Genomic DNA, 57671 nt, shown 5'->3' with positions numbered 1-57671 from the left:
AAGCACATCAAAAGCTTGCATATTTGCCACATCTACCTTTTGCGGTTTTATTGCAAACAAATAAGGATCTTGAGTACTTAAAATCACCATAACAAAGGCAAATAAACTCATTAATATAGCAAAAATTTTTATCGCCAAAGTTTATCCCATTGAGCTTGCATATTATTATGTTCAATTAAAATTTCTATCATCTCACTTACCGCCCCATTGCCACCTTTTCTATTTAAAACTTTATCAGTTTTTAAAGCCTTATGTGCATCTTTTGGTTTAAAACTATAAGCAACTGCTTCAAGTAAACTCATATCATTATAATAATCCCCAATAGCAGCACATTGAGAAAAGTCTAAATTTAATTTTTCTAAAATTTCTTTAGCGCAAGTTAATTTATCACTAATACCTTGATATACTAGATCAATTTTTAAATCTCTAGCTCTAAAATATACACATTCGCTAGTCCTGCCTGTAATAATAGCAACTTTTTTGCCAAGCTTTTGCCAAGCCTCAATTGCTGCACCATCTTTTACATTAAACTCTTTAATTTCACCATAATTTTGTGTGTAGATGATTTTACCATCTGTTAGACAACCATCTACATCTAAAAAAATAAGCTCTATCATAATTTTACTCTCTTACTATAAACGCACCAGGAAAAGAACCACCATCAACAAAATCCCTTGCTTCTTGCTCACTTCTAAAGCCTTTTAAAAATACTCTATGTAAACCATCTTTAGCACTTGTTTGTATTGTTGAAGTATAAGAATTATAATTTTTATATCTACTTGCTATTAACTCTGCGCCACTTTTATTTCTAAATGCCCCAATTTGCACCATAAAAGCTCCACCTTGGAAAATATGGCCACTATCAGCAATCTCCCCACTGCTACCTAAATTAGAATTAGTATGCACTGAACCTGAATTTGCACTTGTTCCAAAACCAATTACTTCAAGTCTTACAGGAGCTGTTCCTGCTTGAATCATATCAATATCTCTTGCGGCCATATTAGATAAATCTATAATCCTACCTGCTACAAAAGGTCCTCTATCATTTATTCTTACGGTAGTTTGACGATGATTTTTTAAATTAGTTACCTTTACTATAGTATTCATAGGTAAAGTTTTATGAGCTGCTGTATAAGCATGTTGATCATAAGTTTCACCATTGGAAGTTTTTTTACCATGAAAGCCCGGTCCATACCAACTAGCTATACCATCAGCAGTCTCACCTACTTCTACTACGGTTGGATAATATGTTTTACCATTAATAGTATAAGGTTTCATAGTGCCTTTTAAGCCTGTATTATTATGCTTTATACTTTTAAAATCTCTTTCTGGATAATACACAGTAGGTGTGCTAATAGGCACCATACTACAAGCACTAAATAAAACCCCTACACAACTAACGACTAACGACTTTTGTATGAGAGTTTTTTGGTAATTTTTGAGTAGTTTTGATTTTTGCATTGTTATTCTCCTTAATTTTTAACACAAGTTTTTGATTAATATTAATCAAGTTTCCTTTGATTTTATTATATTCTTTAATGCTTTCAACACTAATTTTATGTTTTTTTGCAATAGTATAAAGACTATCACCCTTTTTTACTATATAAATTTTTGTATGCAGAATAGTTGTATCCACTTTAGCTAGCTTTACATTCTCTAATGCATTTTCCACAGCCACACTTTTGCTTAAAGGAATATACATATAATAATCTTTTTTATCAGGCGGAGTAAAGTCATAATTAAAATGTGGATTATAACGCTTAAATTCATTATAAGACATCTTAGCTACTTTAGCAAGCTCTCTTAAAGAAACACTTGGTGGAACAGGTATTTTTTTAACTTCACTCGATAGAGCATAATTAAGCAAAGCACTATCTTGTGAAATCAAAAAATCATTATTATTAGCCAAAAATGCCATAGTAAGAATTTTTCTAATAAAAATTCTAGTTTCCAATGGTAAATATTTTTTATCAGGATCAAGCAAGATTCTTAAATCATCACTTTTTGCTTTTTTTATAGCTTGGCGTAATTTACCATCACCACAATTATAAGCTAAAATTGCTAAATACCATTTTCCAAACTGCTCTTTTAATTGCTTTAAATAAGCAATGGCTGCATAAGTTGATTTGACTAAATCTCTTCTTTCATCAACATAAGGATCTATTCTTAAACCTAAAGTTTGTGCTGTTGGCTTCATAAACTGCCAAACACCTACTGCTTTAGTTCTAGAAACACTATGAATTTTTAAACCAGATTCTACAATTGCCAAATATAAAAATTCTTGAGGAATATTTTCTTTTTCTAAAATTTTACGGATAATTGGAGTGATTTTATAAAATTCTCTCATGGTATCAACTAAAGTTTTAGAATGCATATTTAAAGAAGATTCTTTAAATTCTAAAAATAACATATCACTAAGATAGCTTGCTTCTATGTCTAAATTTCTTAGAATTTGAGCTTGCTGAGTATAATATTCAGGAGTTACCTGCAAGGCTTTAGCATGTAAACATAATAATACTAATATAAAAAATATAAAGTTTTTTTTCATTATAAACCTTGAAAAAACAAACGATTAGCATTTAAATTCGTAAGTTTTACTACTTCAACTTTAGATAATTTTAAAAGATCAGATATTTTTTGTGCTACAAAATGCGTTAAAATAGGATCATTTACTTTACCACGATGTGGTTCTGGAGTTAAATAAGGCCCATCTGTTTCCAAAACAAGTTTATCTTTTGGAATTTTAGGTAAAATTTCCACTAATTTTTTTGCATTTTTAAAAGTTAAAACCCCGCCTATACCAAAATAAAATCCTTCACCTGCTAGTTGAAGTAAAAGCTCGCTTGCATTAAAGCAATGCAAAACACCGCCTTGTAATTCTTTTGAGTATGTTTTTAGAATATTAAAGCTGTCTTCATTAGCTTCACGCACATGCACAATCAATGGCTTTTTATATTCAATAGCTAGTTGTATTTGAGCTATAAAAACTTCTTTTTGTCTTGTTTTGATAGTATCATCATTAGTATTTAAACGATAATAATCAAGCCCACACTCACCCACTGCGATACATTTTTTATCATCTATAAATTCTTTTAAAACTTCTAAATCAAAATCATCTATATCATAAGGATGCACCCCACAAGAAAAATACACATTATTATAAGTATGTGCTATCTCTCTTGCTCTTGGTAGATCTTTTATATCTGCACCTGGTATAATGATTTTATCTACACCATTTTCAAATGCATGCGTTAACATCTCATCTAAATATCCAAAATAAGCTTGACTATCTAGATGACAATGAGTATCTATGATTTTTTCGCTAAAATCACAATCTAAAAACATACCTCTACCCTATTTTTTCCATTAGCCTTAGCTAAATCTAATGCCTTTTGTGCGTTATTGAGCAAATCTTGCATTTGGCTTCCTTTGCTACCAAAAGCAACCCCCACAGAGATGCTATAATCAACCTCGTCTAAAGCTATCAAAACGCTTTCTTTGGAAATATTAACTCTTATATTTGAAAAAGCTTTTAAAGCCTCTTTATTGCTTATATTTTTTAAAGCAATGTAGAATTTACCATCTTCAATTCTAGTAGCTAAATCCATACCACGAATTTGATCTTTAATCTTTTCGGCTGTATATTTTATCACTCCATCACCGCAATCATAACTTAATTCATAATTAATTGTTGCAAGATTATCAATATCAATCAAAGCCAACGCCATTTCTTCATTTTCTTGTATATCTTCTAAATAATCTAAAAATCTTTTTTCAAAAGTAGCATAATCATCAAGTCCTGTTAATAAATCTTTACCTAAACTATACTCATCTAGCAAAACACATTTTTGCATATAATCTAAACAATTATTTACTCTACAATTAAGTGATTCTTTTTGGAAAGGTCTAATCACATAATCATTCACACCTTTTCTAAAAGCTCTTGCTTCTAATGCATCATCTTTATCCCCAACCATAATCACACCAAGTTCTATTTTAGAATATTTTGAGCGAATTTCTACAAGTAAATCTTCCCCATTAATTACCGGCATAGTAGCATCGCAAATTACTAATTTTGTATCAGGATGATCACTTAAATAACTTAGTGCCTCTTCTCCATGAGCTGCTGCTAAAACATTAAAAAGCTGATTGTTTAAGTTTTTCTTCATTTCTGCGCGTAAAGTTACATTTGCAATTGCTAAAATTATCTTAGTTTTATTATTTTTTTGAAGCATTCTAATAGAATTTAACATTTCATTAATACAATCTTCACTTTCTTTTTGAATATAATTAATAATATCTTTTTCCATAAATTTTTTACGAGTTTGTCCGTCATTACTTCCTGTAAGAACAATAGCGGGGATATTTTTTTCTAAAACTACATCAACCACTTCACCATTAGGAGCATCTGGTAAACAAAGATCTACAAAAGCCATAAAATAATCATTTTTCAATAAATCTTTTGCACTATTCATATCAAAAGCAACATCTACCTTTAATCCTAAAGTATTTTCTACTTTTTTTGCTAAAAGTTTAGTTAGCATTTTATTATCATCAATGATTAAAATTTTTTCTTCCATGGTAAAACACTCTCTTTAAATAATTTTAAAAAACTAATTATATCATATTGAAATTTACTTTTTGTTTTTAAAGCAAAGTTCTAGTAAATTCTAAAGCTTCTTGGGTAATATTTTCCCCGCTTACCATTCTAGCAAGTTCTTTTACTCTTTCTTCTTTTTCTATCTTTCTTACCTTACTTTCATTTCCTATTTTTTCTACTAGGAAGTGATTGCTTGCTTTTGATGAAAGCTGTGGTAAGTGTGAAATTGCAAAAATTTGATAAAACTTAGCAAGCTCTTTTAAAACTTCAGCTATACTCATTGCTTCTTTACCACTTAAATTTGCATCAATTTCATCTAAAAATATTATCCCACTAGCTTTATTAGTAACATTACATTCAGTTGCAATAAAAGAAAGTCTTAAACGATTTATCTCACCTGAGCTTAAATTTTTCAAACTAGCTTCATTTATATTTAAATTCACTTCATCTTTACCTAAAATACTCAAAGCACAATCTTTAAGCTCTAATTTAATCTCTTTCATATAAAGTTTTTCAAGATAAAAATTAAGTAATTTCTCAAGCTCTTTTAATCTTTTTTTGCGCAAAGTACTTAATTTTTGGCTTTTCTCATCTAAAAGTATTTTAGCATTTTGCACTTTCTCTTCTAATTCTTTTTTTTCAAAACTTAAATTTTCATAATGAGCTAATTCTGCTTTTTTCTTCTCTAAAGCTTCTAAAGCTTCTTCTATACTTCCATATTTTGAAATCAAAGAAGAAAGTTTTTCTATCCTATCAAGCACTTCTTCTATATCAAAATCAAAATCATCAAAACTTTGATTTTCCCACACCACCCTTAGTTCATTTAAACACTCTGAAAAAAATGAACTATCAACATCACTAATTTGCAAAGCTTCAATCACTGCTGATTCTAATTCAAAAATTTTGCTTGCCCTGTTCCAAGCTGCATCAATTTTGTCTTTTTTAGAAAGCCTTTTTTTTAAACTCATCAACTCATCAAATTCGCCTATTTTTGGGTTAATACTTTGGATTTTTTGTATTTCAAAGCTTGTAAATTCTTTTAATTCTTCTACCTTTTTTTCTTCTTCTTGAATTTTTTCTAATTTAATTTTATTTTCTATATATTCTTTATAAACATTTTTATATTCATTTAAAAAATCTTTAAATTTCTTATCTTCTTTTGATTGCATAAAATCAAGTAAGTTTAAAAATCTTTCATTTGAAAACTCATTATTTTCCTTAGCTGAAAGATATTTTACAAATTTCTTAGAAAGCAAGGCTAAATTCTTTTTTGAAATAAGTTGATTATTGACAAAATAACGCGAGCTTTTATCTTTTAAAAGTTTAAATACATTTAATTCTTCATTTTCAATACCAAACTCATCTAATTCAAGCTCATCATTTAATAAAACTTCCACCATTTTAGCTTCACTCTCACTTAGAGCAAATGCTGCCAAAATAGCCTTAAAAAGCACAGACTTTCCAGCACCACTTAAACCAGTAAAGACAGTAAGTCCCGCTTCTAAGTCTAATTTTGCTTGTTTAAAACCTAAATTTTCTTTGATTAAAATACTTTCTATCATCACTTACCCCAATTTAACTTTTCTTTTAAAACTTGGAAATAATCTCTATCTTTTTTATGTATAAAACTAAGTTCTTTCTTGCTAAGCCCTATAAGAATTCTATCATATTCTTTAGGATCAACCACTTCTTGCCCGTCTAAATACAACAAACAATGCTCAACTTTTAGCTCAAGCTCAAAACCATAAGGCAAAACTATAGGCCTTTGAGTTAGAGAATGAGAACAAACCGGAGTTAGAACAAAAATTTCACTCCAAGGATGTACTATAGGCCCACCTGCGCTAATATTATAAGCAGTTGAACCACTTGAACTAGCTATAATCAAACCATCTCCATAATAAGCATTAAAAAGTTTATTTTCAAAAAAAACTTCCACATTTGCCATTAAAGCATTATCGCGAGAAAAAACCGCGTCATTAAAAGCAAATTTTTTAATGATTTTATTCTTTTTACAAAGCGTTATTTGAAGCATTTTAGCTTTTTCTATTTTAAAATCATTTTTAAAAAACTCTTTAAAAAAACTTTCTACTTCATTAAAAGAAAAAGCAGTTAAAAAACCTAAATTTCCTGCATTTATCCCTAAAATAGGCTTTTTTGCTTGATAAGCTTGCCTACATAAAGACAAAAGCGTGCCGTCCCCACCTAGAGAAATTAAAAAATCTAATTTCTGTAAATCTTTAAGATTATTTTTTTTCTGATCTAATAGCACAAGCTCTATATTTTTTTGCAAAAAAATTGTTTTTAAAAAAGCAATTTGCTCATTTAAATTTGTATTTAACCTGCAAAATAAGCCTACTTTTTGAATTTTTTCTATATTTATACATTTTTTCATAAAAAAATTATAACAAAACTTAGCTAAGCAAAAGAATAAAATACTATAATAACAAAATTGAACAAAATTAAGCTAAGGAAAAATTTTGAGAACTCATTATAATACAGAGCTTAACATACAAAATGTTGGCGAGGAAGTAACATTATGTGGTTGGGTAAATTCTTACCGTGATCATGGAGGTGTAATTTTTATCGATCTTAGAGATCGTAGCGGACTTATACAATTAGTATGTGATCCAGCAGATAATCAAGAAGCACATAATATAGCTTCATCAGTAAGAAATGAATATGTTTTAATAGCACAAGGAAAAATTCGCCCACGCGGTGAAGGACTTGTAAATCCAAAATTAAAAACCGGAGAAATAGAAGTTGTTATAAATAAACTTACTATTGAAAATGAAAGTGCTGTAGTACCTTTTGCTATAGGCGATGAAAGTGTAAATGAAGAATTAAGATTGAAATATAGATTTTTAGATTTAAGAAGCAAAAAACTTTATGATAATTTTGCTCTAAGATCAACTGCTTGTATAGCAACAAGAAATTCTTTAGCAAAAATGGGATTTTTAGAGGTTGAAACCCCTATTTTAACCAAAGCTACCCCAGAAGGCGCAAGGGATTATTTAGTACCATCACGCGTACATCAAGGTGAATTTTATGCCCTACCTCAAAGCCCTCAACTTTTCAAACAACTTTTAATGTGTTCAGGATTTGATAGATATTTTCAAATTGCAAAATGTTTTAGAGATGAGGATTTAAGAGCAGATCGCCAACCTGAATTTACTCAAATAGACATAGAAATGAGTTTTTGTGAGCAAAAAGATATCATAGCCATGGCAGAAAATTTACTTAAAGATATTTTCAAAGCTTGCGGAAAAGAAATTAGCATACCTTTTAGACAAATGAGTTACAAGGAAGCTATGGAAAATTATGGCTCTGATAAGCCTGATTTAAGATTTGATATGAAATTTATTGATGTGATTGATATTTTTGCAAAATCAAATAATGAAATTTTTGCAAATATTGCAAAAGATACAAAGAAAAATCGTATTAAAGCTTTAAGAGTTCCAAAAGGCGATACGATTTTTTCTAAACGCCAAATGCAAAGATTTGAAGAATTTGTGCGTAAATTTGGAGCAGCAGGACTTGCATTTATACAAATGAAAGAAGATGGTCCTAAAGGCCCACTTTGTAAATTCTTTAGCGAAGAGGACTTAAATGCTTTAATCCAAAGATGTGAATTAGAAGTTGGTGATGTAGTATTTTTTGGCGCAGGGATTAAAAAAACTGTGCTTGATTATATGGGCAGATTTAGATTATTCCTTGCTGATGAAATGAAAATTATCGATGAGGATAAATTAGAATTCTTATGGGTTATTGATTTTCCTATGTTTGAGCAAAATGATGATGGAAGCTATTCTGCAATGCACCATCCATTTACTATGCCAAAAAATATTGATGAGCAAGACTTAGAAGAAATTAATTCTATTGCACATGATGTAGTGTTAAATGGTGTAGAATTAGGTGGCGGTAGTATAAGAATTCACAAAAGTCCTATCCAACAAAAAGTATTTAAGCTTTTAAATATTGATGAAGAAGAACAAAGAAAGAAATTTGGCTTCTTACTTGATGCATTAAGTTTTGGAGCACCACCACATGGTGGTATAGCAATAGGCCTTGATAGACTTATCATGCTTTTAACAAAATCTTCAAGTATTAGAGAAGTTATAGCATTTCCTAAAACACAAAGAGCGCAATGTCTTATGACTCAAGCTCCAAGCGAAGTAAGCAATGAACAAATGAGAGAACTAGGTATAAGATTAAGGGAGAATACTAAATGAAACAATTATTTTTAATCATAGGTGCACCAGGTAGTGGTAAAACAACCGATGCAAGCATCATAGCTACAGATGATGCGAGCATTACTCATTATTCTACAGGTGATTTGCTAAGAGCAGAAGTGGCTAGTGGAAGCGAACTTGGAAAGACTATTGATAGTTTTATTTCTAAAGGAAATTTGGTTCCTTTGGAAGTGGTAGTTAATACTATCATCACTGCTTTAAAAAATGCACCAACTAATACTATATTAATAGATGGTTATCCAAGAAGTGTTGAACAAATGCTTGAGTTTGATAAGGTATTAAAAAATCAAAGTGAAGTAATTTTAAAAGGTGTGATAGAAGTTAAAGTTAGCGAAGAAGTTGCTAGAGAAAGAGTTTTAGGGCGTGCTAGAGGTGCTGATGATAACGAAGAAGTTTTTAATAATAGAATGAAAGTTTATTTAGAACCTTTAGAAGAAATAACAAATTTTTATACTAAAGAAAATATCCACCATGTAATCAATGGTGAAAGAAGTATTGAAGCTATCGTAGCTGATATGAAAAATTTAATCAATGATTTATTAAAATAAAGGATAAAAAATGGATATTAGCAAAATCAAAGTTGGAGAAGTACCAAATAAACTTAATGCAGTTATTGAAATTCCTTATGGATCAAACATTAAATACGAACTTGACAAAGAAAGCGGAGCCATCATGGTTGATCGCGTGATGTATTCAGCTATGTTTTATCCAGCAAACTATGGTTTTATACCAAATACTCTTGCAGATGATGGCGATCCTATTGATGTTTTAGTATTAAATGAATACCCTATTCAAGCAGGAGCTGTGATTCCTTGTCGTTTAATAGGGGTATTATTAATGGAAGATGAAAGCGGTATGGATGAAAAATTACTTGCTGTTCCTGTAAGTAAAATAGATCCAAGATATGGTAATATTAAATGTTTAGATGATTTACCAAAAGCAAGCCTAGATAAAATCAAAAATTTCTTTGAAACATATAAAATGCTTGAGCCAAACAAATGGGTAAAAGTAAAAGAATTTGCAGGTATTGAAAAAGCAAGTGAAATTTTAGAAAATTCTATTAAAAATTATAAATAATCAAAGTCCTTTTGAGGACTTCACAAAGGATAAAAAATGAAAAGTATTATTGCTTTTAGTATAGCTTTTGTGGTGCTAATAGGCGCTAGTATTGGTTTTTATATGTGGTATTTTGAAGATGATTCAAATACTTATGTATATGATTATAAAAAAAGTAGTTCTTATCAAAGCTACACTCCGCCAAGTACTCAATACAATCAAGAAAGAAATAATATAAGTGATAATACTTATTATCCATCACAACAAATAAATCCGGAGTCTTTAAAAGAAGAAACTCCGGTACAAAATAATCCCATCATAGATGAAAATATAAGCGCTCAAGAAGTCGCGCCAACAACCCAAACAAATATAGCTGAAGTTTCTAAAAATGAAACTATTACTCCTAAAGTAGCCCAAGAAGAACAAAAAGTTCTCGTTGAAAACAACAAACAAATAAGTGTAAAAAAAGAAAAAACAACAAAATATAAAAATACTATGCAAGAATACATTGCAAAAGGCAAAACTAGCAGATATGAACCAAGATTAAGTAATGATTTTGTTAAAGTTTATGTATTGGATGGAAAAAGTTTAAGCGATTATAGGGTTGATATGTTAAAAGAAATGATTAATCCTGTTAAAATTAATTCTCAAGATTACAATTTAACTATTTTTATCGATATGCTTTCAAATGACAATATGAAACTAAGCATATATAATAAAGATATTGTTTTTGCTAAAAATAAGAAAAAATACAATTATGTAGATGTTAAAATTTCTGATTTAAAATTTTTATTTGAAAGAAATGGATATAGTGAATACAGCAATGAAAATCTACTTGAAAAAATCAATCAAAATCTAGCAAGAGAAGATATACTCAAAAGAGTTAAAATTCAAGGTTATGCAGACGATAGAGGTAGTACTTTTGCAAACTATATGATAGGATTAAATAGAGCAATGAATGTGGCTAAACATTTCTTTAGTTTTACTGAGGTTATAGAAATAGAATCTTTGGGAAAAGACACCTATCCTACTAAAGATAAGTCTGATTCTCAAAGACAAAATAATCGTAAAGTAGAAATTAGTTTTTATAACTAATTTCTAAATTTCAAAACTTCTTTAACAATTTTAAGCTAACATAACAATTTATTTTCATTCTCAAGGTAGCAATTATGTATGATAAATCACTAGAAAAAGAATATTATAAAATTTGCGAAGAACGCGGATATTTTGAAATCAATGGTAATGAAAAAATTCAAGAAAAAGGTAAAAACTTTTGTATTATGATGCCACCACCTAATGTAACAGGTGTTTTGCATATAGGTCATGCTCTAACTTGTACTCTACAAGATATCACAACGCGTTATAAAAGAATGGATGGTTACAAAACTCTTTATCAGCCAGGACTTGATCATGCAGGGATTGCAACACAAAATGTTGTAGAAAAACAACTTTTAGCTCAAGGCATTAAAAAAGAAGAACTCGGTAGAGAAGAATTTATAAAAAAGGTATGGGAATGGAAAGAGCAAAGCGGTGGTACCATAGTTAAGCAAATGCGAATTTTGGGTATCACTCCCGCTTGGAGTCGTTTGCGTTTTACTATGGATGAGGGTTTGGTAAATGCAGTAAAAAAAGCTTTTGTAGATCTTTATGATAAAAAGCTTATTGTGCGTGGAAATTACATGGTAAATTGGTGCACTCATGATGGAGCATTAAGCGATATAGAAGTAGAACACAAAGAAAATAAAGGAAAATTATATTATTTAAAATATTTCTTAGAAAATTCTCAAGAATATATCGTAGTAGCCACCACAAGACCAGAAACTTATTTTGGTGATAGTGCTGTGATGGTTAATCCAAACGATGAAAGATTTAAGCATTTAATAGGCAAAAATGTCATTTTACCTTTAATAGATAGAAAAATTCCTATTATTGCTGATGAGCATGTGGATATGGAATTTGGTACAGGCTTTGTGAAAGTAACCCCAGCACATGATCATAATGACTATGAAGTAGGCTTAAGACATAAACTTGAATTTATTACCATCTTTGATGAAAAAGGTATCTTAAATGAACATTGCTTGCATTTTAAAGGCTTAGAAAGATTAGAAGCAAGAAATATTATTATAAAAGAATTACAAGAAAAAGGTTTTGTTGAAAAAATAGAAGATTATACTAATCAAGTAGGATATTGCTATCGTTGTAAAAATGTGGTTGAGCCATATATTTCTAAACAATGGTTTGTAAAAAATGAAATCGCAAAAGAAAGTATAGAAAAAGTTAATCTTGGTGGAAGTAAATTCTACCCTGCACATTGGATTAATAGTTTTAATGCTTGGATGAGGGATTTAAAAGATTGGTGTATTTCAAGACAACTTTGGTGGGGTCATCAAATTCCTGTGTATTACTGTAAATGCTCTCATGAATGGGCAAGCGAAGAAACTCCAAGTCAATGCCCAAAATGCCAAAGCACTAATTTCAAACAAGATCCTGATGTTTTAGACACTTGGTTTTCTTCAGGTCTTTGGGCTATGAGTACTTTAGGTTGGGGTAATAAAGACTGGGGTAAAAATACACTTTGGCATGAAGATGATTTAAAAGACTTTTATCCAAATTCTTTATTAATCACTGGTTTTGATATTTTATTTTTCTGGGTTGCTAGAATGATGTTTCAAAGCACTAATGCCTTAGGTGAACTTCCTTTTAAAGATATATATTTGCATGCTTTGGTTAAAGATGAGCAAGGTAGAAAAATGAGTAAGTCTTTAGGTAATGTCATTGATCCTGTGCAAAGTGTGGATGAATATAGTGCTGATATCTTGCGTTTTACTCTTGCTCTTTTAGCTATCCAAGGTAGAGATATAAAGTTAAGCAATGACAAACTCATACAAGTTAGAAATTTTACCAACAAGCTTTATAATGCAAGCAAATTTTTACTTTTAAATGAAGAAAAATTTGAAGATTTAGATAAAAGCAAAATTCAAACTAACTTAGCAAAATACATGCTATCTCGTTTTGAAGTATGCGTAAAAGAAACAAGAGAAAATTTAGACAACTACCGTTTTAATGATGCGGCAAATACTTTGTATAGATTTTTCTGGGATGAATTTTGTGATTGGGGGATTGAGCTTAGTAAGGCTGAAAAATCAAGCATAAAAGAGCTTGGAAGTATTTTTAAAGAAGCATTAAAGCTTTTAAATCCTTTTATGCCATTTATTAGTGAGCATTTATACCATGAGTTAAGTAAAACTTCTATCCAAACTCATGAATCTATAATGATTTCAAAATATCCTAAATTTAATTCTAGAAATGAAAAAATAGAAAAATTATTCAATATCATTATAGAAAGTATAGTGAGTTTACGCCGTGCAAAAACCTTAGTAGAACTTGCAAATGCAAAAATTCAAAAAGCTTGTATAAAATTAAACGATGAGAGTTTAATGGCTGAGTTAAAAAATTACACTAATTTCATCTCAACACTTGCAAAATGTGAAAACATCGAGTTTATCAATACAAATTTGGAAAAATCCATTAGAGATGTAAGCGAGAATTTAGAAGTATTTATACCAACTCAAGATCTTGATTTAAGCGGTGTTTTAAATAGACTTAATAGTCAAAAAACAAAACTTGAAAAAGAATTTAACAAGCTAGATGCTATGATGAAAAATGAAAAATTTATCTCTAATGCACCTACTGCAGTCGTTGAGCAAAATAAAACTCAACTTGAAAATATTAAAGCTCAACTTGAAAAAATCAATGATGAAATTTCTAATTTAGAAGGCTAATAAGTGATAAAAATACAAAATCTTAAAAAATATTATGGCAAAGAATTAGTTATAAATGATGTTTCTTTAGAAGTTAAAGAAGGAGAAATTTATGCTCTTGTTGGACACAGCGGGGCAGGAAAATCAACTTTACTAAGATGTATTAATGGTTTAGAAAATTATCAAAGCGGTAGTGTGGAAGTTTTTGGTAAAGAAATAGCTACTTTAAAAGAAAAAGAGTTAAGAGTATTTAGAAAAGATATAGGGATGATTTTTCAGCATTTTGCACTTATGAGTAGAAAAAATGTATTTGAAAATGTAGCTATGCCTTTAGAAATTCATAATTTTGACAAAAGCACAATTCAAAAAAGAGTTAATGAACTTTTAGATCTTGTGGGACTTTTAGCTAAAAGCAAAGCTTATCCAAATGAGCTAAGTGGTGGGCAAAAACAAAGAGTAGCCATAGCTAGAGCCCTTGCTTTAAATCCTAAAATTTTACTAAGTGATGAAGCTACTTCTGCGCTTGATCCAAATACTACAAATAATATTTTAGAACTTATTGCCAAAATCAATCAAGAATTTAACATCAGTGTAGTATTAGTAACTCATGAAATGGAGGCAGTAAAACAAATAGCACAAAAGGCTGTATTGCTAGAGCATGGACAAATCATAGGTCAAGGGAAAATCGAAGATTTATTCTTAAAACCAAGTGAAAAAATGCGTGAATTTCTAGGGGAAAGTGATTTTTTACCACTAAATGGAGTTAATGTGCGCTTATACTTTTGCAAAGAAAAAGCAAACCAAAGCATTATTACTCATATGGCTAGAAGTTTAAATATTGATTTTAATATAGTTTGGGGTAAGATAGAAAAATTAAACAACAATGCTTTAGGAAATTTGGTAATCAATATAGAAGCTAAAGATCAAGAAAGAGTTTTAAATTATTTACAAGAAAATGGCGTTATTTGGGAGCTTGTGTAATGAACTTAGAAACAATTTTAAGAAATTTTGAAAATATACTTTATCCGGCATTACTAGAAACTCTTTATATGAGTTTTACAGCCACTTTTTTAGCCTTTTTAATCGCGCTTATCCCTGCAATTGTGCTTACTGTTACTGATAAAGGTGGCTTATGGGAAAATAAAAGCATTTACAGTGTGCTTGATTTTATTATCAATATTTTAAGATCTTTTCCATTTTTAGTACTTATTGTAGTTTTAAGTCCTTTTACAAAATATCTCATTGGTATTAGCATAGGAACAACTGCTACCATAGTACCACTTACCATAGGAATTGCGCCTTATTTGGCCAAAATGATTGAAAGTGCTTTTAAAGAAATTGATCCTGCTATCATTGAAGCAGCAAGATCTTATGGAGCTAGTAAAGCACAAATTATCTTTAAAGTTATGTTTAGCGAGGCTTTACCAAGTATTATTAATGGTATTACTTTAATTTTGATTATTGTTATTGGTTTTTCTGCTATGGCAGGAACTGTTGGTGGTGGTGGTTTAGGTGATGTGGCTATTCGCTATGGTTATGAGCGTTTTAGAACTGATATTATGATTCAAACTGTTGTGGTTTTAATTGTTTTAGTTCAAATCATACAATTTATAGGAAATATTCTTTATAAAATCACCAAAAGATAAACAATGAAACATAAACTTGGTATCTTACTAGCAGCGACTAAAAATTCAAGCTTTACCATAGGAACCTTGCTCATTAATATCATGGATGTTATGGGTGAAAAGGTAGATGTGTTTTACATTTTACATGATGGTTTTAGCTTGAATGATCAAAATATCATGCAAAAAATTGTTAAAAACAAAACAATTAAATTTATTCTTTTTACCCAAGAAGATTTTTTAACCACTCTTGATAAAAATCAAAACGATATTAATAATTTATTTTTCTTAAAAAGATGGACGCATATGGCTTTTGCAAGATTTGAAGCTTTTAAGTTTTTAGATGAATGCGAAAGTATTATCTATCTTGATTTTGATGTTTTACTTTTAAAAAGTATAGATGAACTTAGTAAATTAAGAGCTAGAAAATATCATTTTGGTGCAAGATTAGGTAAAACATTAATTCACACAGCACTGCCTTTAGAAAAAAAATATCTTAATAAGCGTGTATATCAAACAGGAATTTTAGTCTTTAACGATCTTATACCAAATCCTTTACAGTGTTATCAATTCATTTATAATTATCTTTCACAAAATACTAAAAATTGGCAAGATCAAGGAATTTTTTCCTTAATGGTTTATGAAAATCACTTTAAAGTCAAAGATTTAAAAGACAAATACACGGGAAGTACTCATTACCTTACAAATCTTACACAAAATGCTTCTATAGTTCATGCTTGTGGCACCAACAGTCGTTTTTGGAATAGTAAATTTTGCAATCAAACATGGCCTAAATGGCAAGAATATTATGAAAAATGGTTAAAACTTGGAGGAAGTAAATATATAGGCTCTTTTCACAAAGACAACAAGCAATCCATCCAACGCACAAGATATCATTTATCATACAAACTAGGTTATGCCTTTATAGAGTGTGCTAAGAATAAGAAAAAAATTCCTTTTTTACCTTTTACTCTACTAAAGATTTATTACAAACACACAAAACTAGCTAAACAATACCAAAAAGATTTGAAAACAAAACCTTACCTTAAACTTCCACCTTTATCAAGCTATGATGATTACAAAAGCGAAGGTATTAAAAATCAAAATACTTATTCTTATAAAATTGGAAAAGCCCTTATTAATGCTCAAAAAAGTTGGTATAAAGGTGGTTATATAAAATTTATAAAAGAACTTAAATGCTTTTCTAAAGAATATAAAAACAAACAAAAATAAAACTTTTCTCATCTTATTAATATTTTTACAATATAATCAAACATTTTAAAAAACTATAAAAAGGAGTTAATATGAAATTGTTAAAATTGCTCGCTGTAAGCACAATTTTAGGTGCAAGTTTATTTGCTAATGAAGTTATCACTGTAGGTGCAACACCTGTGCCTCATGCTGAAATTTTAGAACAAACTAAAGATTTATTAAAAAAAGAAGGTTACACATTAGAAATTAAAGAATTTAATGACTATGTTTTACCAAATCTTAGTACAGATAGTAAAGAACTTGATGCGAATTTCTTCCAACACCAACCTTATTTGGATGAGTTTAATGCCAATAAAGGCACAAAATTAATTAGCGTTGCAAAAGTTCACATCGAACCAATGGCTGTTTATTCTAAAAAATATAAAAATATCCAAGATCTTCCACAAAATGCTACTATAGCTGTACCAAATGATCCGACAAATGAAAGCAGAGCTTTAGATATTATCGCTAGTACTAAACTAGTTAGTTTTAAAAATATCGCATTAAAAACTCCACTTGATATTAAAGATAATCCAAAAAATATCAAATTTAAAGAGTTAAAAGCAGCACAACTTCCAAGAGCTTTAGATGATGTTGATTTTGCAGTGATTAATTCAAACTATGCTTTATCGGCAAATTTAAATCCTGTAAAAGATTCTATTTTAATAGAAAGCAAAGAAAGTCCTTATGCAAATATCTTAGTAACTACCCAAGATAATAAAGATAATCCTAAAATCAAAGCTTTAATAAAGGCTTTGCAAAGTCAAAAAGTAAAAGATTTTATCAATGAAAAATACCAAGGTGCCGTAGTTCCTGCATTTTAAAACAAACCTTGAGTTTAAAACTCAAGGTTATTTATTTTTTAATAAGTTCTGTGGTAATTTTAGCTATTTCTAATTCTTCTTCTGTTGGAACAATTAAAATTTTAATTTTAGAGTCTTTTTTACTAATCTCACCATTTCTAAGTTGTGTATTTTTATCTAAATCTATATCAAATCCCAAATGCGCTAGTCTTTGACAAACTTTTGCTCTAACAATATTATCATTTTCTCCAATACCAGCTGTAAAAATCAACGCATCGACTCTAGGTAAAATCGCAAAATATGAGCCAATATATTTACTCAAACGATAACAAAACATATCAAGAGCAAGTCTTGCTTTTTCGTTATTTTCTTCAATTTGTGCTTCAATATCTCTAAAATCATTAAACCCACAAATTCCATAAACACCACTTTTTTTATTCATTATAGTATCTAAATCAGATGGATTTAAATTTAATTCTTTTGCTAAAAATGGCAATACAGCAGGATCAATATCACCACATCTAGTTCCCATAATCAAACCTTCTAGTGGAGTAAAACCCATAGAAGTATCTACGCATTTTCCATTTTCTATAGCACAAACACTCGCACCATTTCCAAGGTGAGCGCTAATTGCATTAAATTCATTAATATTTTTACCAAGTATATGTGCAGCTTGTTTACTTACATAAGAATGTGAAGTACCGTGAAAGCCGTATTTTCTAACTTGGTGTTTTTCATAAAACTCATAAGGCAAAGCATACATATAAGCATAATCAGGTATGCTTTGATGAAAAGCTGTGTCAAAAACTGTCACATTGGGAACTTTTGGAGCTGCTTTTATCATAGTTTTAATACCTATTAAATGTGCAGGATTATGTAAAGGTGCTATATGAGAAACCCTATCAATTTCTTTTAAAATTTCATCATCTACTAAACAATGTTTAGTTAAATTTGGACCTCCATGAACTATCCTATGTCCACACCCATCAAGCTCATTTAAATCATGTAAAATTCCACTTTGAGCAAATAATTCATTTACTAATTCAATACCTTGCTCATGATCTTTAATTGCTAATTCTTTTTGGTATTTTTGACCACTTTTTAGATCTTTTAGTTCTATTTTAGAGCTTTGCTCGCCTATTTTTTCCACTAAACCAGATGCTAGGGCTTCATCTTTTTCAAAAAGCTTAAATTTAATTGAAGATGAACCTGAATTTAAAACTAATATTTTCATTTTTCTCCTTATTCTTGTGCTTGAATAGCACTTAAAATCACAGTATTAACAATATCTTCCACCAAGCAACCTCTACTTAAATCATTAATTGGCTTTTTAAGACCTTGTAAAATCGGGCCAATAGCTAAAGAATTTGCTGTTCTTTGCACTGCTTTATAGCAAATATTTGCCGCATTTAAATCAGGAAACACATATACATTTGCCTTTCCTGCTACTTTAGAATTTGGCATTTTACTTTTTGCTGTTAGCATATCATATGCTGCATCAAATTGTATAGGACCTTCTAGCTCAAGTTGAGGATATTTTTCTTTAGCTATTTTAGTAGCTTCTTTAATTGCATCCACGCTAACCCCGCTCCCACTATCTCCACTAGAATATGAAAGTAAAGCCACTTTAGATTCAAGTCCAAAAGCCTTAGCACTATTTGCACTCACATAAGCAATTTCAGCAAGTTGTTCAGGGGTTGGATTTGGCATAACAGCGCAATCAGCAAAAACCAAAACCTTATCTTCTAAAGACATAAAAAACATACCAGAAACCAAACTCACATCAGGTTTTGTTTTGATAATTTGCAAAGCAGGACGAATAGTTTCAGCAGTAGTTGTACTTGCACCACTTACCATAGCATGGGCTTTTTGAGTATGTACAAGTAAAGTCGCAAAATAAGTTTTATCTTGCACGAGTTTTTTAGCTTCTTCTTTACTCATACCTTTACTTTTTCTAGCTTCATATAAAAGTTCTTCAAATTCTTCATTATATTGAGAATTTTTAGGATTTATAATACGCACACCATCGATATTGATATTTAAACTATTAGCTTTCGCACAAATTTCATTGCTATCACCTAGCAAAATCAAATCAACAATTTCATTTTGTATTAAAAATTCACTAGCTTTTAATACTCTTTCATCAAAACTTTCAGGTAAAACTACTATTTTTTTATCTGCTTTTGCTTTTTCAAAGAGCTCATAAGAAAATCTTGCCTGAGTTTTATAAGTATATTCTTGTAATAAATCTTGAGTAAAATCTTCATTTTCTTTTAACAAAACAAAGTCGCTAAGCTTTTGGCTTAGTAAAAAATTTAACATAGTATAATTTTCATCTTGACTTTTTGCATACAATGGAGCGTTTAGCTCTTTAGCTAAGGCTATATTTAAACTTAAATCCCCCATCAAGCCAAAATCATCTACTCCAACTACTATAGTAAAATCATTTTCTTTTTTTGTTTTCTCAAAATCTTCAATAATCTTTTTAAAAAAATCATTTAAATTTTGAGTGAATTTACCTTGATACTCATTTTTTTCAAAACTACTAAAAAAATCTATTTTAAGATTTCTTTTTGTGCAAAATGAAGTAATTTTTTCTTTATTTTTTTCACAAAAAACAGGAAAGTAAAAAGCTATTTTACCTCGTACCTTTTCTAAACACTGCTGCAAAAATTTTTCATCAATGCAGTTTAACAAAAACATAGATTTCATTTTTTCCTCTTTATTTAACAAAATAATTGTTTTTTATAATATAATTATTTTAAAATTCATCATAATAATATAAGGTTATAAAGCTATGAAATTTAAAAATGTTAATTTTTACTTGTTACCTTTTGTAATGTTTGGCTGTAGTGCCACAGTTGATCCACATATTAATATGAAACCACCTACTTATGTAGAAGAACTAGCTCCTAAGCAAAATCATAATACTCAAAGCAATCCTGGATCGCTGTTTGGTAAAGGAGATAACCCTTTATTTTCTGATAAAAAAGCAATGAATGTAAATGACTTGGTAACCGTAGTCATTAGAGAAAATGCTACACAAAATTCACAAGGCTCTAAATCTACAAGCAAAAACAACAATGTAAATTTAGGCGGTGGACAAATAACTACAGGTGCTGGACTTAGCAAAGTTAGAGATTTTGTTAATGACTATACAAATATAGGCTATACCACAGCAAGTACTTCACAATATCAAGGCACAGGAAGCCAAACTAGAAGTGAAAATTTCCAAACTACAATTTCTGCTAGAGTAATTAAGGTTTTATCTAATGGAAATTATTTTATAGAAGGAAGTCGTGAGCTTTTAATCAATGGAGAAAAACAAATCATTCAACTAAGTGGGGTTATAAGACCTTATGATATTTCTCAAGATAATATGATAGATAGTAAATATATAGCTGATGCAAAGATTCTTTATAAAACCGAAGGCGATATAGACAAATCTACACGCAAGCCTTGGGGGACAAAATTTATGGAGACCATTTGGCCTTTTTAAGCTAAATGGTTTTACATAAAACTTGGCGCATCATTGGAAAATAAAATCAAATCCCCATTTTGAGTTAATCTTGATAAAGTTTGCACAAGTTGAGATTTTTCTTTTAATACATAAAAATCTAATGTGATATGTTTTTGTAAAATCGCGCTATTAGCCTCTGAAGTAATAATCACAAAATCAAAACATTCATTAATAATTTTACATAATTTTATATTTTCTTCTTCATTAACTTCAACTATACCAGGAGTTACTAAAACTCTTCTTCCTTGATAGCTTTTACAAAGCTCATAGCTTTGACTCATACCCTTAAAATTTCCATTAAAGCCATCATCTATGATAAATTTAGGCTCTTTAGAAATCACTTGCAAGCGATGTTCTACTGCCTTTAAATTCGATACGCTTTTTGTAATATTTTCTATTTTAATTCCTAAATAATGTGCAAGCAAAATACACACACTAATATTATAAGCATTAAAAGCACCTAGTAAATTTGCATGAAAGTCATAAATACTATCATCTAATCTTATTTTAAAATCCAATCCTTCCAAACTTGCCCTAACATCACTTAAATACTCATCATAAAATTCATTTTCATATAAGGTGCTTGAGTGTAAAAAGTATTTTTCTAAACGCTCGGATTTTAAAGCTTGCAACTTAGCTTTGCGGATATTATCTTGAGTTTTAAAATATTCCAAATGCGCCAAACCAATCTCACCTACTATGCAAATTTGAGGATTTAAAAACTCTGTAATTTCTAAAATATCATTTTGCTCTCTTGCACCAGCTTCTACGATATAAATTTCAGTATTATTTTCCAAATTTTCATTGATATCTTTTACTATACCCATAAAAGTATTAACACTTCTTGGAGTCTTATAGCACTTAAACTCATCTTTTAAAAGTTCGTATAAAAAATTTTTTATACTTGTTTTTCCAAAACTTGCAGTTATTAGAATAATTTTTAAATTTGGATTATCACAAATCTTTTTACTTGCTTTTTTTATAAAACTTTTCTGATTAATTTTTTCCACAAAAAAGCTTAATAAAAATGTAACTACTAAAGCTTCTAAACCTATCCAAAAAAATGGCATAAATATCAAGCTAAAAAGTAACAAAAATAAAAAATAACGCTTAATCCTAGCAGTAAAAACTAGCTTTTTATCTAAATTTTTATATAAATATCCACCATATAGTAAAGATAGAGCAAAAACTATAAAATATAAATAAAAATTTCCACTATACAAAAAAAATACAAAAGCAAAATAAGGAATTATTAAAAAATACAAATGCCATAAGGGTTTGGGAAAGTGTAAAATTATGCGTGAAAATTTGTAAGAGTACCATTGTAAGGCTAAAATCAGATAAAATCCAAGTAAAAAATTCAAACTTAAAAAAGCTATCATACTAATCATTTTTTAAAAATTCCTCATGTATTTTTTCATTTATAAAATCAGCATGTTTTAAAAAGAAAAAATGATCCCCATCTAATGCAAAAAATTTCCCTTTTTGTGCTAAAGAATGGATAATTGCTCCGCTTTTTAAAGGTGTAGCCTTATCTTCATTACCCCAAAAAATCAAAATAGGATTTTTAAGCTTTTGAAATTCATTTTCTAAATTTTCATTAACAACCTTTTTAAAGGTCTCATACATCACTTCATTCATGCCTTGAGCGTCTTTACTAATAAAAAATTTCCTCCAAAAATCCCCATAAGGGAGATTTTTCAAAATTTTAAACAAGGCTATTTTAAACTTCACTTTAAAACTTTTTGGTAAAACTACGCCTGCACTAGAAAGCAAAATCAAACCTTGAAAATTAGCATTTTGGCACATAATAGTCGCAACTTTTCCGCCAAAAGAATGCCCCATTAAATAATCTGTTTTTTGCTCAATTGTAGTTAAAAAGTCTTCTACAACCTTTGCATAAGCATAAGAATCCATAGGTGCATCTATACTTGAATTTCCAAAACCAGGTAAATCTAAATAAATTTGCTTAAAATTGCTCAAAGGCTTTTCAAAAGCTTGCTTCATAAGCTCTTTATTAGCACCCCAACCATGTAAAATAAGAATTGTTTTTTCACATTTTGGATTGATGATTTCATAACTTAAATTATAAAAATACCCATTAGAATATACTCTAGTTTTTGCCATTTCTAGCCTTTTTTATCTTTGTAAATCTTTTCTAAAAGCATCACAGCTTCATTTAAACGCTCATATTCTTCAAAGTTCAAAAGTACAGCTTCAAATTTATTGTTTTTCACAATCACCACTCTACCATTTTCACTTTTTTTTGTTTTTTCAAGCATAGTGCTGAAATTTCTTACCACTTCAGTTGCAGTATAAATTTCATCTTTGCTAAAAGTAGCCATGATTATAGCTTACCTTTTTGTCCATTAATACTATGAATAAAAGCATAATCAATCTTAATTTGCTTTTCAAATTCTATATTTTTAGCTAGACTATTAATTACATTAGTAAAATCTTCAAATAAATAATTTGCTAAAGATCCTGGATTTGGATTGATCTCATTTAAATAAACCTCATCATCTATCACAAAAAAATCACAGCGAATCAAAGCTCCTTTAAATAAAGGATTATAAATTCTAGTAAAATTATCCCTTAATTTTTGTTTTAATTCTTCACTAATATTTGCTTCACTTACTTTAGAACTTTCTGAAAAACCTAAATATTTTTGTTCAAAATCTAAAATTTCATTTTTTCTAGGCTCTTCAATAATAGAAAATTCCATTTTTTCATCTATCATACAACCTGCTAAGTTATATTCTTTAATATTACTTACAAATTGTTCTATCACAATATCCTCATCAAATTCAAAAGCAACATCTTTGGCATACTTAAGCTCGCTTTCATCTTTAACTATGCTTATACCTATACTACTACCTAATCTTGCAGGCTTTAAAATACAAGGAAAGTCCAAAGATACATTTTGCTCTTTATGCAAATTTAAAACCTTATAATCAAGTGTTTTCACCCCTACGCTTTGTGCATAAAGTTTAGTTAAAACCTTATTAAAAGATAAAACACTAGCTTCTATGCGTGGGCCTATGTATTTTATACCATAAAAATCAAGCAGAGCAGCTATTTTGCCATCTTCACCATCTTTTCCATGTATGATATTTATCGCTATATCAATGTCAAGTTTTTTCTCACCTAACATAGTTTTTATAAAAAACCCACCCTGCTTTAACACCAAGGCTTTTTCTTTTTTATAAGCACCGCTGCTAAAAGTTTTTGCATTCATTTTTTCTTCATCTATAAGAAAAAATTCCTTATTTTTATCACAAAATATAAATTTTTTTTGTGCTTTGAGTACTTTTTTTAATACCACAGCACTTACAATGCTAATTTCATGCTCATAAGAATTTGCACCAAAAATTACACCATATATCATTATATTTTTCCTTTTATTATGCTAATTTTTTCAAAGCCTCTTTAATAAGCTCACTAGTATTTTTACTCTCACAAGTTCTTAAAACCTTTAAAATATTTTCTTGTTTAAAACCAAGTGAAAGTAAAGCTGCCAAAGCTTGTGCTTGGTCTTGATTAGAATTTTCTATATTGATTTTTGCATCACTTAACTCAGCTATAATTCTTTTTGCACTCTTTGGACCAATACCAGGAACCTTTTTAAATACACTCTCATCACCACTTTGCAAAGCTGCATAAAAAGTATTAGTATCTAAACTTGAGCAAAGTGCCATAGCAGTAGTTGCTCCTATACCACTAATTTTAATCAACAACTCAAACATTTTTTGCTCATTTATATCTAAAAATCCATATAATTTATGAGAGTCTTCTTTGATAATTTGTGTGATTAAAAACTCAACCTTTTGATCTTTTTCAAAATTACTTGAGCAAAAAAGCGAAACAAAAACACCATAACTTACCCCACTTGAAGTTTTCAAAACTACAAAAGTAGGTTCTTTTTTACTCACTATTCCTTCAATTGCCACTATCATTTAGTTTCTTCCTTGTAATTGCTAATAGCACGAATTTCAAAAAGTTCCATCTCATTTTCTGTATCAATTTTTTGAAGCTCAAAACATTGAATTTTTTCTTCATCATGAGGATAATAGCTTAATTCTTTTCTAGGATTTAATAAAATGAATTTAATTTCATTTAAATCCATCCATTTTCCAGTTTTATTAACAATCTTAGATTTTAAAAGTTTTTCTTGAATTTTCTTAAGCTTTTCTATATTTGCTTTTTCTTCTTCTTTTAAAGATTCTATTTTATTGGCAAAAATACTTAGATTTTCAATCTTTTGATTAAAATCTTTAATAGTAGCTTTATAAGCTTGCGGTATAGCTCTTTTTGCACTCATTAATTCTTTTACTTTTTGCTGTAAAATTCGTATGGAGTCTTTACTTATATTGATTGTGTGTTTAGTCTCTTCTATTTCTTTAGCTAAATTTTCTTGTTCTTTTTTCAATCCATCAACATGTATTAGTATCTCTTCTCCGCTTTTTTCTTCTCCAAAAGCTTTAAGATCTTGAATTATAAATTTATTTCCACTGCCTTGAATTTTTTCAACATGGATTAAACTTTTAGCACTACATAAACAATTTCCGCCGAGTTCTTGTATGTAAATTTCATCAGCAATAATCTCTCCACCCATAGCCTTTTTAATATTTACTTTTTTAGCCTTGATAGAGCCATTTTCCAAAGTTTCAGCAAAAACCTCCTCAGCCTCACAATATCCTCTTAAGATATTAACCTCAACCTTTTGTCCTATGATAGTGCTTTTATGATGCATATTGCCTTTAAGAATTATTTTTTTACCTCTTAAAACAGAATCTTGAGCCATATTACCAGTAACTTCTAATTCCTGAGCCTCAACAGTAATTCTAGGACCTATTGCATCTTCTAGAGTGTTTGTATTTTTAATCACAATAATAACTTGCTTATCAAAACCCGCCCAAATAGAACCTGTACTTTTAAAATCAACTTTACTAAATTCTAAATAATTTTCTATCTCATAAATGGATTTTCTTTGTATAATAAAACCATCTTTTTTAGCAATATATTTTATACTCTCATCATCTTCTTTAACTTCAAATTTATCAGAACAAACAACTTTTTCTTTATTTATTTTTGGTGGAAGTGCTTTTAAAATTTTAAATCTTAAATCCTTGCCATCGCTACCCTCTTTTGGCTTGATTCTCTCAATAGCCACCTCATCTTTTCCTATAGGTGCTACATAGTTTCTATTCATCACATCGTTGTGTTTTTTTAGATTTTCTAGATAGTGATATTGAATTTCTTCATTTGTAGGCTCTTGTGGATTAACTCCCTTACATACTTCAAATTCAACTTCAAAATCAAATTTTTGCTTCTCTTTAACCTTAGCATTAAAATCAATAATTTGCTTTTTAAAATCAAAAATTCTAAGCCCAAGCAAATATTTTTCTTTTATCATCGCTTTATAAATAGCCTCTAAAAGCTCTAGAGCTAATTTGTCATGAAAAGCAATAGTTTCACTAGCTCTAACGCTGGCTTTTAATAAAGTACAAAGCTCATTAGTATATAAACTAACTTCAAAAGTTGAAATGCGTGCAAATTTTTTAAAATAAATTTCTATTTTATATTCTTGTTCTATATTTAATTCATGATTTAAAAATTTCTCATCTTCTTCAAAAATTTTCAACTCTTTTTCATTAACTTTTATCCATTCTTGATTATCATAAGTATAAGAAGTATTAAAACTTAACAACCTAAAATCAAGCTCATCAACTTCACATTTATTTTCAGAAGCAAATATTAAAAGCTCTCTATAAGGGTCTTTAGTGTATAAAATTTTCTTTTCTTCCATAGCTTAAGCTTCCTTATTATATATAAAATTTTGATTTTAGCAAAAATAAAATCAAAATTTAGTTAAAATTAGCTCTATTAAAAATTTTATAATACTCAAACTAATGTTTAAAGAATGAAAATTAATGAAAAAAAATATTGTTTTTAAAAATTTCATCATCAATGCCTTAGGAATTTTATTTTCTAGGATTATGGGCGTTTTAAGAGATATTGTTTTAGCTTTGTACTTAGGAGCTGGAATTTATAGCGATATTTTCTTTGTGGCTTTAAAAATGCCTGCTTTTTTTAGAAGAATTTTTGCAGAAGGGGCCTTTGGACAAGCTTTTTTACCAAGTTTTTTAAAAGCAAGTAAAAAAGGTGCTTTTTGTATAAATGTTTTATTGCAATTTAGTATTATAGTGTTTTTAACCTGTATTTTAGTGAGTTTTTTTGCTGAATTTTTTACAAAGATTTTTGCTTTTGGCTTTAATAAAGAAACAATTATCCTAGCTGCGCCTTTAGTTTCTATTAATTTTTGGTATTTGTTTTTTATTTTTTTAGTAACTTTTTTAGGCTCTTTATTAAATTATAAACAAAATTTTTTCATCACTTCTTTTTCTGCTTCATTTTTTAATCTTTTTGTTGTGATTGCAGGTTTTTTTGTCAATCAAGATGAGCCTTTAGAGGCCTTGTATTATTTTTCATATGCGACTGTCTTAAGTGGTTTAGCTCAACTTATATGGCATATTTTTGCTTTAAAAAATACTAGAATTTTAAAAAGCATGTATTTAAGCATAAAACTTAAAAAAACAAAGACCAATTTAGATAAATTTCATTCTACTTTTACCCATGGACTTTTAGGTTCTTCGGCAAATCAAATTAGTTCATTATTAGATACTACTATAGCTAGTTTTTTAATGTCTGGAAGTATTTCGTATTTGTATTATTCTAACAGAGTTTTTCAGCTTCCTTTAGCTCTTTTTGCAATCGCTCTAAGTCAAGTAAGCTTTCCAAAAATACTAAGACATTTAAAAGCAAATGAAGAACAAAAAGCCTTAGCTTTTATGCAAAAAGCTTTTGAATATTTAAGTGTGCTTTTGATTTTAGCTAGTATAGTAGGGATTATTTTAGCTAAAGAAATTGTGGAGTTTTTATTTCAAAGAGGAAATTTTAATCAAGAAGATACAAAAATCACTGCATTTTTATTACAAGCTTATCTTTTAGGACTTTTACCTTTTGGTTTGCAAAAACTTTTCTCTTTATGGCTTTATGCTAAATTTAAACAAAAAATAGCCGCTATAATAGCCTTTAAAACACTTTTTATTTCAGCATTTTTTAGCATAGTGATTATTTTACTTATCAAAGAAGAAGCTTATAAGAGCTTAGGCATTGCATTAGCTTCATCTATTAGTGCTTTTTATTTATTATATGCTAATATTAAAGAATTTGGCTTTAAAAATCTTTGGGGTATTTTTAGGGTTAAATTTTGGCTTATTAGCATAGTATTTTTAAGTTTATTTGCTTTAGGCTTATTTGAAATTAAAGATATTTTAATACAATTTTTAATTGGAATTTATCATTTTTTTAAAGGTTTGTTTTAATGGTTTTTTTTGATAGTGTTTTAAAGAAAAAATGCGAATTTATCCCAAATGAGGCAAAAAAAGCAAACATTTATCTATGCGGGCCTACTGTATATGATGATGCACATTTAGGACATGCAAGAAGTAGTGTTTGTTTTGATTTTTTAAGAAGAGTTTTACTAGCAAGTGATTATGAAGTGATTTTTGCTAGAAATTACACTGATATTGATGATAAAATTTTAAAAAAAATGCAAGAAAGTGGTAAAAGTTTAGAAGAAATTACAAATTTTTATATTAAAAGATATGAAGAAGATATGCAAGCGCTTAATATCTTAGAACCTGATTTTAAACCAAAGGCTACAGCTTATATTGAGCAAATGATTATATATATAGAAAAACTTTTAGAATTAAACCTAGCTTATAAACTTGAAGATGGAATTTATTTTGATACCAGCAAAGATGATAAATACTTTTATATCTCTAAAAGAAATTTAGAAGATAATCAATCACGCCTAGAAGAAAGCGTGGCTAAAAAAAATGATAGCGATTTTGTTTTATGGAAATTTGATGAAAAATTTTATCCTGCAAGTTTTGGTAAAGGAAGACCAGGTTGGCACACAGAATGCGTTGTGATGATAGAAAGTATTTTTAAAGATAAACTTGATATTCATACAGGAGGCATAGATTTACTTTTTCCTCATCATGAAAATGAAGCTTGTCAGTGTCGTTGTAAAAACAATCATGAGTTGGCTAATTTTTGGCTGCATAATGGCTTTGTGCAAATTAATGGTGAAAAAATGAGCAAAAGCCTGGGAAATAGCTTTTTTCTAAAAGATTCTTTAAAACTTTTTAGTGGAGAGGTTTTGAGATTTTATCTTTTAAGTGTGCATTATAGAGCGCATTTTAACTACGCTTTAGAAGACTTACAAGCTGCTAAAAAAAGACTTGATAAATTTTACCGTTTAAAAAAACGCTTAAATTTAAATGCTTTTATAGATGAAAAAACTACCATAGAAAGTGAAGTAGCTAAAAATATCTTAGAAGTTTTAAATGATGATTTAAATGCCTCTAAAGCCTTGGCTTTACTTGATGAGTTTATCAATGAAAGTAATATTTACTTAGATCAAAACCTAAAAGACAAAGCTTATAAAATACAATTAGAAAAAACCTTAAAAGAACTCGCTTTTATTTTTGGTATAGGTTTTATGGATACTATAAAATATTTTCAATTTGGCATTAGTGAAGAAAAATGTCAAGAAATAGAAGAAAAAATCGCTCTACGCAACAAGGCAAAGCAAGAAAAAAACTATGCCTTAGCAGATCAAATTCGTGATGATTTAGCTAAAGATAATATTCTTTTAATGGATACACCAAATGGTGTGGTATGGGAGAAAAATGGATAAAAATTACAAAGAAATGAAGCTTAAAGAGGTTTTTACTCGCTTTAAGCCTTATTATAAAGATTATTGGTTTTATTTTGTTTTAGCTATTATTGGCATGCTTTTAACTAGTGGTGGAACAGCAGCTAGTGCATATATCATAGAGCCTATTTTAAATAAAATTTTTATAGAAAAAAATGTTGATTTGCTTTATTATATGCCTTTGCTTGTTGTTTTAATTTATGCTTTAAAAAATCTTGGTGCTTATATGCAAGTTTATTATATATCTTATGTTGGGACAGATATTTTAAGAAGATTAAGAGAATTAGTTCTTGGCAATCTTTTGCGCTTAGATATGAGCTTTTTTCATAAATACAGAAGTGGAGAATTAATCAGTAGATGTACTTCTGATATTGGAGCTTTACAAAATATAGTTTCTACTATAATACCTGAAATTTTAAGAGAAAGTTTAACCGCGATTGGACTTTTAAGTGTGGTAATTTATCAAAGTCCAAAACTTGCTTTTTTTGCTTTAGTTATTTTACCTTTAGCAATTTACCCTCTTGCTATTTTTGCTAAAAAAATCAAAAAAATAGGACGCAATACTCAAGAAAAAAATTCTGATCTTACTTCAAGATTAAGTGAAATCTTTTCTAATATAGAACTTATTAAAGCTTCTAATGCAGGTAAAAATGAAATGCAAAAATTCAGCCAAACTAATAGCGAAGTTTGCAAACTTTCCTTAAAAGGCATTAGAATTGAAGCTTTAAGTAGCCCTTTAATGGAATCTATGGGTTCAATTGGCTTTGCAATAGTAATTATAATAGGTGGTAAAGAAGTAATTGATGGAAGTTTAAGCATAGGTTCTTTTTTTAGCTTTACTACAGCTTTATTTATGGCTTATACTCCTATTAAAAGACTTTCTTCACTTTATACAAGATTGCAAAATGCAATAGCAGCTAGTGAGAGAACTTTTTATCTAACTGATTTAGAACCGCAAATTAAAGGTGGCGATGAAAAACTTGCAGAAAACATCCAAAATATTCATTTTAAAAATGTCTCTTTAAGCTATCAAAAAGATAAAATAGTATTAAAAGATGTAAATTTTTCTTTTGATAAAGGAGAAATTCTAGCCTTAGTTGGATCAAGTGGTGGAGGAAAATCTTCTATTATCAATCTTTTGATGTATTTTTTTGAAAAAGATAGTGGTGAGATTTTAATCAATCAAAAAGACATTAGCTCTTTTGATATTATTAGTTTAAGAGAAAATATTTCTTTGGTAACTCAAAATATTTATATATTTAATGACACTATAGCTCAAAATATTGCTTATGCTAAAGAATATAACGAAACACGCGTGATAGAGGTTTTAAAACAAGCTAATGCTTATAATTTTGTCCAAGAACTTGGTGGTATACATACTGAATTAAAAGAACATGGAAAAAATCTCTCCGGCGGACAAAAACAACGCATTGCCATAGCAAGGGCTTTATATAAAAATCCTCAAATTTTAATTTTTGATGAAGCAACTTCAGCACTTGATAATGAAAGCGAAAAAGCCATAGTAAGAACTATAGAAAGCTTAAAAAAAGATCGCTTAATACTCATCATCGCTCATAGGCTTAGCACTATAGAAAATGCTGACAAAATTGCTGTGCTTGATAAAGGAAAAATAGCTTCTATAGGAAATGATGCTTATTTAATGCGACATTGTGAAATTTATCAAAAATTAAAACAAAAAGTACAAAAAACTGATAAAGTTAAAGAAAATGAAAACTAAGAATTATCATTTTTTTAGTAAAATATGCTATTTTGTAAAAAAAGGAAAAATATGACTTATGAAAGTTTAAAACCTTTAATATATAAATTAGATCCAGAAAATGCCCATGCTTTAGCTGAATTTAGTATGCGAACGCTAGATTGTATATTTCCTGGAGGGCTTAGTTTTTTTGCAAAAGATTGTATAATAAATGATGAAATTTTAAATCAAGAAATTTTTAATTTAAATTTTTACAATCCTGTGGGCTTAGCAGGTGGCTTTGATAAAAATGCAACTATGATAAGACCGCTAAGTGCTTTAGGTTTTGGCTTTTTAGAATATGGAACTTTCACCCCAAAACCTCAAAATGGCAACGAAAAACCTAGACTTTTTAGACTTGTTGAACAAGAAAGTATTCAAAATGCTATGGGTTTTAATAATAAAGGTAAAGATGCTATCGCAAAAGAAGTAAAAAAAGTCTATCCTTTTAGCATACCTTTAGTAGCAAATATAGGCAAAAATAAAATCACTCCAAATGAAGAAGCTATTAATGATTATATTATTTTATTAAAAGAATTTAAAGATTTGTGCGATTTGTTTGTGATTAATATATCCTCTCCAAATACCAAAAATTTAAGAGATTTACAAAGTGAGGAATTTGTAAACACCCTATTTAATCAAGCAAAAGAAATCACAAAAAAACCTGTGATTTTAAAAATTGCTCCAGATATGAGTATAGATAGTGCAATTTCACTTTGCAAAAGTGCTATTAGTGCAAAAGCTGATGGTATTATCATGGCAAATACTAGTATAGATTATTCTTTAATTGATAATACAAGAACCTTTGGTGGAATTAGTGGTAGATTAATCACTCAAAAAAGTGCGACATTTTTTAAAGAAGTAGCTAAAGAAATTTATCAAGATACTATTTTAATAGCAAGCGGTGGTATAGATAGTGCTGAACTTGCTTATGAACGCATTAAAAATGGGGCTAGTTTGGTTCAAATTTATACAGCTATGATTTTCAAAGGACCAAGCATTGTTAAAAATATCAATCAAGGATTAATTGAACTTTTAAAACAAGATGGTTTTAATCATATTAGTCAAGCTATAGGAGTTAATTTTAAATGATTAATTATAAAAAAATCACCCTTGAAAATGAACTTGAAATTTACACTTTACCTGTAAATAAAAAAAGCGGGGTTATAAGTGTAGATATTTTTTATAAAGTTGGCTCAAGAAATGAAAAAATGGGAAAAAGCGGCATAGCTCACATGCTTGAACATTTAAATTTTAAAAGTACAAAAAATTTAAAAGCAGGCGAATTTGATGAGATAGTCAAGGGTTTTGGTGGAGTGGATAATGCAAGTACTGGTTTTGACTATACGCATTATTTTATAAAATGCTCTAGTGAAAATTTAGACAAATCTTTGTGGCTTTTTGCTGAATTAATGCGTAATTTAAATTTAAAAGATGATGAGTTTCAGCCTGAAAGAAATGTAGTTTTAGAAGAAAGGCGTTGGAGAACTGATAATAATCCTTTAGGATATTTATATTTTAGATTATACAATCATGCCTTTTTACATCATCCATATCATTGGACTCCAATAGGCTTTTTTAAAGATATACAAAATTGGAAAATAGAAGATATACAAGATTTTCATCAAACTTTTTATCAACCCAAAAATGCTATTTTGCTTGTGAGTGGCGATATTAATGAAGATGAAGTTTTCAATCTTGCTAAAAAACATTTTCAAGATATAAAAAACACCAAAGAAATCCCTATAGTTCATGAAAAAGAACCTGAACAAGATGGTGCTAAACGCGTGATCTTGCACAAAGAAAGCGATACGCAACTACTAGCACTTGCATACAAAATTCCTGCATTTAATCATGAAGATATGCCAAAACTTTGCGCATTGAGTGAGCTTTTAGGAAATGGAAAAAGTTCTTTAATAAGTGAAATTTTAATTGATAAATTAGAACTAATCAATGAATTTTATGCCTATGCAAGTGAAAATATAGATGAGAATTTATTTATATTTATTTGTGTTTGCAATGAAGGTATAAAAGCAGAAGATGTTGAAAAAGAGCTTTTGAAAATTCTTGAAGATGTAAAAAATGCCAAATTTGATGATGCTATCATGGAAAAAATCAAAAATACCGTAAAAAGTGATTTTATTTTTTCACTAAGCAATGCAAGTAGCGTTGCAAATATTTATGGATCTTATCTTGCAAAGGGTGATTTAAAACCTTTGCTTGATTATGAAAAAAATATAGAAAATCTAAGCAAAGATGATTTAATTCATTGTGCTAGAAAATACTTCAATGAAGACAAATCTACAACAATAATCTTAAAAAGGGGCGAAAATGGACAATAACATCATCATAGGAGCAATGACAGCTTTAATAACTCCATTTAAAAATGGAAAATTAGATGAGCAAACTTACCATAAACTCATCAAAAGACAAATCGCAAATGGAATTGATGTAGTAGTGCCTGTTGGAACAACCGGAGAAAGTGCCACCTTAACCCATGAAGAACATAGAATTTGTATAGAAATAGCACTAGATGCATGCAAAGGAAGTTCTTGTAAGGTTTTAGCAGGAGCAGGAAGCAATGCCACACATGAAGCTGTAAGTTTGGCTAAGTTTGCACAAGAGCATGGAGCTGATGGAATTTTAAGCGTTACTCCATATTATAACAAACCCACACAAGAAGGTTTATATCTTCATTATAAAGAAATAGCAAAAAGTATAGATATACCTGTACTTTTATATAATGTCCCAGGAAGAACAGGGTGTGAGCTTCAAACAGAAACTATTATAAGATTATTTAGAGATTGTGAAAATATTTACGGAGTAAAAGAAGCTAGTGGAAGCATTGATAAGTGCGTTGATTTGCTAGCGCATGAACCTAGAATGATACTTTTAAGCGGGGAAGATGCGATTAATTATCCTATACTTTCAAATGGCGGTAAGGGTGTGATTTCAGTTACTTCAAATTTACTTCCTGATATGATTTCAAAATTAACTCATCTAGCTTTAAAAGAAAAATACATTGAAGCTAAAAAAATCAATGATGAGTTATATAATATTAATAAAATTTTATTTTGTGAAAGCAATCCTATACCTATTAAAGCGGCAATGTATATAGCAGGTTTAACCCCTACTTTAGAATATCGTTTGCCACTTTGCAAACCTAGTGATTGCAATTTAACAAAAATAGAAGCGATTATGAAAAACTATAATATAAAAGGATTTTAATGGATACTTTTTTTCAAAATAAAACTTTAGTAATTAGCGGTGGAACAAGAGGGATTGGTAAAGCTATTGTATATGAGTTTGCAAAAGCAGGAGCTAATGTAGCTTTTACTTATAATTCTAATGCAGATTTAGCTCAAGAAATTGTGAAAGATTTAGAAAATAATTATAAAATCAAAGCAAAAGCTTATGAATTTAACATACTTGAACCAGAAACATATAAAGAGTTGTTTGAAAAAATTGATCAAGATTTTGATAGAATAGATTTTTTCATCTCTAATGCTATCATTTCAGGTCGTGCTGTTGTAGGTGGATATACTAAATTTATGAAATTAAAGCCAAAAGGTATTAATAATATTTTCACAGCAACTGTAAATGCTTTTGTTGTTGGAGCGCAAGAAGCGGCAAAAAGAATGGAAAAAGTTGATGGGGGTAGTATATTATCTATTTCTTCAACAGGAAATTTAGTTCATATTGAAAATTATGCTGGTCATGGTACAGCTAAAGCAGCGGTTGAAGCTATGGCAAGATATGCTGCAACCGAGCTTGGTTCTAAAAATATCCGTGTAAATGTAGTTAGCGGTGGACCAATTGATACTGACGCGCTTAAAGCATTTACAAATTATGAAGAGGTAAAAAATGCAACTATCAATCTTAGTCCGCTAAACCGCATTGGACAGCCACAAGATCTAGCTGGCGCATGTTTATTTTTATGCTCTGATAAGGCAAATTGGATCACAGGCCATACTTTGATCGTAGATGGTGGTACCACCTTTAAGTAATATTACCTTAAGGGTGCTTTATAAAGGATTTTAAAAGTATGAATTTACCCAATATCTTAGCTTTTATAAGGATATTATTAGCTCCACTTTTGTTTTTTTTACTTATTAATGATTTTGAAAATATCCATCCTAGTTGGGTAAATTATTTTGCTTGTGTTATTTTTAGCATAGCTGCTTTAACTGATTTTTTCGATGGCTATATTGCAAGAACTTGGAATCAAACTACTAAACTTGGAGCTATTATAGATCCTTTAGCAGATAAAATGCTTATTCTAGCTGCATTTTTAGGGTTATTACTTACACAAAAAGCTGATCCATGGATGGTTTACATTATCTTAGTAAGAGAATTTTTCATCACCGGCTTTAGAGTGGTTATGGTAAGTGAAAAAATTGATGTAAGTGCTTCTTTTGCAGGTAAAATAAAAACAACTTTTCAAATGATAGCTATTATATTTTTAATCATGCAATGGCCTTTTGCCAATACATTGTTATTTATTGCTTTAGTGCTTACACTTTATTCAGCTTTTGAATACATACTAGCTTATGTAAAACATTTAAAAAAGGTATAAATTGAAATCATATTTATTTTTATTTATTATCTTAGCTATTGGCTTTAAATTTTATTCTTTTAGTTTTTTAATAACACTTTTAGTGATATCTTTTTTAATTTTTTTTCACGAATTAGGACATTTTTTAGCTGCAAAACATATGAGGGTTGATGTAGAAATTTTTAGCATAGGTTTTGGAAAAGCTATTTTTAAAAAAACTTACAAAAATACAGAATATCGCTTATCCGCCCTACCATTTGGCGGTTATGTTAAACTTAAAGGACAAGATGATTTAAATCCTAGTGAAAAAAATTATGAGCCAAATAGCTATAACACTTTAAGTCCTTTAGCTAGAATTTATATACTTTTTGCGGGACCATTTTTTAACTTTTTTCTAGCATTTTTACTTTATATAGCCATAGGTTTTTTAGGTGTGCAAAAACTTGCACCTGTTATTGGCAATATAGCACCAAATTCAGCTGCACAAAAAGCAAATTTACAAATTGGTGATAAAATCCTAGCTATAGATGGAGTTCAAATTCAAAGTTTTGAAGAAATTGGCAAACTTGTTCACGCAAAACCAACCCTGCTTGACATAGAACGCGATAATAAATTTATCAATATCACTTTAACACCGCAAATTGACCAAGGTTATAATGAGTTTTATCAAAAAGTTCAAAAACCTCTTATTGGTATAGCACCTAAGGGTGAGTTTGTTACTATTTATCACTCAGGAATTAGCAGTTTGAAATATGCTTATGAAGAAAGCATAAATGCTTCTTTGCTTATTTTCAAAGGTCTTGCTAAAATCATCAGTGGGGAATTAGATGCTAAAAATATGGGTGGAATCATCACTATGGTGGATATAACCTCCAAAGCAGCAAATACTAGTATAGTAGTTTTATTTTTAATCACAGCTTTAATTTCCATCAATCTTGGAGTACTAAATTTACTTCCGATACCAGCACTAGATGGAGGACATATACTTTTTAATCTTTATGAATTAATTTTTAAAAAAGAAGTACCAAAAGTATGTTTTGAATATCTTAGTTATTTTGGCATGGCTTTACTTTTAAGCTTAATGGTATTTGTAACTTACAACGACATTACTCGTTTTATGAGCAATTAATAAGTCCTAGTAGCAAAATCATAGCGATTAAACTCAGCTATACTATTTTTACGATAAAAGCTATTATAAAATTGCTTACTTAAACTTTGCTCATAATTTAGTCTAAACTTAACCCACATTGCTGTTTGATCTTTTGCGCTTGTTTTTTCATCTTGATAATTAAGCGATAAATCCAAAATAGAAATTGGAGAATAAGTAATGTTATACTGATTTTGTGTTTCTTTCATGTTAGAATTTACATTTAAAACATTTAAATAAGGTAAATCAAATATAACCCCAAACTCTGTACTATCATCACTATTATTTTCTTTTATATCATAATGATTAGCATATGCTTTAAAATATTGACTAAATTGCAATTCAGCGCCAAAACTATTTTTTGCATAAGCTTGTTTATATTGATCATTGAAATAATTAAAACCAAAATTGATTTCATCAAATTCATAACGATTAATAATTCCCAAAGAATAAGCTTGCTCTAACTGCCCTATTCTTGCTTGTTTTTCTAAAAGTAAAGTAGCATTATCATAATCTAAAATTGAGTTGATATTTTTAATATTTACATTTAAAGCGTTATAATCTAAACTAGCTTCTGTTTTGTCCTTTGAGCTTAAATTTAAAACCTGTGCTAAAGAATTACTAGCAAAAGTACCAAAATCGACATTTTGACCTTGATACTCCTGCGGTTTTTGAAAAAATACTTGTTTAGAAATTGCATTTGTTTTTTGTTCTTTAGTTATATTAACATCACCCTCACTTAAGCTTTCTTCTAAATTAGAAGCAAGCGCATTTAAACATATACAACTTAAAAAAATGTATTTTTTCATTTAACCTCTTATTAAATATGTTTTTTATGCTCTATTTCGCTTATCATTTTTTCATTTATATCTTGAATTTGCTTAATATGTGCATAAATTTTTCTTTCCTCTTTGACTATTTGATTGTTTCTTATACAATCAAATAATTTTTCTATATAAGAATTTAAATTTTGATTTAAAACATAAATATTACTTGTAGAATCAAATTTGGCTAAATTTTTATCTTCTATATCTTCTATTTTGGAATTAATCACACAAGAGCAAGCTAGATATGTTTTTAAACAACACTCTAAATAAAGCAATATTTTATTAGTATCAACACTTGTCTTAGAAATCTCATCTAATAAAATTTTAGCTTTCTCATCAACACCGGTAAACACCTCTTGGAATTCTTCTAAACTTGAGTTAGATTTTTTAGCAACTTTATAAGCTTCATTAGTTATGTTTTTAATATTACTCATTTGCTCTATTGATACTTTAATCATCACAGAAATTTCTTTGGCGGCCTCTTGAGTTTTTTCAGCTAAATGTCTTACCTCATCTGCAACTACCGCAAAACCTCTACCATGCTCTCCTGCACGAGCTGCCTCAATAGCTGCATTTAATGCTAAAAGATTGGTTTGCTCTGTAATATCTTCTATAATAGATATAAAAGAAGAAACATTATTAATTTGCTGTGAAAAAGTATCCATTAAAGTATGAATTTGAGTGATATTTTCACCTAAATTTTGCAAATCGACTGAAATTAATTCTGCATTTTTGGCACTTTTTGAAGAATGAGTAGAAATATCATTTGCTTGCTCATATATATCATGCATAGTGCTTGCATTATCATTTAATTTCACATTAATCAAAGCTAATTCTTTTTGCAAAGAATCTGACATATCCTTAGAAACATTTTCAACGACAATACTTCTTATGGATAAATTTTGAGTTTTTTCTATTTCTAAAGTAGCTTCATTAATAATTTTAGCATTATATGCGAAAGTACCCATTAAGCCTTCTAATCTTGCTTTTCTATAAAATCTTTGTTCTTTTACAGCTAAAATAGCATTAAGAATTTCTCTATTAAAAGCCTCCATTTGATCAGCTAAATCATTTACAACCCAACTTAATTTTCCTACTCCAGATTTTGGAACAGCTATATGAGTAATTCTTGCTTCCAAATTTCCTTTTGTAAGCTCATTTAAAACTTGAGTAATCCTTAAAACTTCTTTATTTCTATAATAAGCACTAGCAAGTCCAAATAACACCACTAAAGTTCCAATCACACAAAAAATAAAACCAAAAATATTATTTTCTACTATTTCCAAGATTGCCATCAAACAAAATAAAAATAAAGCAAAATAATTTACAGATTGATTGATATTATATTGATAAAACCAATTCTTCATAACTCATCCCTTTTGTATTTAAATAATCATCAAGTTTCTTCCTTGATGCACCTTTTCCACCTTTTTGCTCTTCAATCAAAAGCTCTTTGTATAATTTTTCTATTTTTTCAACTGCTTCTTTTTTGGGTTTTAAACGCATAGAATAATACCCAACAACTTCTCCTTTGGAATCAAACGAAGGACTGATAAAAGCCAAAACCCAATAAAATGATCCATCTTTTGATAGATTCTTAACATAAGCTATAATCTCTTTTTTACTCTTAAGTCTTTCCCAAAGTAATTCAAAAACAACTTTTGGCATATCCGGATGACGCACTATATTATGAGGTTTTCCCAATAATTCTTCCTCACTATAGCCCGAAAGAGAAATAAAGATTCTATTGCAATATATGATTTTTCCTGTAGTATCTGTTTTGGAAATAATCATTTGTCCGTCATTGAAAAATTTTTGATTATTATTTGGCAAAATTTTTCTTTTCATATACCCTCCTTAAAATATTAATTTTAATATACCAATATATAAAATTAATAAATCAAGGATTAAATAAGTCCTTTTTTAAGCTTTCTAATTAAGAATCTTGCAGGATGTAAGGCATATAAAAATTCTTTTTTTATTCTTGGCTCATCAAAAATCAATGAGCTCATCACTCTAGCACAAACAATAGCACTAGCAAAAGCTCTAGATCCATGAGCAATAGAAAAATACAAAGGAATAAAATCATTTGGTATGACTTGATTTTTATTTTTATGCCATAAAAGTGCTTTATAATTTTGCATATAAAAATTTTCATCATAGGCTTGACCTGCTATGGCAAATCTATCACTAGAATATGATCTAAATCCTACTTTACCGCCCATTATCTCTAAATTTTCATCGTGCAAAAACTCTTTTACATTTTCAATATTTTGCAAATCATCATTTTTTAAAAGCGTTGTATCTTGATTAAGCCTATCATAACTTGCGCCAATAAGTTGTAAATTAAGCTCCTCATTAATAGGACAAATATATCCTTTAGAAGATAAGGCATACGGGTTTTTTAAAAATGGTTTTAAATGAGTACATTGACCTCTTACACTACTTAATTTCATATATTTATACTCTAAAAAATTCTTAACATCAGCACCTTGAGCATAGATTAACACATCATAATCTTTTAAAATTTTTTGATTATTAAAATTTAAAAAAAACTTTTCATTTTTATAAGAATAATCTTTAAATTCATACTCAAAAAATACCCTAGCCTTGCTTTTTTGCAAAAGTGTCTTCACAAGCTCTTGAGGTTTTATACAAAATCCATCTTTTAAAAAGGCTTGATTATTAATAATTTCAAATAAAACATTATCTTTTTGACTATCAAAACGCTCTTGCATAAGCTCATTATGAGCAAATTCATAAACCCCTTGTGGAATTAAATTTAAAATTTGTCTATAAAATCTACTTGCTTCTAAAAAAGCATATTGTGAAAACTCGCCCAATAAAACATCGGGTTTTAAAATCAAAGAACTTAAAATTCCATTGATATTTCCAGAAGCGCCTTTTCCTAATGAATTTTCTTTTTCAAAAACATCTACTTGAACATTTCTTAAAGAAAGCTCATAAGCCATGCTTGCTCCGGCTATACCTGCTCCAATAATAGCTATTTTTTGAATCTCTTTTTTTAAAGATGGGGTATTAAAATATGCAAATTTATCTTCAAATTCTAAACCATTAAAAATGGCTTGTATCATTTCTCTTTTTCTAAAACCTTTTATCTTTTGCACTTGAAAATTGTTGTTAATTAAAGCCTTTTTTAAAACACTAGCAGAAGAAAAAGTTAAAATCTTAGCATTTATTTTTGAGTTTTTAGCAACATCGTTTATAATATTATCATCAAACATATCTTGATTTTTAGAAGGTGAAAAACCATCTAAATACCAAATATTTGCCTTAAAGTCTAAATTTTGTAGATTTTCTTTAGCATCACCAAACACCAAATCTAAAAAACAATCTTGAAAATAAAACCTATAAACTCCATCCTTACATGGAGGATAAAAATTTAAAAATTGCTCTAAAACTTCTTTAAATTCCTCATAAAAACCAAGTTTTTTATAAATTTCTCTTAATTTATCTTTTTCTATATAAAAATTTTCAAAGCTAAGATAAAAAAGTCTTTGATTATGTTTTTTTTCTTTTAAAAAACGCTTTAATGTAAGAAAGAAATTTAAGCCTATACCAAAACCAAGTTCTGCTACAATAGTCTGTTTGTTTTCAAAGTCAAAAGCATTTGTATATATAAATTTGCTTTCACTTAAACCATCACTAGAATTAAAATAATAATCATCAAAATCCAAAGAAAAAGGCGCATTATTTTTTATAATAATATTTGCTTTTTTCATTGATTCTTATAAAAATAACTTTCAATTCCATTGGCAATACCAATGGCTAATAATTCTTGGAAATTTTTATTTGTCAATCTATTTCTTTCACTAGGATGACTAATATAACCTGTTTCAATCAAAATCGCTGGCATTTGTGCTCCTACTAAAACCCAAAACGGAGCCTCTCTAACCCCGCCATCAACAACTTTATATTTTTTTCTTACATTGCTCAAAATTTTTTTCTGCACATCGATAGCTAATTTATTTGAAGCAACTATTTTTTCACGATTTAAAAAATTTAAAAATGTTTGCTTGGAAAAATAATTCATTTCTTCAAAATCTGATTGATTTTCTGCTTCAGCAGCTTTTTTACTTCTTTCGCTTCTTGCAGGAGATAAAAAGAAAGTTTCAATTCCTTGTAAAGTCTTAGCTCTTTGTTTATTTGGTGCTGCATTTGCATGGATAGAAATAAACAAATCTGCCATTTTCTCATTAGCCATGGAAGTTCTATCTCTAAGGTTTATAAATTTATCAGTACTTCTTGTGTAATAAATTTTATATCCTCTTTTTTTTAGCTCATTTCCAAGTTTTAAAGCCACACTTAAAACTACATCCTTTTCTCTAACACCCTTATCTCCTAAAGTTCCTGGATCCTTACCTCCATGACCTGGGTCAATTACTATAATTTTGCCTGATTTTTTGATAGTAGCTTTTGCTGCTTTTGAAGTATTTTTTACTGGCGTTTTTTTAATCTTTTTCTCAAATCCTACAAATAGCTCATCATCATCCAAATCAAGACTAGTCTTAAAATCACTAGTAGAATTTAAAACAATTCTTACTGTAGTTTTATTAAACTGCACTATTGTGATAGATTGATTTTTATTAATATCAATTTTTTTTCTATCGCCTTCTAGAATGGCTTCAAAACTCACAATAGAGCGATACATTTTACCATCTTTAAAAGAGTTGATTTTAATATCTTCAATATCAATATCATTGTTTAATTTTAAATTAACACCACTTTTATCTTTACTTGATTTTAAAATATATAAAGGTTCATTTCTAACAACTTCTTTTTTAACTTCTGTTTTTTTAATCTCGCTTTGTTTTTTAACTATAGGTTTAGGTTCTTCTTTTTTTTCTATTTTTTCAAGTCCCATAAAAAGACTTTGATCTTTAAACTCTATTTTTACTTTTAACTCTTTTTTAGAACTCAAAACTAAACGCATGCTAGTTGGATTAAATTGTGATACAATAATATCAAAATCTTTAAATTCAAAATTTCTTTTTGGCCCTTTTAAAATTCCATCAAAATCTGCAACATAACGAAAATTATCACCTTTTAAAGTAAAATTTTTTATATCTTTTTGGCTAATTTTTTCACTCAAATCAAGCAAAATACCATTATCTAATTTTTTAACATCAAGAATAAAAAGCTCTTTTTGTGCCGAAGTTTTTTTATCTTCTTTTTTATCTTCTTTTTTATCTTCTTTTTTATCTTCTTTTTTATCTTCTTTTTTATCTTCTTTTTTATCTTCTTTTTTATCTTCTTTTTTATTAGTAAAAGCCGTAGTATTAGTTTCGTTTTTTACTAGCTCTTTTTTTATTTTTTGATCTTGTATAACTTTTAAAGCATTTTTTAAACGCGAAATTTCTTCTTCACTTACTCCGCTTTCTTTAAGCTCTTGCACATAAGCCTTATCATCAAAACCTAAAAAATTTGAACTAATGATTAATCTTTTTAAAATCTCATTTTTTTCTTCATTATTATCATTAATTACGCTTTGTATATATAAAGATTTTAGTTGTTGATGTAATTGCAATTTTTCTTCTGCATTAGAGGCTAAAAAGTTTTGATCAAATTTTTTAACCTCTACATTAGCAAAAACACCAATATAAAATAATAAAAAAATAAAAAATATTCTAAGCATCTTCACCATAAACTAATTTTTTCATTAGTTCTTCTACGCTAATAAGTTTATCCAATCTATACCCATTAGCTCCTGTAAAAAATAAACCTGTTTCTTTTTTGCCACTCCAAGCATCGTATAATCTATCCGCTATACAATAACCTACTTTAGTAGCTTCCTTGCCTCTACCACATGGTGCAACGCAGTTGCTCACACAAGAAATTTTTGGCCCCATTCTTTTATCTACTAAATTTAAAAGATTAGTTCTTACTCCTCTTGCAGGATAACCAACCGGGGATTTTAAAAGCTCAATATCTTCTTTTTTACAATCAAGTAATACTTGTTTAAAATCATCACTCGCATCACACTCAAAAGTTCCTATAAAACGAGTTCCCATTTGAACGCCACTTGCTCCTAAAGACATCATCTTTTCTATATCTTGCTTATCCCAAATTCCACCTGCAGCAATCAGTGGTATGTCGCCCCAATTTTTAATTTCTTGCGCAACTTGTGGCACCACATTTTCTAATTGATATTCATCCATTAAACATTGCTCATAAGTAAAACCCTGATGTCCGCCGCTTTTTGGTCCTTCAACTATAACTGCATCAGGTAAGCGATTGTATCTACTTTGCCATCTTTTACAAATAATTTTTAAAGCCTTAGCTGATGATACAATAGGTACCAAAGCAACATCAGGATAATCTTGTGTAAATTCAGGTAAATTTGTAGGAAGTCCTGCTCCTGAAACTATCACATTAAAACCAACCTCACAAGCATTACGAGCAATTTGCGCATAATTATTACTTGCATATAAAATATTACAGCCCAAAGGTGCGTCTTTGCAAACCTTTCTAGCATTATCTATCAAAGCTTTTAAGCCTGCTTTTGAGTAAAAATTATCACTACCATAAGGTTTTGCATTAAGTTCTTTATCTATATGTGTTCTATTTTCATAATACCCAGTTCCCACTGAAGAAATAATCCCTAAACCACCATTTAAAGAAACTGCAGAAGCAAGCTTATCCCAACTTATACCAAGCCCCATTCCACCTTGAAAAATAGGATATTTTATCTCATGCTTTCCAATTTTTAAAGCTTTAAAACTCATTATATTACCTTTAATTTTGCAAATTTTCTTTTTCCAACTTGTATAATATATTCTCCACTTTCTAGTTGGTATTGTTCATTTTGAACTTTTTCTCCATTAATACTTACTGCATTAGAACTAATCAATCTTCTAGCAGCCGAAGTAGAGCTTTCCATTTTACATTCCACTATAGCTTTTGCAAGCCAAATACTACCTTCTAAAGTAAAACTTGGCATATCACTAGGAAGCTCTTTTGCACTATGAACTTTGTCAAATTCTTCCTTGGCTTTTAAAGCACATTCATTTGAGTGAAAACGAGCTGTTATTTCTAAAGCTAAATTTTCCTTAGCTTTTTTAGGATGTAATGAGCCATTTTTAATATCATCTTTTATTTGCGAAATTTCATTTAAGCTTTTTTCACTTAAAAGCTCATAATATCTAAACATCAACTCATCACTTATGCTCAAAACCTTAGCATACATATCTTTAGCATTTTCTGTTACACCGATATAATTTCCTAAGCTTTTACTCATTTTATTTACACCATCAAGACCTTCAAGCAATGGCATCATCATCACCGCTTGTTCTTTTTGACAATTATATACTCTTTGAAGCTGTCTACCCATTAAAAGATTAAATTTTTGATCCGTTCCACCCATTTCTATATCACTTTTTAATGCAACGCTATCATAACCTTGTAAAAGTGGATATAAAAACTCACAAATTGATATAGGACTTTGCTCTTTAAAACGCTTAGTAAAATCATCTCTTTCAAGCATTCTAGCAACACTAAAAGTCGAAGTAAGTTCTACTATACCAGCAGCACCAAGCTCATTTAGCCATTTAGAATTAAAATGAATTTGAGTTTTACTTGGATCTAAAATCTTAAAAACTTGCTCTTCATAAGTTTTAGCATTTTTAAGCACTTCTTCTTTATCAAGTTTTTTTCTTGTGACACTTTTTCCTGTTGGATCGCCTATTTGAGCAGTAAAATCACCTATTAAAAATTGCACTATAGCTCCATGCTTTTGAAGTAAAGCCATCTTGCTTAAAACTACAGTATGACCCAAATGCAAATCAGCGGCCGTAGGATCAAAACCAGCTTTTACAAAAAAGTTTTCGCCTTTTTCATAATAATTTTTTACCAAAGAAATCAATCTTTCCTCATCAATAATTTCTGCTATTCCTCTTTTAATTTCTTTAATAATTTCTTCAATATTCATTATAAAACCTTTTTTAGTGATTATTATATGCATCATTTAAAGATGTAAAATCTAAAATCTTATACCTAGCTTTTAATCTTTCTTTTGCATTTTCAACATCTATATTATTAGGTAATTCAACTTGCACTTCAAAATAATTTGCCACCACAGGCTCTGAATCGGCTGAATTAATACTTAAAACATTAATCTGCATTTTAGCCAAAGTAGTTAGAAAATCCGCTAAAGAGCCTTTTTTATTTTCTATAGAAACAATGATTTTGTAACTTTTTATCGAGCTATCATTCCAAGAAACAAAAACCATTTCTTTGTTATCTTCTATCATCTTCATTGCTTGTTCGCAAAGTTTATGGTGTATTGTAGCACTAGTTGAATGTCTAAAAGCGATGATTTCATCTCCTCTTTTAGGTCTACAACAATAATCAAAATTAATCGTAGTTATTTTATAATTAGAACCAATCACTATGCTTTCAAATTTTTGTTCATTTTGTTCAAATTTAGCTGCTTGATTTTGTCCTACATATTTTCTAAGAGCTATAATTACCTCTTTAAAATAATTAAAATCTAAAGCAATTTGTCTGAGCTTTTTATTAAATTTTTCTTTTTCAAGCCATTCTTCTATAAGTTTAGAATCTTTATTAAATGCCGTAGATAAAAGATTAATGGCAATTTTATTGTTTAATTCTTTTTTCTTTTGCTTACAAAAATCTCTTATACTAGCTCTAGCTTTTCCTGTTTTAACACTATCTATCCAAGAGCATCTAAAAAATTCTTCTTCTGAAGTTTCAATACTAACTATATCTCCATTTTTAAGCACAGTTAAAAGCGGGACTCTCATACGATTCACAAAGGCGGTTTTTGCATGAAGTCCTACTTTAGTATGAACCTCATATGCAAAATCCAAAGCCGTAGCTCCACGCGGTAAGGTAAAAATTTCACCTTTAGGAGAATATACTGCTATATCCTCAATATATAAACTATCCTTTGCATATTCATAAAGCTCAATAGCATCACAATCTTGTATATTATTTCCTTCTTCTTTACCATGCATAGAAATATCTTCAAGCCAATCTAAATTTGGTGTTGCAATATTTCCTTCTTTATATTTCCAATGTGCTGCAACGCCAAATTCAGCAGTTTTATGCATATCAAAGGTGCGAATTTGAGCCTCTATGATATTTTTTGCATCAAAAAGTGTTGTATGTAAGGTTTGATAACCATTTTGTTTTGGCAAGGCTATATAGTCTTTAAATCTTGAAATCAAAGGATTAAAATGCGTATGTAAAATTCCCAAAGCCAAATAACAATCATAAACTTTTTCAACCAAAATTCTTACACCTAAAAGGTCTAAAACTTCATCAAGCCCCACACCTTTTCTTTGCATCTTTAAATAAATAGAATAATTATGTTTAATTCTTTTATGTATAACAAAACTACCTTGTCTAAACCCATTTTCCAAAAATAACATTTCTATTTTTGAAATAAATTCATTAAATCCAAGTTGAATTTGTTGATCTTTTGCATTTATATAATTATCAATTTGTGCATATTCATCAGGAAGCAAAAATTTAAAACTTAAATCCTCAAGTAAATTCTTTATACTTGAAATTCCAAGTCTATGGGCTATAGGTGCATATACCACTAAGGTTTCTTCGCTAATTCTTTTTTGCTTATCTTCTCGTAAATAATTTAAAGTAAGCATATTGTGCAATCTATCACAAAGCTTTATTACAAGCACACTCACATCTTCAACACCCGCTAAAAGCATGTTTCTAAAAGTCAGAGCAGATTTTGCAAGTTTCTCATTGGAATTAGAATGAGTAAGATGATCTTCTCTAATACTAACTATTTTAGTTAAACCTTGAACTAATTTTGTTACTTCTTCGCCAAAATTTGCATTTAACTCTTCTTCATTACAATTTGTATCTTCTAATACATCATGTAATAATGCGGCTATAATCATAGATTGTATAGGACTTAAAAAAGCTACAAAAGAAGCTACTAATATAGGATGAACCGCATAAGGTTCTCCACTCTTTCTAAATTGTCCTTCGTGTTTTTGGATACAAAACTCCACTGCTTTTTCCAAAACAGCAGATTGTGGAAAAACCATAAAAAGAATTTCTTTTGCTCTTTGTAAATCCTTGCAATTTTTTACATCATCAACAAGTTTATCTAGCAATAACTCATCATTTACCAGCTTCAATAAATCCCTCTAATACGATTTTATCTTCTGCTATTTCATATAAAGCAATATCAGTATATTTATATTTATTTTTATCTAAATTTACTAAAGGCTCTGCGCCATTTGCAAGCTCTTCAGCTCTTTTAGCTACTACAAGAGCTAATTTATATCTATCATCTTTTAATTTTTTTAATGCCTTTGCAGCTATTTGTTCTACTCTCATTTTTTACCTTTAATCTTGATTTTTAACAATAGAGCATAAGCTCATATCGCCTTGGATAATTTTTAATAAATTTCCTTCTTTAAACATATTACATACCACAATAGGTAAAGCATTATCTTTAGCTAGGGCTATTGCCGTATCATCCATAACTTTTATATTATCATGTAAAGCTCTTTCATAACTTAACTCATTAAGCATAATAGCATCATCAAATTTTTTAGGATCTTTATTATAAATTCCATCTACCTTAGTTGCTTTAATGATCATATCTGCTTGAATTTCAACCGCTCTTAAAGTTGCAGCAGTATCTGTAGTAAAATAAGGATTGCCAGTACCACAAGCAAAAATAACTATGCGTCCTTTTTCTAAATGTCTATGTGCTCTTCTCATAATATATGTTTCGCAAAATGCTTCCATTTGGATAGCACTTTGAACCCTCACATCAAGTCCAGCACTTTCTAATGCTTCTTGCATAGCTATAGAATTAATTACAGTAGCAAGCATACCCATATGATCGCCACTTGTTCTTTTTATCAGTCCATCTCTTGCAGCAGATACCCCTCTAATGATATTACCACCACCTATTACAATACCTACTTCAACATTTTCATGAATCAAACTTTTTATTTCAGAAGCTATATATTTTAAAATAGAATTTTCTATACCAAATCCATTTTCTCCAGCCAAAGCTTCTCCAGAAAATTTAACCAATACTCTTTTTCTTTTATTGTTCATTAAATTTCTCCTTTGATTTAAAACTATATCAAAATTCGCATTAAAAAAAACTAATTTATTTAATCATTTCCAAAGGATTGATATGAAAATTCTTTTGGGTTACTTCAAAAGTTAAATCACTTTCAACCCTACCTATAATATAACCTTTCTTGATATTTCTACCTACTTTAACCCCAGGGGCAATTTTATCTAAATGCGCATAAATAGTATGTATACCATCTTTATTTTCAACAATCACAACTTGCTTTAAAGTTGGAGTTGCTTTTGCAAAAACTACTTTTCCATCTAAGACATTTCTTACCGCAGCATTAGCACTATCACTTTTTAAAACTACATTTTCATTATAGATCTTAATATTATAAATAGGATCTATATAATTTCCAAATTTTTGCTTTACTGTGTAAGATTCTAAAGGAGCTATTGTCTTAGGACCATTATATCGCTTAACACTGCTTGTTTGATAGCTTGAACCTACTTGTTTTATGTTTGAATTTGGCTTTTGATCATCCTTTTTTTGTGCTAATTTTTCTTCTTCTTTTTCTTTGATAATTTTTAATTTATTGAGTGTTTTTCTTAATTCTTGCTGTTGGGCTTGCAAATTAGAAAGTTTTCTAGTATAAATTTCTTTATCAGTTTTTTGTTTAGCTATTTCTTGCTCTTGTTTTTTTCTAAGATTTTTAAGCTCATCAATTTGATCTTTATAAACTTTTAAATTATTATTAATTGTAGTAATTTGTCTTTGCTTTTCTTCTATTTTTTTGCTCACATCTTCATAATCTTTTGAAATTTGATAAAATTCTTCTTTGAAAATTTTATCCAAAACCCCAACTAATTCTAAAGCTATAATACTATCTTCACTTTCAATATAATTTTTAGGGATTGCTAAATCATAAGCAAAATCTTTAGCAATTAAATCAATTATTTTTCCTTCGATCTTATTTTTATTTTGCAAAAGATCTTTATTTTGTGCATTAAGCTGTTCTAATGCTTTTATTTGAGTTTTCACAGATCCTTCAAGTTTAGAAGTTTTTGAAGTTAAGGTGCTAATTTCTGAAGCAATTTTTTTTAAATTTTTCTCATTATCTAAAATTTCACTAGCTAAATCTTCTAATTTTTTAGATAATTGCTTTACTATGCGTTCATTTTCTTTAATATCTTTTTGCTTTTGTGCAATTTCATTTGCAAATAAAACAGAAAAGGAAAATAAAAAAAGCAAAAAGCATTTTTTCATTTTCTAACCTTAAACATCACAAAATTCACACAAGCAAAACAAACACAAAGCATTGCTAAAAAAATCAAAAATAAATGCGTGAAAATACTTATTTTAGGTAAGCTAATGTCTACACTTTGTAAAGCTAGTTTAATGGATTCAAGATCATAAACTTGGGTAAAAAATAATACAAGCAATAAAAATGCTATAAAACAATCAATAAAAACTATCTTATAAAGCATAAAAGATCTAAACCAAAATGGAGCGCCAAGCAAGCACATGATTTCCACTCTTTGAGTATGCTCGAAAAGCCAAATTTTCATTTGTTTAAGCAATAATACAAAACTAAGCAATATTATAATAAACAAGAAAAACCATAATAAAAATTTCACTAAAACTAAAAGTTTATAAATTTTTGTATGCGTTTTTGCAAAAGTCTCCACTCTAGTAATGTTAGGATTTTTTAAAAGTTTATCTTTTAAAATGTTTAACTCATCTTCTGACAAAAGCTTATTAAGCTTCAAAGTATAAAATTTTGGCAATGTAGCTTTTAAAACTTCTATGTTTTTAGCTGATATATCATTTTTAAGTCTATCTATCATTTCATTTGGATTTAAAATTTCTAAAGACTGAAAATGACTAACCTGCTCTTCTATGCTTTTTTTATCTAAGTGAGTTTTTCCTACTAAAATGATATTATAATCTTTATTTAAAAGTTTTTCATAATATTCAATAGTTTTATTTGTGATAATCAAAAACTCAAAAGCAAACATCATCACCATTAAAGCAAATATCAAAGAAAGATGATTTTTAAAAGATTTCATTCATTCTCCCATTTTCTATATTAAAACGACGATAATCAAGTCTTAAATTAGTAGGAATTCTATGTGTGACAACTACCACGCAAGTTCCAAGTATTTCTCTGGCTGATTTTAACAAAGTCCATATAATATCTGAAGAATACTCATCTAAATTTCCCGTTGGCTCATCGCATAAGAGTAATTTTGGATTATGTGCTAGAGCTCTTGCCATGGCCACGCGTTGCTGCTCTCCACCTGAAAGTTGAGCTGGCTTTTTATCAGCTTTGAAAGTTAAATTTACATGCTTTAAAAGCTTTGCAGCTTGTTCTTTACATACATTTTTACTATAACCTTTAATCATCAAAGGTAACATTACATTTTTTTCTACACTAAATTCTTGAACCAAACGATAATCTTGAAAAATAATTCCTATTTTTTGCCTAAGCTGCAAAAGTTCAGCATTAGAAATATCCACTAAATCATTATTGCAAACCTTTAAATTTCCACTTATTGGCTCCAAATCCCCATAAAAAGATTTTAACAAAGTTGATTTTCCGCTACCACTTTTTCCTGTGATAAAAACAAAATCATTATCTTTTAGCGAAAAACTAGCATTTTCTATAACAAGCTCATCATAACCAAGACAAAGCTTTTTGGCTTCTATCATCACTGCTTTTTCCTTATCATTTGTTTGATAATTATTTAAATCATTATTATTTAATATAAGAATACAATATTTCTCTTAATTTTTCTATAGCTTTTAAATTTTCTTTAGTTTTAAAAGGTTGCTCAAAGATAAATTCTATCTTTTGTAAGTTTAATACTATATAAACATGTTCAGGTTTATAAAAAGCACCAAAAGCTATTTTAATAACAAGTTCTTCATCTTTAATATACATTTTTTCAAAATGCAAGAAAAAATCTTCGCCTTTAAAAACTTCATTTTTAAAATTCTTTTTTATACAAGCTAATTCTTTTGTATTTAATTTTAAATCCTCAATAGCAAATTTTTGATTTTTATTCAAGCTTTTACTCTTGCTAAAACCACTAATGATTAAATCATATATATCTTTATTTTGTCTTTTCCAACGATCTTCATATTTACTTGAAATTTCTAAATTTTCATTTTTTTTGATTAAAGCTTTTAAATGTGGGAAAGTTAAAAAAGTCTCCAAAGTAAAATCAAAATACAAAAAACTATCCGTTCTAAGTTCAAATTGTCCATCTTCTTTTAAAACCCTAGCACATTCATTTGCAAAATTTAACCCCACTACTCTACGGTGAGGCTTTTTATCCCAAGGAACAGGAAAATGCAAAAAGATTTTATCCACAAGATTAGATTCAAGTACGCTTAATAATAATCTTGCATCAGTTTCTATTAATAAAACATTGTTTAAATTTTCACTTAAAGCAAGTTTAGCTACTTGTTCTAATGCAGGAGTGTAAATTTCTATACCAATTATCAGTACATTAGGATTTTGCCTAGCTTGATAAAGTAAATGTCTACCGCTTCCAAAACCTATTTCAATATAAATCTGTTTTTTATTTTTTATTTGTTCTAAAATTTCTTTTAAATCATTAGCAATTAAAGGTGTTTTTTGGATTAACCTTGTGTGTTTTAGCGCCACAGCTTCACAAACTACATCTTGAGTAAAATTTTCTTTAAATACAAGTAAAGCCTTTTGCAAATACCCAATTTGCGAAGGCTTAGTATGTTTTTCACCCTTTATAAGCCATTCTTGACTTTTTTCATCTTTTTTAATTTGTAAAAAAAATTTTTCTTGGTTTATACGCGTAAAAAGCAAATCAACATTTTTACCTTTAGCAAGCCATAAGAATTCAACTCCATCTTTTTTAAAAGGAAGTTGAATTTCTTTTAAAATTTTACACTTAAAATTTGGCATTATTTTACTGCTGTAAATTTATCAGAAGCTTTTGATTCTATGCCATTTGCATCAATTGCAATAACTTCATAACTATATACTTTTCCAGGAGCTGCAGTAATATCTTTTAATTGTTTAGATTTAATCTCTTTAAACACAGCATTACTTCCACCACCACTTCTTTTAACTATGTATTCTTTAGCTCTATCATCATTATCAATCCACTCTACTCTAATACCATCATCTTCAACAGCACACAAAACAATACTTGGCGCTAATGGCGCTCCTAGGGTAATACCTTCCACAGGCTCACTTGCTATAGGACTTTCTAGGCCATCTTTATCGACCATACTAACTTTATAATATCTTTTTTCAGCCACACCTTTAACCACATCTTCATAAGTATTTTCAGAAGTTTTAGCTACCACACTAAAAGGTAAAAAAGTAGTTGAACTTGAATAAATTTTATAATAAGCAAAATCAGCATAATCAATTTTATCCCAAGTTAAAATGATTTTTCTTGGTGCGTCTTTACTTGCTTGTAAATTACTTACCATAGGAGGAAGGGCTTTGGTAGTTGATTCTACTATTTTACTTGGAGTGCTTTTAATACCATCATAAGTTAAAGCTATGATTCTATATTGAAAACTTTCATCAGGTTTTAGCGAATCATCTATATATTCAGCACTTAAGCGATTTTTGATTCTAGCTAATTCTTTAAATTTCATATCTTTCATATTTGCACGCTCAATGATGTATGAATTTACTCTTACATCAGGATGTGGTCTCCAAACTATTTTCACACGATTTGGCAACCCTACAATAGCTTGCACAAAAGGCACTGGATCAATCACTCTATTTGTAAAAGCTTCTATGCTTACACCATCTTGAGAAACTTGTCCAAGTTCATTAAAGGTTTTCATAGAATAATAATATCTTGTATTTGGTGCTAAATTTGTATCAGTATAGTGAGTTTGAAATTTATTTTTGATTTTTGCTATAAGCTCCATAGGTGCACCAGCTGCATTTGCTCTATAAATATAATAACCTGCTATATTTTGATCATACAAAGGTTCCCATTCAAACGCTATACTTGTAATATCACTTATACTTTTAATACTTGATATTTTTGGTAAAGTATCATTTACTTGAGCAATTTGCGGTGAACTTACGCTACAAGCACTAAAAGCTAAAGCAGAACTTAAGATAATCCAATGAAGTTTTTTCATCTATCTCTCCTTGTGTAAAATTTTCTTTTAAAATTTGATAAAAATCATCAAACATAGGAGCTTTTACAAACATCAACTCTTTAGTCCTAGGATGAATAAAATAAATCAAATACGCATGAAGCATTACTCTATTATACTTTATTTTTCCTTTATATCCGTATAATTGATCTCCTAAAATATATCGATTAAAATCTGCTAAATGCACCCTGATTTGATGAGTTCTTCCTGTGTATAACTTAGCAGCTATCAAAGAGCAATTTTTAGCACTTAATAAATTTATAAAATCTGTTTTTGCATTTTTTGCTAAAGGATTTTTAGTATTTGTAGTAATTTTTTTAAGCCTATTGCTAGGACAACGCATAATAGCTTTTTCATTACTCATTTTATCATTTTTCAAAGGCAATTCACTCAAAGCAAGATAAAATCTACCCATACTTTTATCCAAAAGCTGATTTGCTAAAAATTGATGTGCTTGATTGTTTTTAGCTATGATGATAGCTCCACTTGTGCCCTTATCAAGTCTATGTACAAGCCCTGCTCTATGTTCTCCATTTAAATTTGACAAAGCATAGCCCTTATGCAAAAGCCAATCCACCAAAGTCGCTTCTTTAACACTACTTGCACCATGTACGACAACATTAGGAGCTTTGTTTAAAACTAAAACATCATCATCTTCATATAAAATTTCTATATCAAACTCAGGCGTGTAGCTTTCTTTGGCTTCTTTTACTAAAGGTAAAAAAATACTTATTTCATCTTTTTGTTTTATTTTTTTAGAACTTTTATTTTCTATTTTTTCATTAATATATATGCAGTTTTCTTTGATTAGTTTAGCAACTTGCGAACGACTTTGCTTAAGTATATCTGATAAAAAAACATCCAATCTTTCTTCACAAAGTGATGAAATTTTTAGCATATTATATTTCCTTGTGATAAAATTTGCAATTTTAGCATATAATTATGTAATATTTTATAAAAAAGGGTAGCTTTGATAAAACTTGATAGAAGAATTTTAACACATTTTGACTTTGTACAACCTCTTTTAGTGTTACCTATCATAGCTATATCTTTTCTTTTAATTTATGAGGCAAATACGCGCTTAGCTGAAAAACAATTTATCTATACTTTAGTGGGTTTTGCAGGATTTGCGTTTTTTTTCTTTTTACCCTTAAGAAGACTAATGTGGCTTATACCTGTGTTATATTGGATTAATATAGCTTTACTTTTAAGTGTGGATATTTTTGGTGTTGAAAAACTTGGAGCTAGAAGATGGCTTGAAATACCTTTTACACATTTTACCATACAACCTTCTGAAATTTTTAAGCCCTCTTTTATTTTAATGTTAGCTTATTTGATTTATCAAAATCCTCCACCGCCTAATGGCTATGGCTTAAAACAATTTTTAAAGCTAAGTTTTTATATTTTGCTTCCGTTTTTGCTTATAGCAGGAGAACCTGATTTGGGAACAGCTTTGGTGCTTTTAATAGTAGGCTTTGGAACGCTTTTTATCATAGGAGTAAATTATAAAATTTGGCTTAGTATTTTTTTAGCTATAGCCATAGCCTCACCTATTATTTATAGTGATTTTTTAAAGCCTTATCAAAAACAAAGAATTCATGATTTCTTAGCTGAAGAACCAAGTTACCATGTAAAACAATCCATCATTGCAATAGGAAGCGGTGGTTTGAGCGGAAAAAAAGCAGATGAAGCTACACAAACACATTTTAAATTTTTACCTATTTCTACGAGTGATTTTATCTTTGCATATTTGTCTGAAAGATTTGGTTTTATCGGTGCAGTTGTAATCATACTACTTTACACCTTACTCATTTTTCATTTATTGAGTTTAAATTATAAGCTCAAAGATGATTATTTTACAAGAGTGGTGACAAATTGCATTGCTTTATTTATTTTCATATATGTAGCGGTAAATATATCAATGACCATAGGTTTTGCTCCTGTTGTTGGTATACCTATGCCATTTTTTAGTCATGGGGGAAGTTCTTTTGCTACTTTTATGATTTTCTTTGGAATTTTACAAAATTTAATAACCTTTAGATATTTAGCAATAGAAAAAGCGGTAAAAATAAAATTCTAAATTTAAATTAAGGAAATAAAGATATAATAACATTTTTATTTTAACTTCTGGCGGATTTATAGCTCAGTTGGTTAGAGCAACCGGCTCATAACCGGTTGGTCGCAGGTTCGAGTCCTGCTAAATCCACCATTAATTTTGCATTACAACTTGATTTTCAAAAAAACATTTTCCAATGAATTTTTAGTATTTTTATGATATTTTTGCAAATTTCTTTCTTTTTGCTTTCTTCTATTTGGAGTTTATCTAAAAAAGTTTCTTCAAGAGTGTTAACAAGTTGCATACATTCTTTTGCATTAAATCTTTCTACTTCATTTAAAGGTGACAACGCTTTTAACAATAAATCTTTATATTCCATAAGAGTTTTAATATCTACCTCTGAAAGCTGGGCTAACAGAGATAGAAATTGTGCAAAATTATACAGTGGCATATATTTCTTTCTTTTTCCACAACATTATAAAATGTACCTATATATCCGACTAATAAAATCTTTCATGATCTCCGCCACCAAAAGTAACCGCTCGTGTTTCTGTGACATTTACACCTAAAGTATTAAATCTCATTGTAAAAGTAGGAGTATCGGTCAATGGTTTAGTGCACCATGTAGTTGATATTGCAACTTTTGCTTCACCAGAATTATCAAATTCTTTATCCCATCTTTGTATAATTGGCACAGTTTGACCAAGGCCAACTAAGAGATTAGTTCCACTAAAATCAACTTTTTCTCCTGCAATTCCATCGGTTAATGTTAAAGTTGCACTGGTGTAGCATGAAGCAGGATCTTTCCAAGTATCATATATTGCATGAATGCGTTTTTGCACCTCAATACTTCCTACAATTGCTTCAGAATCAGCTCCATCCCATTCTTTATATTTCACTTTAAGACTAAAAATTCTACCGGTGTGTTCAGTAACTTTTCCAATAGGTTTAAAATTTAAATAAACTGAACCTTTATCATCAGTATGAAGCGTGCCTTTATTTACAAAATTAGTATAACCAAGATACTGATCTGGTTGAACATCTACACTAGAGTTTGGAATTAGTCCATATAGCTCTATAGTTGCTCCTGTATCAAATGGAATATTATTTACATTTATTCTTGGACGAATTGGACCATTAAATATAGCTGTTTCACTAGCTTTTTCACTTCCATCTTCATACTCAACGCTTACTGTTACCGGACGAGTAGTAGGATTAATTGTTCTAAACTTAGTTAGCGCAACACCTTTACTATCAAAATATTTTGGAATTAGATCTTCTTTTGGAAGTACTCCATCGCCGACAATGCTCCATTTTATTTTTGCATAAGGAGTGCCTTTTGCCAATATACTGACAGCTTCAAACAAATATGGATTTAGCCTTGTTTTACCAAGAGTTAATTGAATTGGAATCTTCTTATAATTTAATTCTTTACTTAAATTTTTACCCAT

53 protein-coding genes, 1 tRNA gene and 1 pseudogene (1 of these 55 running past the window's edge) are annotated in these 57671 nt (G+C 29.0%); 21 read left to right on the top strand and 34 right to left on the bottom strand.

Going from position 1 to position 57671, the window contains the following annotated elements:
• The 8 genes from L8X38_RS03415 to L8X38_RS03380 form a co-directional block, all read right to left on the bottom strand.
• A protein-coding gene (locus L8X38_RS03415) for a hypothetical protein (RefSeq protein ID WP_263659606.1) crosses the window boundary here: on the bottom strand, positions 1 to 138 show its start. 369 nt of this gene lie to the left of the window's left edge; only the first 138 of its 507 coding nucleotides appear in the window; the start codon lies at positions 136 to 138; its stop codon lies beyond the left edge, outside the window.
• Positions 129 to 617 (bottom strand): HAD hydrolase family protein, encoded by a 489-nt coding sequence (locus L8X38_RS03410; protein ID WP_133319211.1) that lies wholly within the window; start codon positions 615 to 617, stop codon positions 129 to 131. The genes L8X38_RS03415 and L8X38_RS03410 overlap by 10 nt, the downstream gene beginning before the upstream one ends.
• Before the next feature lie 4 nt (positions 618 to 621).
• A complete protein-coding gene (locus L8X38_RS03405) occupies positions 622 to 1461 on the bottom strand; it encodes a septal ring lytic transglycosylase RlpA family protein (RefSeq protein ID WP_133319212.1) in 840 nt (279 codons plus the stop codon).
• A complete protein-coding gene (locus L8X38_RS03400) occupies positions 1397 to 2548 on the bottom strand; it encodes a lytic transglycosylase domain-containing protein (protein WP_263661307.1) in 1152 nt (383 codons plus the stop codon). The genes L8X38_RS03405 and L8X38_RS03400 overlap by 65 nt, the downstream gene beginning before the upstream one ends.
• Complete coding sequence (locus L8X38_RS03395; protein WP_263661306.1) at positions 2548 to 3345, bottom strand: TatD family hydrolase; 798 nt, start codon at positions 3343 to 3345, stop codon at positions 2548 to 2550. The genes L8X38_RS03400 and L8X38_RS03395 overlap by 1 nt, the downstream gene beginning before the upstream one ends.
• Entirely contained in the window at positions 3336 to 4580 is a 1245-nt protein-coding gene (locus tag L8X38_RS03390; protein ID WP_263661305.1) for a diguanylate cyclase, read from the bottom strand. Before L8X38_RS03390 ends, L8X38_RS03395 begins: the two co-directional genes overlap by 10 nt.
• 67 nt (positions 4581 to 4647) lie before the next feature.
• Entirely contained in the window at positions 4648 to 6162 is a 1515-nt protein-coding gene (locus L8X38_RS03385) for an AAA family ATPase (RefSeq protein ID WP_263660277.1), read from the bottom strand.
• Positions 6162 to 6992, bottom strand: a complete 831-nt coding sequence (locus tag L8X38_RS03380) for an NAD(+)/NADH kinase (RefSeq protein WP_263659604.1) — start codon at positions 6990 to 6992, stop codon at positions 6162 to 6164. Before L8X38_RS03380 ends, L8X38_RS03385 begins: the two co-directional genes overlap by 1 nt.
• An 85-nt stretch (positions 6993 to 7077) precedes the next feature.
• On the opposite strand from L8X38_RS03380, the gene aspS reads away from it, so the two are divergent.
• The 9 genes and pseudogenes from aspS (at position 7078) to L8X38_RS03335 (ending at position 17364) form a co-directional block, all read left to right on the top strand.
• Positions 7078 to 8829 carry an aspartate--tRNA ligase gene (gene aspS / locus L8X38_RS03375; RefSeq protein WP_133319218.1) on the top strand — a complete coding sequence of 584 codons (1752 nt, stop codon included), beginning with the start codon at positions 7078 to 7080 and terminating at the stop codon, positions 8827 to 8829.
• The gene (locus L8X38_RS03370) at positions 8826 to 9398 is read left to right on the top strand and encodes an adenylate kinase (RefSeq protein WP_220566653.1); all 573 of its coding nucleotides are present in this window, start codon (positions 8826 to 8828) and stop codon (positions 9396 to 9398) included. The genes aspS and L8X38_RS03370 overlap by 4 nt, the downstream gene beginning before the upstream one ends.
• 10 nt (positions 9399 to 9408) lie before the next feature.
• A complete protein-coding gene (gene ppa / locus L8X38_RS03365) occupies positions 9409 to 9927 on the top strand; it encodes an inorganic diphosphatase (RefSeq protein WP_263661304.1) in 519 nt (172 codons plus the stop codon).
• 36 nt (positions 9928 to 9963) lie between these two features.
• Positions 9964 to 11001 (top strand): hypothetical protein, encoded by a 1038-nt coding sequence (locus L8X38_RS03360; RefSeq protein WP_263661303.1) that lies wholly within the window; start codon positions 9964 to 9966, stop codon positions 10999 to 11001.
• Between the two features lie 74 nt (positions 11002 to 11075).
• On the top strand, positions 11076 to 13688 hold the full coding sequence (locus L8X38_RS03355) for a valine--tRNA ligase (protein WP_263661302.1): 2613 nt from the start codon (positions 11076 to 11078) through the stop codon (positions 13686 to 13688).
• 3 nt (positions 13689 to 13691) lie between these two features.
• Positions 13692 to 14648: a methionine ABC transporter ATP-binding protein gene (locus tag L8X38_RS03350; protein ID WP_263661301.1), complete on the top strand. Its 957-nt coding sequence runs from the start codon at positions 13692 to 13694 to the stop codon at positions 14646 to 14648.
• A 2-nt stretch (positions 14649 to 14650) separates the two neighbouring features.
• Positions 14651 to 15307, top strand: a pseudogene (locus L8X38_RS03345) (methionine ABC transporter permease); the annotation flags it as partial.
• A gap of 9 nt (positions 15308 to 15316) precedes the next feature.
• Positions 15317 to 16522: a glycosyltransferase gene (locus L8X38_RS03340; RefSeq protein ID WP_263661300.1), complete on the top strand. Its 1206-nt coding sequence runs from the start codon at positions 15317 to 15319 to the stop codon at positions 16520 to 16522.
• 71 nt (positions 16523 to 16593) lie between these two features.
• A complete protein-coding gene (locus L8X38_RS03335) occupies positions 16594 to 17364 on the top strand; it encodes a MetQ/NlpA family ABC transporter substrate-binding protein (protein ID WP_133319226.1) in 771 nt (256 codons plus the stop codon).
• 31 nt (positions 17365 to 17395) lie between these two features.
• Here L8X38_RS03335 and L8X38_RS03330 read toward each other — a convergent pair whose 3' ends face one another.
• Both L8X38_RS03330 and pta read right to left on the bottom strand, forming a co-directional pair.
• Positions 17396 to 18577: an acetate kinase gene (locus L8X38_RS03330; protein ID WP_263661299.1), complete on the bottom strand. Its 1182-nt coding sequence runs from the start codon at positions 18575 to 18577 to the stop codon at positions 17396 to 17398.
• A gap of 8 nt (positions 18578 to 18585) precedes the next feature.
• Positions 18586 to 20055, bottom strand: a complete 1470-nt coding sequence (pta, locus tag L8X38_RS03325) for a phosphate acetyltransferase (RefSeq protein ID WP_318529582.1) — start codon at positions 20053 to 20055, stop codon at positions 18586 to 18588.
• Between the two features lie 85 nt (positions 20056 to 20140).
• Between pta and flgH the strand changes: the two genes are divergently transcribed.
• On the top strand, positions 20141 to 20842 hold the full coding sequence (gene flgH / locus L8X38_RS03320; RefSeq protein WP_133319229.1) for a flagellar basal body L-ring protein FlgH: 702 nt from the start codon (positions 20141 to 20143) through the stop codon (positions 20840 to 20842).
• Between the two features lie 11 nt (positions 20843 to 20853).
• Here flgH and L8X38_RS03315 read toward each other — a convergent pair whose 3' ends face one another.
• Genes L8X38_RS03315 through L8X38_RS03290 form a run of 6 tightly spaced genes read right to left on the bottom strand, consistent with a single transcriptional unit; the run spans position 20854 to position 26672 of the window.
• Positions 20854 to 22254, bottom strand: a complete 1401-nt coding sequence (locus L8X38_RS03315; protein ID WP_263661298.1) for a Mur ligase family protein — start codon at positions 22252 to 22254, stop codon at positions 20854 to 20856.
• The gene (locus L8X38_RS03310) at positions 22247 to 22990 is read right to left on the bottom strand and encodes an alpha/beta fold hydrolase (protein WP_263661297.1); all 744 of its coding nucleotides are present in this window, start codon (positions 22988 to 22990) and stop codon (positions 22247 to 22249) included. Before L8X38_RS03310 ends, L8X38_RS03315 begins: the two co-directional genes overlap by 8 nt.
• A gap of 2 nt (positions 22991 to 22992) precedes the next feature.
• Positions 22993 to 23208: a type II toxin-antitoxin system Phd/YefM family antitoxin gene (locus L8X38_RS03305; RefSeq protein ID WP_087699049.1), complete on the bottom strand. Its 216-nt coding sequence runs from the start codon at positions 23206 to 23208 to the stop codon at positions 22993 to 22995.
• A 2-nt stretch (positions 23209 to 23210) separates the two neighbouring features.
• Positions 23211 to 24251: a D-alanine--D-alanine ligase gene (locus L8X38_RS03300; RefSeq protein WP_263661296.1), complete on the bottom strand. Its 1041-nt coding sequence runs from the start codon at positions 24249 to 24251 to the stop codon at positions 23211 to 23213.
• 16 nt (positions 24252 to 24267) lie between these two features.
• Positions 24268 to 24819 carry a Holliday junction branch migration protein RuvA gene (ruvA, locus tag L8X38_RS03295; RefSeq protein WP_220566641.1) on the bottom strand — a complete coding sequence of 184 codons (552 nt, stop codon included), beginning with the start codon at positions 24817 to 24819 and terminating at the stop codon, positions 24268 to 24270.
• On the bottom strand, positions 24816 to 26672 hold the full coding sequence (locus tag L8X38_RS03290; protein WP_263661295.1) for a FapA family protein: 1857 nt from the start codon (positions 26670 to 26672) through the stop codon (positions 24816 to 24818). The genes ruvA and L8X38_RS03290 overlap by 4 nt, the downstream gene beginning before the upstream one ends.
• A gap of 124 nt (positions 26673 to 26796) precedes the next feature.
• Here L8X38_RS03290 and murJ point away from each other — a divergent pair, with 124 nt between their 5' ends.
• From murJ to rseP, 9 genes are read left to right on the top strand one after another with little or no spacing between them, the layout of a single operon-like run.
• Positions 26797 to 28251: a murein biosynthesis integral membrane protein MurJ gene (gene murJ, locus L8X38_RS03285; protein WP_263661294.1), complete on the top strand. Its 1455-nt coding sequence runs from the start codon at positions 26797 to 26799 to the stop codon at positions 28249 to 28251.
• Positions 28251 to 29633 carry a cysteine--tRNA ligase gene (gene cysS, locus L8X38_RS03280; RefSeq protein ID WP_263661293.1) on the top strand — a complete coding sequence of 461 codons (1383 nt, stop codon included), beginning with the start codon at positions 28251 to 28253 and terminating at the stop codon, positions 29631 to 29633. Before murJ ends, cysS begins: the two co-directional genes overlap by 1 nt.
• On the top strand, positions 29626 to 31389 hold the full coding sequence (locus tag L8X38_RS03275) for an ABC transporter ATP-binding protein (protein ID WP_263661292.1): 1764 nt from the start codon (positions 29626 to 29628) through the stop codon (positions 31387 to 31389). Before cysS ends, L8X38_RS03275 begins: the two co-directional genes overlap by 8 nt.
• 51 nt (positions 31390 to 31440) lie before the next feature.
• A complete protein-coding gene (locus L8X38_RS03270; protein ID WP_133319237.1) occupies positions 31441 to 32499 on the top strand; it encodes a quinone-dependent dihydroorotate dehydrogenase in 1059 nt (352 codons plus the stop codon).
• Positions 32496 to 33749, top strand: coding sequence for a M16 family metallopeptidase (locus tag L8X38_RS03265; RefSeq protein ID WP_263661291.1), 1254 nt, complete (start codon positions 32496 to 32498; stop codon positions 33747 to 33749). Before L8X38_RS03270 ends, L8X38_RS03265 begins: the two co-directional genes overlap by 4 nt.
• A complete protein-coding gene (dapA, locus tag L8X38_RS03260) occupies positions 33739 to 34635 on the top strand; it encodes a 4-hydroxy-tetrahydrodipicolinate synthase (protein WP_133319239.1) in 897 nt (298 codons plus the stop codon). The genes L8X38_RS03265 and dapA overlap by 11 nt, the downstream gene beginning before the upstream one ends.
• Complete coding sequence (locus tag L8X38_RS03255) at positions 34635 to 35414, top strand: enoyl-ACP reductase (protein ID WP_263659588.1); 780 nt, start codon at positions 34635 to 34637, stop codon at positions 35412 to 35414. The genes dapA and L8X38_RS03255 overlap by 1 nt, the downstream gene beginning before the upstream one ends.
• 38 nt (positions 35415 to 35452) lie before the next feature.
• A complete protein-coding gene (pgsA, locus tag L8X38_RS03250) occupies positions 35453 to 35983 on the top strand; it encodes a CDP-diacylglycerol--glycerol-3-phosphate 3-phosphatidyltransferase (RefSeq protein ID WP_263659587.1) in 531 nt (176 codons plus the stop codon).
• Between the two features lies 1 nt (position 35984).
• Positions 35985 to 37091 carry an RIP metalloprotease RseP gene (gene rseP / locus L8X38_RS03245; protein ID WP_263661290.1) on the top strand — a complete coding sequence of 369 codons (1107 nt, stop codon included), beginning with the start codon at positions 35985 to 35987 and terminating at the stop codon, positions 37089 to 37091.
• Here rseP and L8X38_RS03240 read toward each other — a convergent pair.
• From L8X38_RS03240 to L8X38_RS03165, 16 genes are all read right to left on the bottom strand, one after another.
• Entirely contained in the window at positions 37088 to 37918 is an 831-nt protein-coding gene (locus L8X38_RS03240) for a hypothetical protein (RefSeq protein WP_263661289.1), read from the bottom strand. The two genes, rseP and L8X38_RS03240, sit on opposite strands and share 4 nt — an antisense overlap.
• Before the next feature lie 11 nt (positions 37919 to 37929).
• Positions 37930 to 38727 (bottom strand): methyl-accepting chemotaxis protein, encoded by a 798-nt coding sequence (locus L8X38_RS08505; RefSeq protein ID WP_259443340.1) that lies wholly within the window; start codon positions 38725 to 38727, stop codon positions 37930 to 37932.
• Positions 38728 to 39277: 550 nt separating this feature from the next.
• On the bottom strand, positions 39278 to 39784 hold the full coding sequence (locus L8X38_RS03230) for a PAS domain-containing protein (protein WP_133319244.1): 507 nt from the start codon (positions 39782 to 39784) through the stop codon (positions 39278 to 39280).
• A gap of 59 nt (positions 39785 to 39843) precedes the next feature.
• Positions 39844 to 41679, bottom strand: coding sequence for a bifunctional tRNA (5-methylaminomethyl-2-thiouridine)(34)-methyltransferase MnmD/FAD-dependent 5-carboxymethylaminomethyl-2-thiouridine(34) oxidoreductase MnmC (gene mnmC, locus L8X38_RS03225; protein WP_263661287.1), 1836 nt, complete (start codon positions 41677 to 41679; stop codon positions 39844 to 39846).
• Positions 41676 to 43592, bottom strand: coding sequence for an N-acetylmuramoyl-L-alanine amidase family protein (locus L8X38_RS03220; protein ID WP_263661285.1), 1917 nt, complete (start codon positions 43590 to 43592; stop codon positions 41676 to 41678). The genes mnmC and L8X38_RS03220 overlap by 4 nt, the downstream gene beginning before the upstream one ends.
• Entirely contained in the window at positions 43585 to 44682 is a 1098-nt protein-coding gene (locus L8X38_RS03215; RefSeq protein WP_263659924.1) for a nitronate monooxygenase, read from the bottom strand. The genes L8X38_RS03220 and L8X38_RS03215 overlap by 8 nt, the downstream gene beginning before the upstream one ends.
• Positions 44682 to 45884 (bottom strand): tyrosine--tRNA ligase, encoded by a 1203-nt coding sequence (gene tyrS / locus L8X38_RS03210; protein WP_263661284.1) that lies wholly within the window; start codon positions 45882 to 45884, stop codon positions 44682 to 44684. Before tyrS ends, L8X38_RS03215 begins: the two co-directional genes overlap by 1 nt.
• A 13-nt stretch (positions 45885 to 45897) precedes the next feature.
• Entirely contained in the window at positions 45898 to 48087 is a 2190-nt protein-coding gene (locus L8X38_RS03205; RefSeq protein WP_133319249.1) for a RelA/SpoT family protein, read from the bottom strand.
• Positions 48071 to 48289 (bottom strand): DNA-directed RNA polymerase subunit omega, encoded by a 219-nt coding sequence (locus L8X38_RS03200; protein ID WP_133319250.1) that lies wholly within the window; start codon positions 48287 to 48289, stop codon positions 48071 to 48073. Before L8X38_RS03200 ends, L8X38_RS03205 begins: the two co-directional genes overlap by 17 nt.
• Before the next feature lie 9 nt (positions 48290 to 48298).
• Positions 48299 to 49024: a UMP kinase gene (pyrH, locus tag L8X38_RS03195; RefSeq protein ID WP_133319251.1), complete on the bottom strand. Its 726-nt coding sequence runs from the start codon at positions 49022 to 49024 to the stop codon at positions 48299 to 48301.
• Between the two features lie 55 nt (positions 49025 to 49079).
• On the bottom strand, positions 49080 to 50255 hold the full coding sequence (locus tag L8X38_RS03190; RefSeq protein ID WP_133319252.1) for a murein hydrolase activator EnvC family protein: 1176 nt from the start codon (positions 50253 to 50255) through the stop codon (positions 49080 to 49082).
• Entirely contained in the window at positions 50252 to 51058 is an 807-nt protein-coding gene (locus L8X38_RS03185) for an ABC transporter permease (protein WP_263659928.1), read from the bottom strand. Before L8X38_RS03185 ends, L8X38_RS03190 begins: the two co-directional genes overlap by 4 nt.
• On the bottom strand, positions 51045 to 51701 hold the full coding sequence (locus tag L8X38_RS03180; RefSeq protein ID WP_039625813.1) for a cell division ATP-binding protein FtsE: 657 nt from the start codon (positions 51699 to 51701) through the stop codon (positions 51045 to 51047). Before L8X38_RS03180 ends, L8X38_RS03185 begins: the two co-directional genes overlap by 14 nt.
• Before the next feature lie 46 nt (positions 51702 to 51747).
• The gene (gene trmB / locus L8X38_RS03175; protein WP_263661283.1) at positions 51748 to 52938 is read right to left on the bottom strand and encodes a tRNA (guanosine(46)-N7)-methyltransferase TrmB; all 1191 of its coding nucleotides are present in this window, start codon (positions 52936 to 52938) and stop codon (positions 51748 to 51750) included.
• Entirely contained in the window at positions 52938 to 54146 is a 1209-nt protein-coding gene (locus L8X38_RS03170) for a ferrous iron transporter A (RefSeq protein ID WP_220566341.1), read from the bottom strand. Before L8X38_RS03170 ends, trmB begins: the two co-directional genes overlap by 1 nt.
• Positions 54100 to 55062 carry an RluA family pseudouridine synthase gene (locus tag L8X38_RS03165; RefSeq protein WP_263660618.1) on the bottom strand — a complete coding sequence of 321 codons (963 nt, stop codon included), beginning with the start codon at positions 55060 to 55062 and terminating at the stop codon, positions 54100 to 54102. The genes L8X38_RS03170 and L8X38_RS03165 overlap by 47 nt, the downstream gene beginning before the upstream one ends.
• 72 nt (positions 55063 to 55134) lie before the next feature.
• On the opposite strand from L8X38_RS03165, the gene L8X38_RS03160 reads away from it, so the two are divergent.
• Positions 55135 to 56244, top strand: coding sequence for an FtsW/RodA/SpoVE family cell cycle protein (locus L8X38_RS03160; RefSeq protein WP_087700555.1), 1110 nt, complete (start codon positions 55135 to 55137; stop codon positions 56242 to 56244).
• A 52-nt stretch (positions 56245 to 56296) separates the two neighbouring features.
• A tRNA-Ile gene (locus L8X38_RS03155) sits at positions 56297 to 56373 on the top strand.
• Positions 56374 to 56398: 25 nt separating this feature from the next.
• Here the strand turns inward: L8X38_RS03155 and L8X38_RS03150 are convergent.
• Both L8X38_RS03150 and L8X38_RS03145 read right to left on the bottom strand, forming a co-directional pair.
• Positions 56399 to 56671 (bottom strand): hypothetical protein, encoded by a 273-nt coding sequence (locus tag L8X38_RS03150; protein WP_263661282.1) that lies wholly within the window; start codon positions 56669 to 56671, stop codon positions 56399 to 56401.
• Between the two features lie 49 nt (positions 56672 to 56720).
• On the bottom strand, positions 56721 to 57671 hold a 951-nt coding region (locus L8X38_RS03145), incomplete at its 5' end, for a hypothetical protein (protein WP_263661280.1).

The sequence above is a fragment of the Campylobacter sp. CNRCH_2014_2452 genome, from assembly GCF_025772865.1.
Taxonomy (GTDB): Bacteria; Campylobacterota; Campylobacteria; order Campylobacterales; family Campylobacteraceae; genus Campylobacter_D; species Campylobacter_D lari_D.
Note: the sequence above shows the minus strand (reverse complement) of the source record. Positions and strands in the feature narration are given on the sequence as shown.

What these genes read in the sequence shown, in the direction of transcription:
- L8X38_RS03190 (WP_133319252.1), bottom strand. Translation starts at nt 50,255, where the DNA reads ATGAAAAAATGCTTTTTGCTTTTTTTATTTTCCTTTTCTGTTTTATTT.
- pta (WP_318529582.1), bottom strand. Translation starts at nt 20,055, where the DNA reads ATGAAATCTATGTTTTTGTTAAACTGCATTGATGAAAAATTTTTGCAG.
- L8X38_RS03305 (WP_087699049.1), bottom strand. Translation starts at nt 23,208, where the DNA reads ATGGCTACTTTTAGCAAAGATGAAATTTATACTGCAACTGAAGTGGTA.
- L8X38_RS03265 (WP_263661291.1), top strand. Translation starts at nt 32,496, where the DNA reads ATGATTAATTATAAAAAAATCACCCTTGAAAATGAACTTGAAATTTAC.
- L8X38_RS03385 (WP_263660277.1), bottom strand. Translation starts at nt 6,162, where the DNA reads ATGATAGAAAGTATTTTAATCAAAGAAAATTTAGGTTTTAAACAAGCA.
- L8X38_RS03270 (WP_133319237.1), top strand. Translation starts at nt 31,441, where the DNA reads ATGACTTATGAAAGTTTAAAACCTTTAATATATAAATTAGATCCAGAA.
- L8X38_RS03335 (WP_133319226.1), top strand. Translation starts at nt 16,594, where the DNA reads ATGAAATTGTTAAAATTGCTCGCTGTAAGCACAATTTTAGGTGCAAGT.
- L8X38_RS03255 (WP_263659588.1), top strand. Translation starts at nt 34,635, where the DNA reads ATGGATACTTTTTTTCAAAATAAAACTTTAGTAATTAGCGGTGGAACA.
- L8X38_RS03360 (WP_263661303.1), top strand. Translation starts at nt 9,964, where the DNA reads ATGAAAAGTATTATTGCTTTTAGTATAGCTTTTGTGGTGCTAATAGGC.
- L8X38_RS03380 (WP_263659604.1), bottom strand. Translation starts at nt 6,992, where the DNA reads ATGAAAAAATGTATAAATATAGAAAAAATTCAAAAAGTAGGCTTATTT.
- dapA (WP_133319239.1), top strand. Translation starts at nt 33,739, where the DNA reads ATGGACAATAACATCATCATAGGAGCAATGACAGCTTTAATAACTCCA.
- L8X38_RS03400 (WP_263661307.1), bottom strand. Translation starts at nt 2,548, where the DNA reads ATGAAAAAAAACTTTATATTTTTTATATTAGTATTATTATGTTTACAT.
- murJ (WP_263661294.1), top strand. Translation starts at nt 26,797, where the DNA reads ATGAAAAAAAATATTGTTTTTAAAAATTTCATCATCAATGCCTTAGGA.
- L8X38_RS03390 (WP_263661305.1), bottom strand. Translation starts at nt 4,580, where the DNA reads ATGGAAGAAAAAATTTTAATCATTGATGATAATAAAATGCTAACTAAA.
- L8X38_RS03395 (WP_263661306.1), bottom strand. Translation starts at nt 3,345, where the DNA reads ATGTTTTTAGATTGTGATTTTAGCGAAAAAATCATAGATACTCATTGT.
- pgsA (WP_263659587.1), top strand. Translation starts at nt 35,453, where the DNA reads ATGAATTTACCCAATATCTTAGCTTTTATAAGGATATTATTAGCTCCA.
- pyrH (WP_133319251.1), bottom strand. Translation starts at nt 49,024, where the DNA reads ATGAACAATAAAAGAAAAAGAGTATTGGTTAAATTTTCTGGAGAAGCT.
- ruvA (WP_220566641.1), bottom strand. Translation starts at nt 24,819, where the DNA reads ATGATAGTGGCAATTGAAGGAATAGTGAGTAAAAAAGAACCTACTTTT.
- L8X38_RS03370 (WP_220566653.1), top strand. Translation starts at nt 8,826, where the DNA reads ATGAAACAATTATTTTTAATCATAGGTGCACCAGGTAGTGGTAAAACA.
- L8X38_RS03150 (WP_263661282.1), bottom strand. Translation starts at nt 56,671, where the DNA reads ATGCCACTGTATAATTTTGCACAATTTCTATCTCTGTTAGCCCAGCTT.
- L8X38_RS03240 (WP_263661289.1), bottom strand. Translation starts at nt 37,918, where the DNA reads ATGAAAAAATACATTTTTTTAAGTTGTATATGTTTAAATGCGCTTGCT.
- trmB (WP_263661283.1), bottom strand. Translation starts at nt 52,938, where the DNA reads ATGCCAAATTTTAAGTGTAAAATTTTAAAAGAAATTCAACTTCCTTTT.
- L8X38_RS03340 (WP_263661300.1), top strand. Translation starts at nt 15,317, where the DNA reads ATGAAACATAAACTTGGTATCTTACTAGCAGCGACTAAAAATTCAAGC.
- cysS (WP_263661293.1), top strand. Translation starts at nt 28,251, where the DNA reads ATGGTTTTTTTTGATAGTGTTTTAAAGAAAAAATGCGAATTTATCCCA.
- L8X38_RS03215 (WP_263659924.1), bottom strand. Translation starts at nt 44,682, where the DNA reads ATGAGTTTTAAAGCTTTAAAAATTGGAAAGCATGAGATAAAATATCCT.
- L8X38_RS03355 (WP_263661302.1), top strand. Translation starts at nt 11,076, where the DNA reads ATGTATGATAAATCACTAGAAAAAGAATATTATAAAATTTGCGAAGAA.
- L8X38_RS03165 (WP_263660618.1), bottom strand. Translation starts at nt 55,062, where the DNA reads ATGCTAAAAATTTCATCACTTTGTGAAGAAAGATTGGATGTTTTTTTA.
- mnmC (WP_263661287.1), bottom strand. Translation starts at nt 41,679, where the DNA reads ATGAAAAAAGCAAATATTATTATAAAAAATAATGCGCCTTTTTCTTTG.
- ppa (WP_263661304.1), top strand. Translation starts at nt 9,409, where the DNA reads ATGGATATTAGCAAAATCAAAGTTGGAGAAGTACCAAATAAACTTAAT.
- L8X38_RS03290 (WP_263661295.1), bottom strand. Translation starts at nt 26,672, where the DNA reads ATGGAAGAAAAGAAAATTTTATACACTAAAGACCCTTATAGAGAGCTT.
- L8X38_RS03180 (WP_039625813.1), bottom strand. Translation starts at nt 51,701, where the DNA reads ATGATAGAAGCCAAAAAGCTTTGTCTTGGTTATGATGAGCTTGTTATA.
- L8X38_RS03315 (WP_263661298.1), bottom strand. Translation starts at nt 22,254, where the DNA reads ATGATTAGTATGATAGCTTTTTTAAGTTTGAATTTTTTACTTGGATTT.
- L8X38_RS03220 (WP_263661285.1), bottom strand. Translation starts at nt 43,592, where the DNA reads ATGCTTAGAATATTTTTTATTTTTTTATTATTTTATATTGGTGTTTTT.
- L8X38_RS03310 (WP_263661297.1), bottom strand. Translation starts at nt 22,990, where the DNA reads ATGGCAAAAACTAGAGTATATTCTAATGGGTATTTTTATAATTTAAGT.
- L8X38_RS08505 (WP_259443340.1), bottom strand. Translation starts at nt 38,727, where the DNA reads ATGCATGATATATATGAGCAAGCAAATGATATTTCTACTCATTCTTCA.
- L8X38_RS03300 (WP_263661296.1), bottom strand. Translation starts at nt 24,251, where the DNA reads ATGATATATGGTGTAATTTTTGGTGCAAATTCTTATGAGCATGAAATT.
- L8X38_RS03170 (WP_220566341.1), bottom strand. Translation starts at nt 54,146, where the DNA reads ATGAAAAAACTTCATTGGATTATCTTAAGTTCTGCTTTAGCTTTTAGT.
- L8X38_RS03405 (WP_133319212.1), bottom strand. Translation starts at nt 1,461, where the DNA reads ATGCAAAAATCAAAACTACTCAAAAATTACCAAAAAACTCTCATACAA.
- L8X38_RS03200 (WP_133319250.1), bottom strand. Translation starts at nt 48,289, where the DNA reads ATGAGAGTAGAACAAATAGCTGCAAAGGCATTAAAAAAATTAAAAGAT.
- tyrS (WP_263661284.1), bottom strand. Translation starts at nt 45,884, where the DNA reads ATGAATATTGAAGAAATTATTAAAGAAATTAAAAGAGGAATAGCAGAA.
- L8X38_RS03330 (WP_263661299.1), bottom strand. Translation starts at nt 18,577, where the DNA reads ATGAAAATATTAGTTTTAAATTCAGGTTCATCTTCAATTAAATTTAAG.
- L8X38_RS03230 (WP_133319244.1), bottom strand. Translation starts at nt 39,784, where the DNA reads ATGAAAAGAAAAATTTTGCCAAATAATAATCAAAAATTTTTCAATGAC.
- L8X38_RS03275 (WP_263661292.1), top strand. Translation starts at nt 29,626, where the DNA reads ATGGATAAAAATTACAAAGAAATGAAGCTTAAAGAGGTTTTTACTCGC.
- flgH (WP_133319229.1), top strand. Translation starts at nt 20,141, where the DNA reads ATGAAATTTAAAAATGTTAATTTTTACTTGTTACCTTTTGTAATGTTT.
- L8X38_RS03410 (WP_133319211.1), bottom strand. Translation starts at nt 617, where the DNA reads ATGATAGAGCTTATTTTTTTAGATGTAGATGGTTGTCTAACAGATGGT.
- L8X38_RS03185 (WP_263659928.1), bottom strand. Translation starts at nt 51,058, where the DNA reads ATGAAATCTTTTAAAAATCATCTTTCTTTGATATTTGCTTTAATGGTG.